55 protein-coding genes, 1 tRNA gene and 2 pseudogenes are annotated in these 54,703 nt (G+C 64.5%); 34 read left to right on the top strand and 24 right to left on the bottom strand.

Translation table 11 applies throughout. The features are described from left to right. The first annotated feature begins 83 nt into the window (after positions 1–83). The 6 genes from AC0L30_RS05370 (at position 84) to AC0L30_RS05345 (ending at position 7,615) form a co-directional block, all read left to right on the top strand. On the top strand, positions 84–944 hold the full coding sequence (locus AC0L30_RS05370; protein ID WP_007603085.1) for a MaoC family dehydratase: 861 nt from the start codon (positions 84–86) through the stop codon (positions 942–944). A gap of 182 nt (positions 945–1,126) precedes the next feature. Further along, complete coding sequence (locus tag AC0L30_RS05365; protein ID WP_007603086.1) at positions 1,127–2,005, top strand: SDR family oxidoreductase; 879 nt, start codon at positions 1,127–1,129, stop codon at positions 2,003–2,005. A 28-nt stretch (positions 2,006–2,033) separates the two neighbouring features. Beyond that, on the top strand, positions 2,034–2,987 hold the full coding sequence (locus tag AC0L30_RS05360) for a dihydrodipicolinate synthase family protein (RefSeq protein ID WP_473403940.1): 954 nt from the start codon (positions 2,034–2,036) through the stop codon (positions 2,985–2,987). A gap of 4 nt (positions 2,988–2,991) precedes the next feature. After that, positions 2,992–3,807: an NUDIX hydrolase gene (locus AC0L30_RS05355; protein ID WP_473403939.1), complete on the top strand. Its 816-nt coding sequence runs from the start codon at positions 2,992–2,994 to the stop codon at positions 3,805–3,807. Between the two features lie 80 nt (positions 3,808–3,887). Next, entirely contained in the window at positions 3,888–4,802 is a 915-nt protein-coding gene (locus AC0L30_RS05350) for a DMT family transporter (protein ID WP_007603089.1), read from the top strand. A gap of 125 nt (positions 4,803–4,927) precedes the next feature. Continuing rightward, a complete protein-coding gene (locus AC0L30_RS05345; RefSeq protein WP_473403938.1) occupies positions 4,928–7,615 on the top strand; it encodes a PAS domain S-box protein in 2,688 nt (895 codons plus the stop codon). A gap of 99 nt (positions 7,616–7,714) precedes the next feature. On the opposite strand, the gene AC0L30_RS05340 is transcribed toward AC0L30_RS05345, so the two are convergent. Then, a complete protein-coding gene (locus AC0L30_RS05340; protein WP_473403937.1) occupies positions 7,715–8,065 on the bottom strand; it encodes a GrlR family regulatory protein in 351 nt (116 codons plus the stop codon). Between the two features lie 256 nt (positions 8,066–8,321). Here AC0L30_RS05340 and AC0L30_RS05335 point away from each other — a divergent pair, with 256 nt between their 5' ends. After that, on the top strand, positions 8,322–8,819 hold the full coding sequence (locus tag AC0L30_RS05335; RefSeq protein WP_007603094.1) for a hypothetical protein: 498 nt from the start codon (positions 8,322–8,324) through the stop codon (positions 8,817–8,819). A gap of 49 nt (positions 8,820–8,868) precedes the next feature. Here AC0L30_RS05335 and AC0L30_RS05330 read toward each other — a convergent pair whose 3' ends face one another. Beyond that, positions 8,869–9,252, bottom strand: coding sequence for a VOC family protein (locus tag AC0L30_RS05330; protein WP_007603095.1), 384 nt, complete (start codon positions 9,250–9,252; stop codon positions 8,869–8,871). 178 nt (positions 9,253–9,430) lie between these two features. Between AC0L30_RS05330 and AC0L30_RS05325 the strand changes: the two genes are divergently transcribed. The 3 genes from AC0L30_RS05325 to AC0L30_RS05315 all read left to right on the top strand — a co-directional run bounded on the left by AC0L30_RS05325 (position 9,431) and on the right by AC0L30_RS05315 (position 10,935). Continuing rightward, positions 9,431–10,000, top strand: coding sequence for a hypothetical protein (locus tag AC0L30_RS05325; RefSeq protein ID WP_007603096.1), 570 nt, complete (start codon positions 9,431–9,433; stop codon positions 9,998–10,000). A 161-nt stretch (positions 10,001–10,161) separates the two neighbouring features. Next, positions 10,162–10,707 (top strand): hypothetical protein, encoded by a 546-nt coding sequence (locus AC0L30_RS05320; protein WP_007603097.1) that lies wholly within the window; start codon positions 10,162–10,164, stop codon positions 10,705–10,707. 151 nt (positions 10,708–10,858) lie between these two features. Continuing rightward, positions 10,859–10,935, top strand: a tRNA-Arg gene (locus AC0L30_RS05315). A gap of 59 nt (positions 10,936–10,994) precedes the next feature. Here the strand turns inward: AC0L30_RS05315 and AC0L30_RS05310 are convergent. Both AC0L30_RS05310 and AC0L30_RS05305 read right to left on the bottom strand, forming a co-directional pair. Further along, entirely contained in the window at positions 10,995–11,960 is a 966-nt protein-coding gene (locus tag AC0L30_RS05310) for an AraC family transcriptional regulator (protein WP_007603098.1), read from the bottom strand. 437 nt (positions 11,961–12,397) lie between these two features. Further along, the gene (locus AC0L30_RS05305; RefSeq protein ID WP_007603100.1) at positions 12,398–12,673 is read right to left on the bottom strand and encodes a hypothetical protein; all 276 of its coding nucleotides are present in this window, start codon (positions 12,671–12,673) and stop codon (positions 12,398–12,400) included. Between the two features lie 308 nt (positions 12,674–12,981). Between AC0L30_RS05305 and AC0L30_RS05300 the strand changes: the two genes are divergently transcribed. Next, positions 12,982–13,443, top strand: a complete 462-nt coding sequence (locus AC0L30_RS05300; RefSeq protein WP_007603102.1) for a host attachment protein — start codon at positions 12,982–12,984, stop codon at positions 13,441–13,443. A gap of 30 nt (positions 13,444–13,473) precedes the next feature. Here the strand turns inward: AC0L30_RS05300 and AC0L30_RS05295 are convergent, their stop codons facing one another. Continuing rightward, positions 13,474–13,737 carry a hypothetical protein gene (locus AC0L30_RS05295; protein WP_007603106.1) on the bottom strand — a complete coding sequence of 88 codons (264 nt, stop codon included), beginning with the start codon at positions 13,735–13,737 and terminating at the stop codon, positions 13,474–13,476. A gap of 289 nt (positions 13,738–14,026) precedes the next feature. Here AC0L30_RS05295 and AC0L30_RS05290 point away from each other — a divergent pair, with 289 nt between their 5' ends. The 3 genes from AC0L30_RS05290 to AC0L30_RS05280 all read left to right on the top strand — a co-directional run bounded on the left by AC0L30_RS05290 (position 14,027) and on the right by AC0L30_RS05280 (position 16,290). After that, positions 14,027–14,473, top strand: coding sequence for a hypothetical protein (locus AC0L30_RS05290; protein ID WP_007603109.1), 447 nt, complete (start codon positions 14,027–14,029; stop codon positions 14,471–14,473). Between the two features lie 102 nt (positions 14,474–14,575). Next, positions 14,576–15,448: a DMT family transporter gene (locus AC0L30_RS05285; protein WP_007603110.1), complete on the top strand. Its 873-nt coding sequence runs from the start codon at positions 14,576–14,578 to the stop codon at positions 15,446–15,448. Positions 15,449–15,546: 98 nt separating this feature from the next. After that, entirely contained in the window at positions 15,547–16,290 is a 744-nt protein-coding gene (locus tag AC0L30_RS05280) for a hypothetical protein (RefSeq protein ID WP_473403936.1), read from the top strand. A 56-nt stretch (positions 16,291–16,346) separates the two neighbouring features. Here the strand turns inward: AC0L30_RS05280 and AC0L30_RS05275 are convergent, their stop codons facing one another. The 3 genes and pseudogenes from AC0L30_RS05275 to AC0L30_RS05265 all read right to left on the bottom strand — a co-directional run. Beyond that, on the bottom strand, positions 16,347–16,673 hold the full coding sequence (locus tag AC0L30_RS05275; RefSeq protein WP_035994721.1) for a hypothetical protein: 327 nt from the start codon (positions 16,671–16,673) through the stop codon (positions 16,347–16,349). A gap of 66 nt (positions 16,674–16,739) precedes the next feature. Next, positions 16,740–17,343 (bottom strand): annotated as a pseudogene (locus tag AC0L30_RS05270) (FAD-binding domain-containing protein); the annotation flags it as partial. A 7-nt stretch (positions 17,344–17,350) separates the two neighbouring features. Further along, a pseudogene (locus AC0L30_RS05265) lies at positions 17,351–17,542 on the bottom strand (deoxyribodipyrimidine photo-lyase); the annotation flags it as partial. A 77-nt stretch (positions 17,543–17,619) separates the two neighbouring features. Here AC0L30_RS05265 and AC0L30_RS05260 point away from each other — a divergent pair. Further along, positions 17,620–19,350 (top strand): methyl-accepting chemotaxis protein, encoded by a 1,731-nt coding sequence (locus AC0L30_RS05260; RefSeq protein ID WP_007603113.1) that lies wholly within the window; start codon positions 17,620–17,622, stop codon positions 19,348–19,350. 56 nt (positions 19,351–19,406) lie between these two features. On the opposite strand, the gene AC0L30_RS05255 is transcribed toward AC0L30_RS05260, so the two are convergent. Beyond that, entirely contained in the window at positions 19,407–20,066 is a 660-nt protein-coding gene (locus tag AC0L30_RS05255) for a peroxiredoxin (RefSeq protein ID WP_007603114.1), read from the bottom strand. A 392-nt stretch (positions 20,067–20,458) separates the two neighbouring features. On the opposite strand from AC0L30_RS05255, the gene AC0L30_RS05250 reads away from it, so the two are divergent. Continuing rightward, on the top strand, positions 20,459–21,046 hold the full coding sequence (locus tag AC0L30_RS05250; RefSeq protein WP_473403935.1) for a hypothetical protein: 588 nt from the start codon (positions 20,459–20,461) through the stop codon (positions 21,044–21,046). A gap of 39 nt (positions 21,047–21,085) precedes the next feature. Here AC0L30_RS05250 and AC0L30_RS05245 read toward each other — a convergent pair whose 3' ends face one another. The 5 genes from AC0L30_RS05245 to AC0L30_RS05225 form a co-directional block, all read right to left on the bottom strand. Continuing rightward, a complete protein-coding gene (locus tag AC0L30_RS05245; protein ID WP_473403934.1) occupies positions 21,086–22,951 on the bottom strand; it encodes an alkaline phosphatase family protein in 1,866 nt (621 codons plus the stop codon). A gap of 913 nt (positions 22,952–23,864) precedes the next feature. Continuing rightward, positions 23,865–24,182, bottom strand: coding sequence for a response regulator transcription factor (locus AC0L30_RS05240; protein ID WP_035994724.1), 318 nt, complete (start codon positions 24,180–24,182; stop codon positions 23,865–23,867). Between the two features lie 48 nt (positions 24,183–24,230). Then, positions 24,231–25,454, bottom strand: coding sequence for an ABC transporter permease (locus AC0L30_RS05235; RefSeq protein ID WP_106944263.1), 1,224 nt, complete (start codon positions 25,452–25,454; stop codon positions 24,231–24,233). Continuing rightward, on the bottom strand, positions 25,451–26,176 hold the full coding sequence (locus AC0L30_RS05230) for an ABC transporter ATP-binding protein (protein WP_354128528.1): 726 nt from the start codon (positions 26,174–26,176) through the stop codon (positions 25,451–25,453). Before AC0L30_RS05230 ends, AC0L30_RS05235 begins: the two co-directional genes overlap by 4 nt. Next, on the bottom strand, positions 26,173–27,600 hold the full coding sequence (locus AC0L30_RS05225; RefSeq protein WP_473403933.1) for an efflux RND transporter periplasmic adaptor subunit: 1,428 nt from the start codon (positions 27,598–27,600) through the stop codon (positions 26,173–26,175). The genes AC0L30_RS05230 and AC0L30_RS05225 overlap by 4 nt, the downstream gene beginning before the upstream one ends. Before the next feature lie 641 nt (positions 27,601–28,241). On the opposite strand from AC0L30_RS05225, the gene AC0L30_RS05220 reads away from it, so the two are divergent. The 6 genes from AC0L30_RS05220 to AC0L30_RS05195 all read left to right on the top strand — a co-directional run bounded on the left by AC0L30_RS05220 (position 28,242) and on the right by AC0L30_RS05195 (position 31,189). Then, a complete protein-coding gene (locus tag AC0L30_RS05220; RefSeq protein ID WP_354158519.1) occupies positions 28,242–28,901 on the top strand; it encodes a response regulator transcription factor in 660 nt (219 codons plus the stop codon). A 165-nt stretch (positions 28,902–29,066) separates the two neighbouring features. Beyond that, complete coding sequence (locus AC0L30_RS05215; RefSeq protein ID WP_007603123.1) at positions 29,067–29,468, top strand: hypothetical protein; 402 nt, start codon at positions 29,067–29,069, stop codon at positions 29,466–29,468. A 119-nt stretch (positions 29,469–29,587) separates the two neighbouring features. Further along, positions 29,588–29,980 carry a curlin gene (locus tag AC0L30_RS05210; RefSeq protein ID WP_035994727.1) on the top strand — a complete coding sequence of 131 codons (393 nt, stop codon included), beginning with the start codon at positions 29,588–29,590 and terminating at the stop codon, positions 29,978–29,980. Positions 29,981–30,011: 31 nt separating this feature from the next. Beyond that, complete coding sequence (locus AC0L30_RS05205; RefSeq protein WP_035994730.1) at positions 30,012–30,389, top strand: curlin; 378 nt, start codon at positions 30,012–30,014, stop codon at positions 30,387–30,389. Positions 30,390–30,458: 69 nt separating this feature from the next. Next, a complete protein-coding gene (locus AC0L30_RS05200) occupies positions 30,459–30,878 on the top strand; it encodes a curlin (RefSeq protein ID WP_283843468.1) in 420 nt (139 codons plus the stop codon). A gap of 20 nt (positions 30,879–30,898) precedes the next feature. Next, positions 30,899–31,189, top strand: a complete 291-nt coding sequence (locus AC0L30_RS05195; RefSeq protein ID WP_007603124.1) for a hypothetical protein — start codon at positions 30,899–30,901, stop codon at positions 31,187–31,189. Between the two features lie 53 nt (positions 31,190–31,242). Here AC0L30_RS05195 and AC0L30_RS05190 read toward each other — a convergent pair whose 3' ends face one another. Continuing rightward, on the bottom strand, positions 31,243–31,527 hold the full coding sequence (locus AC0L30_RS05190; RefSeq protein ID WP_473403932.1) for a hypothetical protein: 285 nt from the start codon (positions 31,525–31,527) through the stop codon (positions 31,243–31,245). Between the two features lie 284 nt (positions 31,528–31,811). Here AC0L30_RS05190 and AC0L30_RS05185 point away from each other — a divergent pair, with 284 nt between their 5' ends. After that, the gene (locus AC0L30_RS05185; RefSeq protein WP_007603127.1) at positions 31,812–32,252 is read left to right on the top strand and encodes a hypothetical protein; all 441 of its coding nucleotides are present in this window, start codon (positions 31,812–31,814) and stop codon (positions 32,250–32,252) included. A 1-nt stretch (position 32,253) separates the two neighbouring features. Here the strand turns inward: AC0L30_RS05185 and AC0L30_RS05180 are convergent, their stop codons facing one another. Then, positions 32,254–33,096, bottom strand: a complete 843-nt coding sequence (locus AC0L30_RS05180) for a GNAT family N-acetyltransferase (protein ID WP_473403931.1) — start codon at positions 33,094–33,096, stop codon at positions 32,254–32,256. 122 nt (positions 33,097–33,218) lie between these two features. Here AC0L30_RS05180 and AC0L30_RS05175 point away from each other — a divergent pair, with 122 nt between their 5' ends. Both AC0L30_RS05175 and AC0L30_RS05170 read left to right on the top strand, forming a co-directional pair. Continuing rightward, positions 33,219–33,923 (top strand): SDR family oxidoreductase, encoded by a 705-nt coding sequence (locus tag AC0L30_RS05175; RefSeq protein ID WP_219684124.1) that lies wholly within the window; start codon positions 33,219–33,221, stop codon positions 33,921–33,923. Positions 33,924–34,195: 272 nt separating this feature from the next. Continuing rightward, positions 34,196–35,017, top strand: a complete 822-nt coding sequence (locus tag AC0L30_RS05170; RefSeq protein WP_354201845.1) for an outer membrane protein — start codon at positions 34,196–34,198, stop codon at positions 35,015–35,017. A 67-nt stretch (positions 35,018–35,084) separates the two neighbouring features. On the opposite strand, the gene AC0L30_RS05165 is transcribed toward AC0L30_RS05170, so the two are convergent. Continuing rightward, complete coding sequence (locus tag AC0L30_RS05165) at positions 35,085–36,248, bottom strand: serine hydrolase (protein WP_473403930.1); 1,164 nt, start codon at positions 36,246–36,248, stop codon at positions 35,085–35,087. A gap of 264 nt (positions 36,249–36,512) precedes the next feature. Between AC0L30_RS05165 and AC0L30_RS05160 the strand changes: the two genes are divergently transcribed. From AC0L30_RS05160 to AC0L30_RS05150, 3 genes are all read left to right on the top strand, one after another. Beyond that, complete coding sequence (locus AC0L30_RS05160) at positions 36,513–36,905, top strand: ArsR/SmtB family transcription factor (RefSeq protein WP_007603136.1); 393 nt, start codon at positions 36,513–36,515, stop codon at positions 36,903–36,905. Positions 36,906–36,907: 2 nt separating this feature from the next. After that, a complete protein-coding gene (locus AC0L30_RS05155) occupies positions 36,908–37,399 on the top strand; it encodes an SRPBCC family protein (RefSeq protein WP_473404055.1) in 492 nt (163 codons plus the stop codon). A gap of 177 nt (positions 37,400–37,576) precedes the next feature. Then, on the top strand, positions 37,577–38,419 hold the full coding sequence (locus tag AC0L30_RS05150) for a hypothetical protein (protein ID WP_354158504.1): 843 nt from the start codon (positions 37,577–37,579) through the stop codon (positions 38,417–38,419). Positions 38,420–38,423: 4 nt separating this feature from the next. Here AC0L30_RS05150 and AC0L30_RS05145 read toward each other — a convergent pair whose 3' ends face one another. Continuing rightward, positions 38,424–39,086 (bottom strand): response regulator, encoded by a 663-nt coding sequence (locus tag AC0L30_RS05145; protein ID WP_027518509.1) that lies wholly within the window; start codon positions 39,084–39,086, stop codon positions 38,424–38,426. Beyond that, positions 39,083–40,468 carry a HAMP domain-containing sensor histidine kinase gene (locus AC0L30_RS05140; protein ID WP_473403929.1) on the bottom strand — a complete coding sequence of 462 codons (1,386 nt, stop codon included), beginning with the start codon at positions 40,466–40,468 and terminating at the stop codon, positions 39,083–39,085. The genes AC0L30_RS05145 and AC0L30_RS05140 overlap by 4 nt, the downstream gene beginning before the upstream one ends. Before the next feature lie 193 nt (positions 40,469–40,661). On the opposite strand from AC0L30_RS05140, the gene AC0L30_RS05135 reads away from it, so the two are divergent. Then, positions 40,662–41,537, top strand: a complete 876-nt coding sequence (locus AC0L30_RS05135) for a DUF3280 domain-containing protein (protein WP_473403928.1) — start codon at positions 40,662–40,664, stop codon at positions 41,535–41,537. 1 nt (position 41,538) lies between these two features. Here the strand turns inward: AC0L30_RS05135 and AC0L30_RS05130 are convergent, their stop codons facing one another. The 3 genes from AC0L30_RS05130 to AC0L30_RS05120 are packed head-to-tail and all read right to left on the bottom strand — an operon-like array spanning position 41,539 to position 44,577. Further along, positions 41,539–42,570 (bottom strand): L-idonate 5-dehydrogenase, encoded by a 1,032-nt coding sequence (locus AC0L30_RS05130; protein WP_473403927.1) that lies wholly within the window; start codon positions 42,568–42,570, stop codon positions 41,539–41,541. 27 nt (positions 42,571–42,597) lie between these two features. Continuing rightward, complete coding sequence (locus AC0L30_RS05125) at positions 42,598–43,365, bottom strand: SDR family oxidoreductase (protein WP_219684007.1); 768 nt, start codon at positions 43,363–43,365, stop codon at positions 42,598–42,600. A gap of 12 nt (positions 43,366–43,377) precedes the next feature. Next, the gene (locus tag AC0L30_RS05120; protein WP_007603145.1) at positions 43,378–44,577 is read right to left on the bottom strand and encodes a mandelate racemase/muconate lactonizing enzyme family protein; all 1,200 of its coding nucleotides are present in this window, start codon (positions 44,575–44,577) and stop codon (positions 43,378–43,380) included. A 182-nt stretch (positions 44,578–44,759) separates the two neighbouring features. Here AC0L30_RS05120 and AC0L30_RS05115 point away from each other — a divergent pair, with 182 nt between their 5' ends. Then, positions 44,760–45,524 carry a GntR family transcriptional regulator gene (locus AC0L30_RS05115; RefSeq protein WP_219684005.1) on the top strand — a complete coding sequence of 255 codons (765 nt, stop codon included), beginning with the start codon at positions 44,760–44,762 and terminating at the stop codon, positions 45,522–45,524. Positions 45,525–45,639: 115 nt separating this feature from the next. Beyond that, complete coding sequence (locus tag AC0L30_RS05110) at positions 45,640–47,004, top strand: MFS transporter (RefSeq protein ID WP_354201852.1); 1,365 nt, start codon at positions 45,640–45,642, stop codon at positions 47,002–47,004. A gap of 9 nt (positions 47,005–47,013) precedes the next feature. On the opposite strand, the gene AC0L30_RS05105 is transcribed toward AC0L30_RS05110, so the two are convergent. Both AC0L30_RS05105 and AC0L30_RS05100 read right to left on the bottom strand, forming a co-directional pair. Further along, positions 47,014–48,264 carry an arsenic transporter gene (locus AC0L30_RS05105; RefSeq protein WP_473403926.1) on the bottom strand — a complete coding sequence of 417 codons (1,251 nt, stop codon included), beginning with the start codon at positions 48,262–48,264 and terminating at the stop codon, positions 47,014–47,016. Positions 48,265–48,552: 288 nt separating this feature from the next. After that, positions 48,553–51,030 carry a PAS domain-containing hybrid sensor histidine kinase/response regulator gene (locus tag AC0L30_RS05100; RefSeq protein WP_473403925.1) on the bottom strand — a complete coding sequence of 826 codons (2,478 nt, stop codon included), beginning with the start codon at positions 51,028–51,030 and terminating at the stop codon, positions 48,553–48,555. 33 nt (positions 51,031–51,063) lie between these two features. Between AC0L30_RS05100 and AC0L30_RS05095 the strand changes: the two genes are divergently transcribed. From AC0L30_RS05095 to AC0L30_RS05085, 3 genes are all read left to right on the top strand, one after another. After that, positions 51,064–51,249: a hypothetical protein gene (locus AC0L30_RS05095; RefSeq protein ID WP_473403924.1), complete on the top strand. Its 186-nt coding sequence runs from the start codon at positions 51,064–51,066 to the stop codon at positions 51,247–51,249. Continuing rightward, positions 51,246–52,328 (top strand): zinc-binding metallopeptidase family protein, encoded by a 1,083-nt coding sequence (locus tag AC0L30_RS05090; protein WP_473403923.1) that lies wholly within the window; start codon positions 51,246–51,248, stop codon positions 52,326–52,328. The genes AC0L30_RS05095 and AC0L30_RS05090 overlap by 4 nt, the downstream gene beginning before the upstream one ends. 184 nt (positions 52,329–52,512) lie before the next feature. Next, entirely contained in the window at positions 52,513–54,528 is a 2,016-nt protein-coding gene (locus AC0L30_RS05085) for an acetyl-CoA carboxylase biotin carboxylase subunit (RefSeq protein WP_473403922.1), read from the top strand. Positions 54,529–54,703: the final 175 nt, after the last annotated feature.

Genomic DNA, 54,703 nt, shown 5'->3' with positions numbered 1-54,703 from the left:
CACCTTGTAGCCCTCTCCCACAAGGGGAGAGGGCGCAACAATGGGCGCCGCTCAGCTGAAGCTGCCGGGAGGAAACAACAAAAATGTCCGCCAGATACGACGAACTCAAAGGCCTCAAGAACCTCGGCCAGAAATATGCCTACACCGACCGCGAAGTGATGCTCTATGCCTACGGTATCGGCCTCGGCGCCGATCCGATGGACGAAAACGAGCTCGCCTTCGTCAACGAGGGCACGCTGACGCCGCGACCGCTCAAGGTGGTGCCGACCTTTGCGTCCGTTGCGGCGTGGGGCGCGGGTCCGGGCGAGATGAACCTCAACCGCGTGATGGTGGTCGACGGCGAGCGCGACATCACCTTCCACCAGCCGCTGCCGGTCGCCGCGCACATCACCGCCGATTCCTCCGTTGTCGAAGTCTACGATAAAGGCAAGGACAAGGGCGTCGTCATCAGCCACCAGACCGTGCTCAAGAACGAGAAGGGCGAGAAGCTGGCAACGCTGGTCGCCTCGCGCTTCGCCCGCGGCGACGGCGGCTTTGGCGGGCCGAACCTGACCCAGCCGGATCCGCACAAGATCCCGTCGCGCGCACCCGACACGACCATCGACATCGTGACGCGTCCCGACCAGGCGCTGGTCTATCGCCTCTGCGGCGACCGCAACCCGCTGCACTCCGACCCTGAGTTCGCGAAGAAAGCCGGCTTCCCGCGTCCGATCCTGCACGGCATGTGCACCTACGGCATCACCTGCCGCGGCGTGCTCCAGACCTATGCCGACTACGATGCCTCCGCCTTCCGCCAGCACGTCGCGCGGTTCTCCTCGCCGGTCTATCCCGGCGAGACCGTGACCATGGACCTCTGGAAGGACGGCAGCGTGATCTCGTTCGAAGCCAAGGTGAAGTCGCGCGGCGTCACCGTGATCAAGAACGGCAAGACGGTGTTGGGTTAGCAACACGCGACGGCCGTCGTCTCCCTCGCCCCGCACTTGCGGGGAGAGGGCGGGGTGAGGGGCTCTCACCACGAGCCGAGACGGTATTGAGACCTGTACCCCCTCACCCGGATCGCAAGGGCGATCCGACCTCTCCCCGCAAGCGGGGCGAGGTAAGAAAAACAAAACCAGGGAGAGCCACCATGGGACTACTCGACGGGAAGGTTGCGCTGATCACCGGCGCGGGCGGGGGGCTCGGTGAGGCCTACGCGAAGCTGTTCGCGCGGGAAGGGGCCTCCGTCGTCGTCAACGACCTCGGCGGGCCCCGTGACGGCTCCGGCGCCGACACATCGATGGCGCAGCTCGTGGTGGATGCGATCAAGGCCGAAGGCGGCAAGGCCGTTGCCAATCGCGCCGACATCTCCACGATGGAAGGCGGCCAGTCGGTGTTCGACGACGCCATCAAGCATTTCGGCCGCGCCGACATCCTCGTCAACAATGCCGGCATTCTGCGCGACCAGACCTTCGCCAAGGCCTCTGAGTCCGACTGGGACAAGGTCATTAAGGTGCATCTGAAGGGCACCTTTTGTTGCACCATGCCGGTGTTTCGCTGGATGCGGGAAAACGGCGGTGGCGTCATCGTCAACACCTCCTCGACCTCGGGCCTGATCGGCAATTTCGGCCAGAGCAATTACGGCGCGGCCAAAGGGGGCATCTGGGGCCTGTCCAACGTGCTGGCGATCGAGGGGCGCAAATACAACATCCGGATCTGGACGCTTGCGCCGGGCGCGCTGACCCGCATGACCGCAGACCTGCCCCGCTATAAGGAGAACCCCGGTGCGGCGCTGGGGCCGGACGGCATCGCGCCGGCCGTGCTATACATGGTCAGCGATTTGTCGGGCGACCAGACCGGCAAGGTGCTGGGCGTGTCCGGGCCCCGCGGCGTGCGCGAAATGCGGATGATGGAAATGGACGGCTGGAAGCCGCCGCACACGGGCTGGAACGCCCAGGACATCGCCGATCATGCCAAGGAGATCTTCTTCTCCGAAGAGCAGATCAAGATGGGGGCGCGGCGGTTTTAGCCATCGACAGAGAGAAACAAGGACAACGATGAAGCTCACCGCCGACGCCAAGGGCACCTTCGCAATCGCGCCGACGCCGTTCCACGATGACGGCCGGATCGACGAGCGCTCGATCGACCGCCTGACCGATTTCTACGAGGAGGTCGGCTGCGACGGCGTCACGGTGCTGGGGATCCTCGGTGAGGCGCCGAAGCTCGATGCCGCCGAGGCCGAGCAGGTGGCGGTACGCTTCGTCAAGCGCGCCAAGAAGATGCAGGTGATCGTCGGCGTCTCCGCGCCGGGTTTTGCCACCATGCGCTCGCTGGCGAAGGCCTCGATGGAGGCCGGTGCAGCCGGTGTGATGATCGCGCCGCCGCCGTCGTTGCGGACCGACGACCAGATCATCGGCTATTACAAGCAGGCGGCCGATGCCATCGGCCCCGACGTGCCCTGGGTGCTCCAGGACTATCCGCTGACCTTGTCGGTGGTGTTCACCCCCGCCGTGATCCGCAAGATCGTCACCGACAATCCGAACTGCGTGATGCTCAAGCACGAGGACTGGCCGGGGCTGGAAAAGATCTCGACGCTGCGCAATTTCCAGAAGGACGGCTCGCTGCGGCCGCTCTCGATCCTCTGCGGCAATGGCGGGCTCTTTCTGGACTTCGAGATGGAGCGCGGCGCCGACGGCGCCATGACCGGCTATGCCTTCCCCGAGCTTCTGATCGACGTCGTGCGACTTTCGAAGGAAGGCAAGCGCGACGCCGCGCATGATCTGTTCGACGCGCATCTGCCGCTGATCCGCTATGAACAGCAGCCCGGCGCGGGCCTTGCCGTGCGCAAATACGTGCTGCAGAAGCGCGGCATCATCGCCTCCAGCGCCCAGCGCAAGCCCGGCGCCACCATCACGCCGACGGCGAAGGCAGAGGTCGAGTACCTGCTGTCGCGCGTCGCCCGCGTCGACAAGCGTGCCAATCTCGGCCCGCAATCCAGCGCCGCAGGTTAATCGAATGGCCGAGGCATCAGCATCACGCCCTGCATCGACGATCCTCCTGCTGCGCGACCGCGCGAAGGTCGACGGCAAGAGCCGCGACGAAATCGAAGTCTTCATGATGGTCCGCCATCATCAGATCGAGTTCAATTCGGGTGCGCTGGTGTTTCCCGGCGGCAGCGTCGATGCCGGCGATCGGGAGATCGTCGCCCGCTCCGATCTGTATTCGGGCGGCGAGGGACTGAGTGAAGCGGACCGCGGATTTCGGATCGCCGCGATCCGCGAGACCTTTGAGGAAAGCGGGATCCTGCTGGCGCGGTCGAAGGATTCCGGCACGCCGGTGGATGCCAGGCGAGCCGGTGAGATCGCCGATGCGCATCGCGTCGCGCTCAACGAGCACAAGATCAGCTTCCTGAGCATTCTGGCCGATAACGGGCTCCAGCTCGCGCTCGACACGTTGGTGCCTTACGCGCACTGGATCACGCCCGAGGGGATGCCAAAACGTTTCGACACCTGGTTCTTCCTTGCGGCAGCGCCGCCCGACCAGCTCGGCGCGCATGACGGCCGGGAGTCGACCGATTCGATCTGGGTCTCGCCGCGCGAGGCGGTGGAGGGAGGCGAGAGCGGCCGCTTCAAGCTGCCGTTCCCGACCACGCGCAATCTGATCCGGCTCGCCAAGCAGGGAAGCGTGAGCGCGGCGCTGGAGCACGCCCGCGGCATGTCCGTCGTGACGGTGATGCCTGTCATGACCAAGACCGAAACCGGCCGTCAGCTCCGCATTCCCCGCGAGGCCGGCTATGACGGCGAGGTGTTCGAGGTCGAGGCGCTCGGCTAGAACACTTCGACACACAACGAAGTATCGGCGAGGGCAGACGCGCTAGGTTCCGTCCCTGACAACGGGATCGAGCGCGCGACATGGACAACCGACAGGACAACAACATTGCCGTCGAGCTGGCGTTGCTGCTCGCGCTGGCGACGCTGTGGGGCGGCTCCTACACCTTCATCAAGCTCGGCGTCGCCACCATTCCGCCGATCACGCTGATCGCGGCGCGCACCACGATTGCGGGCCTCCTGCTGCTCGCGATCATGTGGGCGCGAGGCATCAGGATGCCGACGGATGCCGCGACCTGGCAACGCTTCGCCTTCCAGGCCGTGCTCAACAGCGTGATCCCCTGGACGTTGATCGCCTGGGGCGAGCGGCACGTCGATGCCGCGCTCGCGACCATCCTCAACTCGGCCGGCCCGATCTTCACCTTCCTGCTCACGGCCCTAGTGACGCGTCACGAGGCGACGACACCGCGAAAGCTGGTTGGCGTGGTTGCCGGCATGGCCGGCATCCTGCTGATCGTCGGCGTCGACGCCGTCCATGATGTCGGAAGCGGCCTCGTCGCGGAGGCCGCTATCGTTGCCGCCACCATCTGCTACGCCTGCGCCGCGATCTTCGGCCGCAGCTTCAAGGGCCTCGATCCCATGGCGCCCGCGGCCGGCTCGCTGCTGGCGGGGGCGGCGGCGCTGGTCCCGGCCTCGCTCATCGTCGAGCAGCCCTGGACACTGTCGCCCTCGCTGAGTTCCGTGCTGGCGCTGCTCGCGCTGGCGACATTCTCGACCGCCGCGGCCTTCGTGATCTATTTCCGCCTGATCCAGATCCTGGGCTCGGTCGGCACCACGGCGCAGGCTTATCTCCGCGTGCCGATCGGGGTTGCCATCAGCGTCGCCTTCCTCGGCGAGAGCCTGAGCCGGACCGCCTGGATCGGCCTTGCCTGCGTCGTTCTCGGCGTCGCCGCCATGACCATCCCGGCCCGGCGGCCGGCCGACGTCAAAACGTCATAAAGCCGAGGCGGCGGGGGTCCGGCAGGGCTGCAATATTAAGGATATTCGGCGGCGAGACGCATGTTCCCCCGGGACCGCAATACGTCGTATATTGGAGCTCCAATAGCCGGGTCCTCACATCACCAATGTCCGCCGAATTGACGCCGACCCCTGAGAAAAAGCGAACATTCTCGCTCTCCATCGGCCAGCTCACGTTCGGCAGCTTCCTTCTGGTGCTGGCGGTGATCATCGTCACCTCGACCGCGAGCGTGATCGCGATCCGGCACATCGACACGACCTTTGCCGAGCTGCAGCGGCTGCAGAGCGTCGGCGACCTCGCCGAGGACATCGACCGCCGCATGAACGAGCTGCGGCTCGCCGCGCGCGACTTCGTCACCGATCCCGGCGCCGGCATCCAGTTCAAGCAGGTGGGCGAGGCGGCCTCGACGCTCAGCGACATCCTGAAGAAGACCCGCATCGAGCTCGTGCCCGAGCAGCAGGACATGATCGACGGCGTCAGCGAGCGGCTTGCGACCTATCGCAGCGGGCTGGAGCGGATCTCGACGCTGATCGACCGCCGCGCCCAGCTGCTTGCCGGCCTGCCGCCGCTCCGTGACCAGTTCGACGCGGCTGTCTCTGGCACTGCGGACCGAGAGCTGGCGTCCCGCTTGTCGGAAGCGCAGAGCCGGATCGCGCTCGGGTTGCTTGCGCGCAACCCGTCTGCGGCTGAGCAGGCGGCGCAGAGCATGCGAGCGATGGGCGTCACTGATCCCAAGCTCAGATCGGCCGTCAACGACTACGCCGAGGCGATCATCGCGGTCGCTGTCCGTGAACGGCAGATCGCCGACATCGATCGCGAGGTGCTGGGAACCGAGGGCCGGCTGATCGGCCGCGTCACCGAATTGCTGCGCGAGGTCAGCGCCCGGCGCGGTCACGTGCTGTCGCGCGACTTTGCCCGTACGCTGACGGAGGCGCGCTGGCAGAGCATCGTGCTCGGTACCATCGGTGTGCTGATCGGTATTCTCGCGGCCGGCTTCGTGGTGCGGCGGACAGTCCGTCCGCTCGCCCAGATCGCGCGGTCGATCCGCGCGCTCGCAGCCGGCGAGAAGAACACCTCGATCCCGTCCGCCGATCTCGACAATGAGATTGGCGACATCGCGCGGGCGGCCGAAGTGTTCCGCCGCGCGCTGGAGGAGGCCGACACGGCGCGCGAGGCGGCGGTGCGCGCACTGACCGAGCAGCGCCTCGCCGAAGAGAGCTACCGGAAACTGTTCGAGGGCTCGGTCGATGGCATCTATGTCACGACGCCGGCCGGCGACCTCCTCAACGCCAATCCGGCGCTGGCGCGGATGATGGGCTACGACAGCCCGCAGCAGCTGATCGACAGCATCAACGACATCGCCCACACAATCTACGTCAATCCCGAGGCGCGCGTCGAATATCAGCGGCTGATGGCACGCGACGGCATGGTGCGCGAGTTTGAGTACCAGGTGCGCCAGCGCGGCGGCGACATCCTGTGGCTGTCCGACAGTGCCACCGGCGTCCGCGACGAGGCGGGCAAGATCGTCCGCTACGAGGGCACGCTGCGCGACATCACGGACCAGAAGCGCGCGGAAGACGCCATCGCCGAAGGACGGCGCCTGCTCCAGCAGGTCATCGACACCGTGCCCGCGGTGATCAACGTCAAGGACCGCGACCTGCGCTACGTGCTGATGAACCGCTACATGGCCGGCATCTTCGGCATCGAGCCCGGCGATGCGCTCGGCCGCACCACGGCCGACCTGATGTCGCGCTATGGCGCTGCCAAGTCCGACGAGAGCGACAAGCGCGTGCTGACGCTGCGGAAAGGCCTCGGCTTCTACGAAGAGGAGTACATCGATGCTTCCGGCCACATGCGGCAATGGCTCGTCAACAAGCTGCCGCTGCTCGATGCCGAAGGCGAGATCGAGCGGATCGTGACCGTGGCGCTCGACATCGGCGAGCGCAAGCGCGGCGAGCAGGAGATGCGGAAAGCCAAGGAATCCGCCGAGACCGCGCTGCGCAATCTGCGCGAGACCCAGGCCTCGCTGATCGAGGCGGAGAAGCTGGCGGCGCTCGGGCGCCTCGTCGCCGGCGTCGCGCACGAAGTCAACAATCCCGTCGGCATCAGCCTCACGGTCGCCTCCGCGCTGGAGCGCAAGACCGCGGTGTTCACCGCCGAGGTCGAGCGTGGCGAGCTGCGCCGCTCCACGCTCAACGACTTTCTCCATACCAGCCGCGACGCGTCCTCGCAGCTCGTCGCCAATCTCAACCGCGCCGCCGAGCTGATCCAGTCGTTCAAGCAGGTCGCTGCCGACCGCAACTATTCGGACCAGCGCAGCTTCGATCTCGGTGACCTCACCGAGCAGGTGGTGATGAGTCTGCGTCCGGGCCTGCGTAAGCACAATCTGACGCTCAACGTCGAGTGCCAGCCTGATCTGACCATGAACAGCTATCCCGGACCCTACGGCCAGGTGCTGACCAATCTGTTTCTCAACGCGGTGGCGCACGCCTTCCCGGACGGTCGGCCGGGGACCATCGACATCCAGGTGCGCGAGTCCGGCAAGGACAATGTCGAGATCATCTTCTCCGACAATGGCTGCGGCATGTCGCTCGACGTCCGCCGCCGTGCCTTCGATCCGTTCTTCACGACGCGGCGCGACCAGGGCGGCACCGGTCTCGGGCTGCACATCGTCTACAGCATTGTCACGAACAGGCTCGGCGGACGGCTCGATCTGGATTCCGAACCGGGCAGCGGCACACGTATCCAGATCATCCTGCCGCGCGTGGCGCCGCTCGAGCAGGCCGCGGAATAGCTCGAACGTTTTCGAGCGAAGTAGATGCCGGTCCGCGTGAAGAAAACGCGTCGAAACAACAATCCAGAGCTTCGGTCGATTCAATTAAAACCCGAAGTTCTAGTCGGCCTCCGCAAGCTTGTGCAGCGTTGCGCCGAAAATCTGGCTGGCCTTGCCGACCAGCGCGGTGCCCGTCATTTCCCCGCGCGTCTCCGTGAAGGTGCCGCTGACGCCGATGCCGACCGCGGCAGGCCCGCCGAACAGCGGATTGTCGTCGCCCCGCGGCGAGGTGTGACGCTGGACCAGCACCTCACCCTTGAAGGTGTTGTCCTTCACCGTGTAGCTGCCGGTGTAATAGAGGTAGGCATCGCCGCCAAGAATCTTGCCGTCGCGAAAAAGAATCACGCCGCTGCCCTTGCCGACCCGACCATCGAGCAGGTTCACGTGAATCGAATAGAGGCCGTTCTTCATAACGTCCCGAGGCCGGCCGCCATCGCCCAATGGCGTAACCGGTAGGCATTTATGCCAAAGGGCATGCGGCCACGCAACGCGGGAGTTTGGCTGCCGGCCTTGCGAGCCTGTCCGTGAGCCGTAGTTGTCCCGGCTTGTCTATGACACCGCCATGACGGTCTGATCATGAAGCGAGGCCAGTCGTTGCGAATCAAGTTGGCCCGCGAAATGCATAACCATTGTTGCACTGGCCGCGGGGTGCTGGAGCAAGACAAACGTGAGCAACTGGATCGATTCCGGCGGCGAGGAGCCGCGTCTGTACAGTGTGCGTCCCACGATTTGCGAAACACGACAACGGCGGATTGGCGGCGCGGTACGCTGGCGAACCGTGGCGAGCCTCGCTTGCGCCCTGGCCCTGATCGCACTCGCAGCCCCCTTCGGGCACGCGCGCGACCGCGGCCAGTTCGTCAACACCAATGCCGAATTGAAGGCCTGGTTCGACGGACTGCGAAGCGGCAAGGGGCCTTGCTGCTCCGATGCAGACGGCTCGGCACTCTCGGACACCGACTGGGACAGCAAGGACGGGCACTATCGGGTCCGCGTCCCGCGCTATGGCTACGTGATCGACGGCCGACCGCAGGAGCTCGTCTGGGTCGATGTGCCAGAGGAGGCCGTGATCTCGGAGCCGAACCGGGTGGGACGCACCATGGTCTGGCCGATCTACGGCTACATGGGCGTGGCCATCCGCTGCTTCATGCCCGGCAGCATGACTTAGGCGCGCGGGGCCCCACGTCGCCCGGTGCGCCGATGCGGCGCGCGCCGTGTCAGGTATATTTCTTGTCGCGCTCGAGCAGCTCGATGGAGATGCCTTCGGGGCCGCGGATGAAGCAGATCCGCACGCCGGGGCGGATCGTGGTCGGTTCGCGCGTGAAGGTGACGCCCTTGGCCTTGATCTCGGCGGCGACGGCGTCGATGTCCTTCACCGTGAGACCGAAATGGTCGAGCCCCTGATGCGGGTGGGGCGGCGGCGGGTTGACCGCGTTGTCGCCCTCGAGTGGCGCAATGAAGATCCTTGCGCCTCCAAGATTCACGTCGATCCGTCCGGGAGCTTGCACGATCTCGCCACCAAGGATGTCCCGCAGCCAGGCCGCCGTGGCCTCCGGATCGGGGCTGCGCAGATGGACGTGATCCCAAGTGACGACTGGCATTTCATGTTCTCCCGACGGGTCTTGACGTTGCAGCGCATGTTAGCGGCCTCGGCCGGTGACCGCCACCGCTCTTGCCGACTCGCCAGTGCGCGGGAACCTTAGTTCGTCTTCCGGATTAAGGTAAGCAGTGGCGGAATCCGTTGTCGAACGTGCTTCCGCCGCGATCGGTGAGGCAACCATGAACGCTGGGTTTGACCGCATCGGGTTAGGGCGTTTCGCCGGGCCCGGCGAACGACTGGCGCGGGCGGTGACGATCGCGAGCGTTTCAGTTGGGCGAGGCCTGCTATGGCTGTTGGCGGCCATCATCGTCGGTTGCGGCGTCTGGATGCTGCTCCCTGTTTCCAGAGGCAACAGTGCCGAACCGGTGAGGTCTGACGTGGCAGCGGTCGAGACGGCGCCTTTGGGCGATGCGGCCGCCCCGTCGTCGCCTTCCGAAGCTCAGATTCCGACAATGGCAGAACTCGGTCGGATCAGGATTTCATCTCAGACCTGGCGCCGCGGCGGCCTTGGCTCGAAGGCGCTGGTGACGCTCACGCTCCGCAACGACAATGACTATGCCGTAAAGGATGTCGAGATCGTCTGCGCTTTTGCGCGGCGCGATGGCAGTCATCTCACCGACCGCAGCCGCGTTCTGGCTGATACGGTCGGCATGAAGAGCCGCAAGACTTTTGCGCGCATTCCTGTCGGCTTCGTCAACGTGAATGCCGATCAGGCGAAGTGTTCGCTTGTGGCAGCACGCCGGACCTAAGGCCGGCATTTTCCGGTAGCGGAAAAGTTACTGTCCTGGGGGCTTGGGCAAAAAACTTGGCGTCGCCATTTGAACCGAACGGCTGGGCCAGGAACCAATTAAATGATCGCCCGTTAAGGCGGAGAGCCCACGCGGGGATGCGACGGGCGGAGCGTGGCCAAATGCCCATTTTTCGGTATTTCTTCTTTGTCGGTGGAGCCTTGCTCGCACTGCTGTTCGCGGCGAACTCCGTTCTGCCGACTTCGCCTGTGACGCAGGCTGTCGCAACCGCAAGCAACGAACAGCCTTTGATCCGGATCCGGTCCGATCGCCACCTGCCGGAGCGCGTCGTTCTCGACACCAGTCAGCCGACGCTTGCCGCCCCTGCGGTGAAGATCGCCGCCGTCGCGGCTCCCCAGCCGCCCGTGGAGAGCATGTCTCCGGCTTTGGCCGAGATTTCAGCCAAGGCACGGGTCCGCGAGACGTTCGCCCAATTCACGCCGGCCGCGAAGGCCAATACCGCTGCCGCCAAGAGGACCGAAGCCAAGACGCAAATTCAGCCGCAAGTTCAGGCGCAGGCCCAGCTTCCTCAGGCCCAGCCCCCTCGGACCCCGGCGCAGCAGCCCAAGCGCAAGGTCGCCAGAACGCGTCCGATGCCGCAGCAAGGTGGGCCGATGATGGTGATGGCGCAGCAGCCGCATTTCGGCTTCTTCAACAGCACTTGGTAAGAGCGGGTCCGACCCTTCTCGAATCCGGCGGGAAGGGCTTTTTATTGGCCGGCCTCTCTGCTAATTCGAACCCATCCGAACGTCGTCCGGCCTGCTGGCTCGCCAGCAGCGATCTGGGGCGTCTCGGTTACGGCCCAAGATCTGGGCCAGGGCGCTCGTAGCTCAGCTGGATAGAGCATCGGATTTCGATTCCGAGGGTCGGGAGTTCGAATCTCTCCGAGCGCGCCAATTCCGGATATGTTCCGAAGAGGCGTTGACAACAACGACCGTCGCAGCGGCCTGGCCCGTCAGCCTGCCGTCGGACCTGCTTGCCGGCCTCGTGCCAGCGTGTCGGACGGGGTTTCGTGGAAGGTTGCGCGGTAAGCTGCGGAAAACTCGCCCAAATGGTGAAAGCCCTGGGCGCGCGCGCATGTGGCGACGGTGGCGCCGCCGCCCTTGAGAAGGCGAGACCGCGTCGCCCACAATTTTTTGAGGCGAATGTACTGGTGCAGGCTCATGCCACACACCTTGCTGACGGCGCCGCCGAGCGTCCGGATCGAGACGCCAAACTCGCCGGCGAGATCGGCGGTATAGATCGGAGCGGTCTGATGTGCAGCGACGTAATCGTCGATCCGCTGCACGAGTTTGATCGACCGCTCGCCCTGGACGGAGGCACTCCGGTCTGAGAGTGGATCGATGCGAAACAGATCGTCGAGCGCGAGCAGCAAGCCTTCCTGGAGATGGGCGGCGACCTCAGTCGTTTCGAACAAGGCCGGCTGCACCGACGCGGTTCGCAGAATGTCGAGAAGGAGTTGCCGTGCGTGGAGCAAAGCGGGGCGGTTCGCGCCGTGGGCCCGCAAATCGTCCGCCTGATCGAACCAGCCCCGGTCACTCAGGCCGGGTGAGAAGATGATCATCGCATGATGATTGGTCCGACGCTCGACGAAATGGCATTCATCGCTGCCGCGGAGCGCGATGAAGAAACGCGCGTCGAGATCCATGCCCTTGGAATTGACCTGAAGGTCGTCCGTCATGGGCAGGATCACCATCCCGCCGGGCATCCGATAGGTGGCGTCGAGGATGCGTGCGAACGAGCGCATCATGACGATGCGGCAGCCGGGCAGGGAGACGACAGCGCGAGCCGCCGCGAAATTCCGGACGTCGAGCGGAATGCTTCTCGCATCCTCCATCGACTCGATCGGCCGAAACGCATCGACGTCGGCAAAGCCGATCAATCGAAGCGCGGATGATGGGGCGAGGGCGTCGAACAACATGCGTGTGGCCGGCTGCCGCATATGACAATCAAATGAACGTCAGAACATCGCCATCAATGGCGAAACATCGCGTTTCAGTAAACCGGATTCCGGGCCGTAGTATTGCGGACATCATGGCATGCAGCCCGGCGGATCGATGTCGTCGTCAACGGTCTCGCGTCATCGGCTGGCCGGAGGCGAGGTCGATGAAATGCAGCCGCGTGCAGGCGGGACAGGCAAAGGAGGCGAAGCTCTGTGCCTCCTGTCTCTGTTGCTTCTCAAGATGTGTCTGCACATTCATGCCCGTCTGGGGACATCGAAAAACGATCAAATCGACCATCGTCGGAGAATGACGGCGTGGCGGATTTCGTCTTTGATCTAGATCAGTTTTGGAATGACTCCAGACCAACATCCTTGATCTCGCAAAAGCGAAGGGGCCCCGGAGGGCCCCTTTAGAATCACCAGCGGCGATAACGTGGTCCGTAGTAGCGCGGGCCACCATAATAGCGCGGCGCATATCGGGGACCGTAATAGGGGGCCGGGGCACCGTAGTATCCATAGTAGTTCGGGCGCCAGAAACAACGTCCCCAGGCGTCACAGACCATGCGGACCTGCTCGACGTCCGAGACCCGCGGCGTCGCAGGAGCTGGCGCGATGGGCATGGCAGACGCCGCCGGCGATGCGGCCAAGGCACCCAACAGGGACGCGGCGACGAGGCCAATTCTAAGCTTCATGATGTCTTTCTCCGCTTACGCAATACAGGGATATCGAAGTTTGTTCTGATCAAATTGTGGCGGGAGCGAAATGTAATGCTGATGAACAGGTCTTCAGCCAGCCCGCCGCAGGCCTGACAGCTCCGCCAGACTATCCCAGGTTCGTGCTCTTGACCAATGCTGCGCTTGCGTTGCGCTCCGCGGGAAATCGCCGCCATCCTTGATCCCGCGCAATCCAACTGTGCAGCTTCGCCCCTAAGCTTGGCGTCGTGGCCAGCCTTTCGAGCATTTCGAAGAGCCGGCTCGCGAGGTCGCTTTGGAGCTGTGCAATGGACAAAATGAGAATCGACAAGGGTGACTGGCTGGTCGTGTGCGACGGGCGCAAGGCGCTCATTCTGGAAAACCTCGGCGACGAGATGTTTCCGAACCTCCACACCAGGGAGGTGCACGAACAGCCCAATCCCTCGACCGGTGCGCAAGGGACCGACGCGCCGGGCAGGCTCCATGGCGCGGCCGGCAGCGCGCGCAGCTCGGTAGAGCAGACTGATTGGCACGACGAGGCCGAGCGCGCCTTCCTGCGCGGCCTGGCCGGACGGCTCGATGCCGCCGTTAGCTCAGGCGAGACCTCGGCCTTGACCCTGGTGGCCTCGCCGCGTGCGCTTGGGATGATCCGCGCCGATTATTCGGACGTGGTGCGCAAGGCTCTCCAGGGCGAGGTCGGCAAGGACCTCGTCAAACTGCCGGTCTACGAGATCGAGAAGCAATTGCTGCTGTCGGGCGCCGCCAAATAGCGGCCCCCGCAGAGGACGCGCCTGCGCTCCTCAGAAGCAGGGGTGCCGGCGGCGGTCCTGGCCGACATAGGCGGCTGCGCTCTGGTAGCAATGGTTGGTCGACGGGCCGTCGTACAAGGCGAACGTCCCTGGCGTGATGCCGGGCCCGTAATTGTGCAGATAGCTGATCGGGTAGGGCAATGGGTTCGCGTAGTGGCGGTGGTACCGGTGATGTCCCCGCGCCTCTGCGAGGCCGGGGGCAAGGATTGCGGCCGACAGGGCTGCAATCGCGGCTACAAGCTTCAACTTGCTCATCTCGAATCTCCGGAACCCGCACGAATAGGTCAGCCGTTTATAACCAGTTCGGGCGGCCGGAGCACCCGTCTGCCGCCCGAAAACCGGGGCCAATCCCGCAGATTCCCGGGTGGGTGTGACAGAATTGCCGGTTCTATGGTCCAGACCTGCCCATTTTTGGCCTTTTCGAGATGCTTAACGAATTCCCCACACAAGTGTGACCAAAGAGAATTAGCTCAAGACTCCTGTTGCCGGCTTTTTGGGGTCCATAGGCCGGTCCATTCCTGAAGGCTTTCGCCGTCACCTCGCCATGCGCATCACGCTTCTGAGCCTGCTGTTGCTCTCGGTCGTCGCCGCCACGCCGGCGCGCGCCGAACTGCACATCACCCGCGACCACGGCGGCTATGTCGAGGAGTACAAGGCCAAGTACAAGCGCGTCCGCGAGAAGGGCGAGCGCGTCATCATCGACGGCATCTGCAACTCGGCCTGCACCCTGGTGCTCGGCATCGTGCCGATGAACAAGATCTGCGTGACGCCGCGCGCCAGCCTCGGCTTCCACCAGGCCTACTACGACAAAGCCTTCACCTTCGGCATCAAGGTCACCAGCGCGGAGGGGACGTCCGACCTGATGGCCTATTACCCCGACACGGTGAAGGACTGGATCCGCCGCAATGGCGGGCTCACCACCGATATGAAAAAGATCAAGAACGGCGTCGAGCTCTGGAAGATCATCGATCCCTGTCCGGACGAATGGTGAGCGGCTGAGCAGCCGCTTCCGTCGCAGCGCAGCATCGTCTGAACGGAATTGGCCGAAATTCGCATTGCCGCATTGGCCCCCGGTGGGGCAATGAGGGCGGCAATGAACCAAAATCAAGAAGCCCTGACCGCCCGTGCCGCGCCGATCCTGTTCGTCCTGCTTTGGAGCACGGGCTTCATCGGCACCAAATACGTCGTCAACAATGCCGATCCCTTGACCTACCTCGCGATCCGCATGGCGTTCGTGGTCGGTCTGATGGCGATCATCGCCACCGTTGCGCGACCGAAATGGCCGGACCGTATCGGCATCGCGCACAGCGCGGTCGCGGGCATTCTCGTCCATGGCTTCTATCTCGGCGGCACCGCAATCGCGATCGCGCACTCGATTCCGGCCGGGCTCTCCGCGCTCATTCCGGGCCTTCAGCCGATCCTGACCTCGACCATCGCCAACCGCTGGCTCGGGGAGAAGGTGACGCCGGTGCAATGGGCGGGGCTCGTGCTTGGCCTCGGCGGCGTGGTGCTGATCCTGCACGGCCGTCCCATGACCGGCGAAGCCGGGCTCGGCTGGCTCGCCTCCGTGGTCTCGCTGATCAGCATCACCCTCGGCACGCTCTATCAGCGCCGCTACTGCAGCCACATCGACTGGCGGGCCGGCAATCTCGTGCAGTACGTGTCCGTCACGATCTTCTTCGCGATCGGCGCCTTCCTGTTCGAGGACCGCGTGGTGCACTGGACGCGCGAGTTCATGCTCGCGCTGGCCTGGCTCGCCGTGGCGCTCTCGATCGGGTCGATCGGGCTGCTGTACTGGCTGATCCGCCACGCCGCCGCCACGTCTGTTGCAAGCCTGTTCTATCTGGTGCCAGCCGTGACGGCGCTGATGGCTTATCTGCTGTTCGGAGAAAAGCTCGATGCGCTGGCGATCGCGGGCATGATGATGTGCGCGGCCGCGGTGTTCGTGGTCAACCGACGCTTCTAGGGCCGGTGGGCCGGATCGCCGGAATACATCCCTGACGTGCGCGGCAAGTTCGTGCTAAGGTCGGCGCATTTCAGTGCCCCTTTCACAGGTGATTTTCCATGAAGAAAGCGAGACGCGCATTGCTTGGCAGGTCGCTGAAGCCGGTCCGGATTGCCTGCCTCAACTACGCGGAGCCGATGATCAGCGGCCGCAAGATGGCCAGGCTCACAGCGGCGCTCCAGAAATGCTACGACAAGCACTTCCTGCCGGTGTGGGGCTATCCGGTCGACCTCTATGTCACCGAAAAGCCGAAGCCGGGCGACTGGCAGCTGGTCTATTTTGACAAGGCGCCCCACAAGAACATGCTCGGCCGCCATGAGCTGACGCATCGCCGCCAGCCGATCTCAAAGATCTTCGTCAAGGCGCTGGGCGACGAGCCGGTCAGCGTGGCAGCCTCGCACGAGCTGTTCGAGATGGTGCTCGATCCCATGGCCAATCTCTGGGCCGACAAAAACCCGAACACCCAATACGCCTATGAGGTCTGTGACGCCGTGGAAGAGGACACCTTCTTCGTGGCCGGCTTTGAGATGTCGAACTTCGTCTATCCGTCCTGGTTCGAACCGTTCAAGCACCGCCCGGGCACCAAGTTCGACCACAAGGGAACGCTGAAAGAGCCGTTCGCGATGACCAAGGGCGGCTACGTCATCAAGAAGGTCAACGGCAGGAAGGTGATCAAGGCGTTCGGCTCGCCCGAGAAGCGGCGGCGCTTCAACGCCGAGGACCGGCGAGGTCATCGCAGCGAATTCCGAGATCCGCAAGGCGTCCATCACCCGGGCCGGCGTGCAGCCAAGCGGCGAGGGTAGGGTATCCTGGAGCCGTCTCCGGGCGCGTCCACACCCGGAGACCTCGGCCTTTGCGATCAGCGCTTGGCCTTCTTGGCCTTCTTTTTCGACTTGGCAGCTTTCTTGGTGGCCTTCTTTGCCGTTTTCTTTGCTTTCTTGGCCGCCTTCTTCGACGACTTCTTTGCAGCTTTCTTCGAAGTCTTCTTGGCGGCCTTTTTCGAAGTTTTCTTCGCAGCCTTCTTGGCTTTCTTCTTGGAAGCCTTCTTCGGCGCTACTTTCTTTGCAGCCTTCTTGGCGGCTTTCCTGACCTTCTTCACCGCAGTGACAGCGGCGTCCTTGGTCGCTTCCACGGCGGTGGTGATCGTATCCATCGCCTGTTCAGTCATTGGCTTGTCGTCGTCCATATCGTCCCCCACGGTTTGCATGGAGCGATGACGATAGCGCGTTTCATAATTGTGTCAAAGCAACGCTCAACCTTTGCGGATCTTTGCGTAGGCGGCGAGCGCGCGCTCACGTCCCTTGGCATGATCGACGATCGGCTGCGGATAGCTCTTGCCGAGCGTGACGCCGGCGCTCGCAAGCTCGATCGGCGTGGCCGCCCAGGGCTGATGGATCAGCTTGGCCGGGACGTCGATCAGGAGGTGCTTGACCAGGAACGAGGCGACCACCTCGCACCCGGTTGTGCATCACGCCAGTGTGCCAGAGTTCGCGCAGGCCGGCGTCGACGATGGGATAGCCGGTGCGGCCACGCTGCCAGGCTGCGAGCGCCTTGGCGTCGGGCTTCCATGGGAAGCCATCGAAGTTTGCTTGCAGGTTTTCGGTGGCAAGGTTGGGATGGTCGTGCAGCAGGTGCCGGCAGAACTCACGCCAGCCAAGCTCGCTCAGGAACTTGTCGACGCCGGGACCGATCGCGGAGTTTTCCGCCGCGGCAAACCGCGCGGCGTGCCAGACCTGGCGCGGGCTGAGCTCGCCGAACCTCAAATGCGGTAACAGATGTGAGGTCCCCTCCCGGTCCGGGCGGTTGCAGCGACTGCTCCAGCCACCAGCGCGCCGCGGCGCCCGGCGCTCGCCCGGCCGCGTCATCGAGCACATAGAGGCAGATCACCGGCGCGCCGGTCGTCGCAGCGGCCTTGGCGGCAGCGTGGAGGGCGGGGTGATCGGACAGGCGGAGGTCATCGCGAAACCAGAGGATGATGGGCAGAGCGCTTGGCGTAGTCCTTAGCGTAGTTCTGGGCGTGGTCAGGGGTATCCTCGTTAACGATTTGGAAAGCATGTCGCGATGGGAACCGCGTTAATGCGGCCGTAAGCCGATTGCACGAATATGCAGGAATTACAGGAGTCATTCCATTCATGTACGGACGAGCAACGGCGAAGTTTCTGCCGCAATTCAAACTTGGCACCAAGGCGCTCCTGTGCGCGGTGCTGCTGATCGCCATGAATACGGCGCTCGTGGTCGGCGCCGGCTATTGGTCGCTCAGCTCCGCTTTCAATGATCGTGCGCTGCGCGATATCGAGGTGAGTTTGCGCACGCTGGCGCTGGCCTTTGCCGAAATCGTTCCCGACGCCAAGATCACGATGAAGGATGGCGCGGTCGTGCGCGCCGAGATTCCCAAGATGCCGGACTTCAGGGATCACGCCATCGTCGATCGCGCGGTGTCCTATGTCGGCGGCAACGCGACACTGTTCGTGTTCGACGAGGCGAGCGGGCAGTTCGTGCGGCGCTCGACCAACGTGAAGAAGGAAAATGGCGACCGCGCCGTCGGGACCCAGCTTGCCGCCGATCACCCGGCGCAGGCGCTGCTGCGTCGTGGCGAGGCCTACAAGGGCCCGGCCACCTTGTTCGGCAAGACCTTCATGACCGCCTATTTCCCGATCGCCGACGCCAGCGGCAAGGTCGCCGGCATCCTCTATGTCGGCATCCCGATGGCCCAATTCGAGAGCATGCTAGCCCACACCATCGAAAGCATGGCGGCCGCCGCCGGGCTCGCCGCGCTGCTGGTGCTGGTCCTGACCTTGCTGGTCGTCCGCCGTGTCACCAAGCCGCTCACCTCGGTGACGCGCTCGCTGACCGCGCTCGCCGAAGGGAAAAGCGACGTCGAGATCGATTGCGAGGATCGCGCCGACGAGATCGGCGAGATCGCCCGCACGGTCGCGGTGTTCAGGAGCAATTCGCAGGAGCGGGCGCGGATGCGCAGCGAGCAGGCGGCGGCTTCGGCTGCAGCCGCCGATCAGCGCAAATCCGACCTGCGCAATTTCGTCGAGGAGTTCCGTGGCGGTGTCGGCGGCATTCTCGACAAGGTGCTGACATCGTCAGGCGAATTCGAGCGGGCGGCGCGGCAGCTCACCGATACCGCGCGCTCCACCGCCGATCTGTCGGCGCGGTCGGCGGGAGCTTCCGAAAACGCCTCCGAGCACGTGCGTTCGGCGGCGTCGGCCTCGGACGAGCTGTCTCAATCGATTTCCGAAATCACCCGGCGGGTGCAGGAATCGAACGTCATTTCCGCCGAGGCCGTGCGGCAGGCAGAGGCGACCGATCAGCGAATCGCGCAGCTCTCCGAGGCTGGCGCGCGCATCGGCGATGTCGTCAAGCTGATCACCTCGATTGCCGAGCAGACCAACCTGCTGGCGCTGAACGCGACCATCGAGGCCGCGCGCGCGGGCGATGCCGGCCGCGGTTTTGCGGTGGTGGCCCAGGAGGTCAAGACGCTCGCCGGCCAGACCGCCAAGGCGACCGACGAGATCTCGAACCAGATCGCCAGCATGCAGCTTGCGACGGAGGAATCGGTTGTCGCCATCAAGGCGATCAGCCAGACCATCGAGCGCATCAGCGGCATCGCGGGCTCGATCTCGGCTGCGGTCGAGCAGCAGAAGAGCGCCACCCAAAACATCGTCGCCAGCGTTCGCGCGGCGGTATCGGGCACGGCCGATGTCGCCGTCAACGTCCGTCAGGCCGCCGAGGGTGCGAACGAGACGGGTGAGACGTCCAGCCGGATGTTTGCCTCCGCCCAGGCGTTGTCGGGCGAGAGCCTGCATCTGAAGGCCGAGGTCGAGGGCTTCCTCGAACGCGTACGCGCGGCGTAAGAGCCAACATCGTCATCCCGGGCGGCGCTGACGCATCGCCCGGAATGACAGTTCCGTTATTTCGGCTGCGGCACGATCCGGATGTAGGGCTTCGGCTCCTTCCAGCCCTGCGGGTAGATCGTCTTGGCCTCGTCATTGGAGACCGAGCCCGCGATGATGACGTCGTCACCCTGCGACCAGTCGGCCGGGGTCGCGACGCGGTGCTTGGCGGTGAGCTGGAGCGAGTCGATGACGCGGAGGATCTCCTGGAAGTTCCGGCCCGTCGTCATCGGATAGACCAGCACCAGCTTGATCTTCTTGTCCGGCCCGATGATGAAGACGTTGCGGACGGTCTGGTTGTCTGCGGCGGTGCGGGTGAGGGGATCGCCCGAGATCGCGGCCGGGAGCATGCCGTACAGCTTGGAGACGTTGTAATCGGTGTCGCCGATCATCGGATAGTTCGGGGCCGCGCCTTGCGTCTCCTTGATGTCCTCCGACCATTTGGCGTGGCGGTCGACCGGATCAACCGAGAGGCCCATCAGCTTGACGCCGCGCTTGTCGAATTCCGGCTTCAGCTTGGCGAGCGCGCCGAGCTCGGTCGTGCAAACCGGCGTGAAGTCCTTGGGATGCGAGAACAGCAGCGCCCAGCTATTGCCGATCCAGTCGTGGAACTTGATCTTCCCTTCGGTGGTCTCGGCTTCGAAGTCGGGGGCGGTGGCGCCGATCGGAAGTGTCATGGTTCTACCTCATGTTATTGAATTTACTTGCGAATTCATCTTGGACCGTGGTGACCATTATAGGGGCTCCACGATCCCAAGTGAACGCTAACTGAACTGCTTCAAGTAAAATGTGAATTCCTTCTTTGAAGGCCTGATTTCCTAGCACCTTTTTGTTACAGCCGCGCCTGCGGCGAAACATCTCCACCGGGGCTATACGGGCGCGATTGCCCCGAGAAAGCCTTTTATGACTTCCATCACGCTCGCCCGTCGCTTCCCAGAACCGAAATGGTCCTGACAGCGACCAATTGGCAACCATCTCAAAAAGTCGCGACCCCCGTACCGAATCATTAACCACCCCTTTACGCCGGCATGAAAATGCTGGCCGATCAGAAGAAATCTGGAAGTGAACTATGTCTGCCGCTGCGCATAAGTCTATTGAGTCGCCGTCCCTCGAACCGTCCTGCCTCGAACCGTCCTGCCGCGATACCTCGGCCCATGCACTGACCATCGTGCGCGACGGCGTGATCACGGGCGAAGGCCCGACCACCAAGGGAAGGGTCCATTTCTCCCGCTCGCTCGATGCCGATGACACCGCCTGGTGCGCCCGCATCCTGACCGCCACAGCCGTCAACGACCAGCCGATCAGCCGCACTGAGGCCGAAGTCCTGTTCGAGATCAACGAAGCCGCGACCGAGCGCACCGATGGCGGCCGGTTCGACGATTTGCTAGCCAAGGCGGTCGCCCATTATGCGGCGAGCGCCTCCGGCCTGAAGGTACCGCCGCGCAGCGTCGCGCTGTCGGCCGAGTCCGATATCGAGGGGTGGGCGCCGTCCTATGCCTCCAAGGTCAACAGCGAAATGCTGGAGTGGATCGCCGGCCAGATGCGCGGCAAACGCCACAACAACCGTCGCCTGATGGCGATGGTGGCGACCTTCCTGGGCGCCACCGCGCTGCCTCTGGCGGGCCAATTGCCGAACGTGTTCGACATCGGCATGTAAATTCTGCGCCTCTCACGAGGACGCATTTGAGCGGCGGGGTTATTTCCCCGCCGTTTTTTGTTTGCCGGTATCCGGCTCCAGCCCGAGCGTGCGGCCCGGGAAGCCGGCAGTGTCGAAATAGCGCTGGCTGCCGACGCGCTGGAAGTTCAGCACGGTCTGCAGGCCGTTCTCGGATTTCTTCGATTTCTCGACTCCCTTGTACGCCTTCGGCAAGATGCCGTTGGGCAGGGCCTCCGACATCACGCGGCCGACCAGACCGCCGTTCTGCGAACCGCGCAGGCCGAGGAGCTGGGCGGCCGTCATGCCGACGTCGGCATTGCTCACCGGGATCTCGCTGACATAGCCGGCTTTGAAGTCCGGGCCGATGGCGGCCATGAAGTTCATGGTGTCGCCGCGGCTGAAGCTGCCATGCATGCCCTGGCCCTGGCGCAGCACGGTGTCGGCGACCTGCACCGAGCAGTTGGTCGGCGCCTCGCCGCAATCGCTGGCATAGGAGCGGAAGTTGACGACGATCGCCGGCGTCGGCGTCGCCGCCTTGCCGCGCAGGTTGATGCTCGACAGCGGCAGCGTGCCCGGGAAGCGGCCGAGCGAGTCGTCGACGAACAGGCCGGAGACGTAGTCCTGCTCGAGCAGCGTCTTGACGGTCCTGGCCGCCAGCTTCTTGTCCTTGTTCGGCAGATAGATCAGGTCCGAGCCGCCATTAGTAGCGACGACGAGATCGGGCTTTTCCGGATCCTTGCCGAGCACGCCGTTGCCGGCCTTGGGATGCTTGTTGCCCTCGATCTTCGCATTCTTGTCGTTGGGATCGAACAGCGGCAGGTCGAGCGCCTTGGCGAGGTCGAGCGCCAGAAAGCCCATCGGCAAAAAGTCCTTTGGCGTGTCGTCATAGCTGACCTTGGCCGAGGGGCTGGTCTTGCTTTCCTTGGAGATGGTCGAGAAGCCATGGTCGGCCTGGACCATGATATTGGTGGTGGCGGCAAGGCCGAGCTCGTCCAGCGCCTTGCGGAGCTGGGCGAGGTTGTTGTCGGCATTCTTGATGCCGGCCATCGAGGTCGGCCCGTTGATGCCGGGCATGATCTGGTTGAGGCTGTCGCCGGTGTTGTGCTGACTGCCGTCGGGGTCGCGCGACCAGAACACCAGCACGAACGGCTTGTTGCGGGCCTTGAACATCGGCAGCACGACCTTGGCCGCGACGTCGGCGAAATAGGCCTGCTGCGCGACGTTGGCCACCGTGGTGCCGGGCGTCTTGGCATCGCCCGCCTTGGAGTTGTCGCCGCGCGGCGGCGTTGCGAGGGGCAGGCCGGCCTTGGTGAGAGCGGCCTTGACCTCGTCTGACAGCGCCACGCCATTTTTGCCGCCGGTGGCATCGTCGAACACGACCGAATGCAGGCCGGTCTTTTCGGGCTTGTCGGTGTGGTCGAACTGATAGGTCGGACCATGCTTGCCGAGCGCGGCGGTGCTGTAGCCCTTGTCGCGGGCCAGCTTCAGGATCGTGTCTTCATTGAGATAGTCGCCCTTGAAATGCTCGTCGATGTCGCCGAGCACGGCGTCATTCTCGATGAAGGGGACGACGGTGTCGCCGGCGGGCACCGAGGTGTAGTTGGTCCAGATCGTGTTGGAGAACACGCCGGTATCGCCGAGATAATGGCCGGTCGACATCGCCGAGCCGTTGGCCATGGTGAAGGTCGGGAACAGCGAGTGCGAATTCTTGAAATTGACGCCCTTGTCGCGGATTTCGGCCATTGCGGGGGCGGTCTCGGGTGTGACCTTCAGCGCCCGCAGGCCGTCCGGAATGAACAGGATCAGGTTACGGGGCGTGTTGTTCTCGGCGGAGGCAGATCCGGTCGAGAGTCCGGCGGACAACACTGTCAGTCCGGCTGACAGCAACACCAGTGAACGGCGCATCAAAATCTCTCCCTGCGAGGCGGCTTGGCCGCCAACCGCGGCCCCCGGCTTCGTTTAGTTTCGCTGCATGACGGTTTTGTTACAAGAGCGGAGCGGCATGCAAAGAAGGGGAGGGGCCCCGCTCTGCGCGGCGTCCGGGGCACGAGATCGCGGTGTCGGCAGGCAACTGCTTCAGCATCGTCATTGCGAGCGTAGCGAAGCAATCCAGAATCTTTCCGCGGCGGCAGACTGGATTGCTTCGCTGCGCTCGCAATGACGGAGTCTTTGGGTGGCAGCGTCACGCTTCCATTCACATTTTCGATCGCAGACGCACCTTCGCATCCTCGCGGCGCATTCGTCCGAGCTTTGCCTCGTCGCCTCACCCTCAAATGAAAGAGGGCGCAGGGAAGACCGGGTGCCGGCTGGCACCCGCGGTCCACTGTGCGAAATTGTCGTAAGAACATTGCACAGCGGCATACAGGTGAAGCCAAAACAACCGGCCTTCCCTGCGCAGTGGCTTTACGGCTTATGTCGTGCTCTCCCCGGGGAGCGATGCACTATTGCCCCCGTCGCCTTGCGGATGGCTGATGCGTCTGCCCGGTCGGGCAACCCACATCACCGCAACGCTTGACGCACAGACCCCGGGCGTCAGGACCACACGATTTCGCCGTACGCCGATCACACCGGTCGTGTGCGCGAGGCCTTCACTCACGGTTGCCCGCCCTGCGAAGCCCCTCGCGCCGATGTGACTAACGTCCACCGCCGTCCAGCCCGCGTTCGTGACGATCGCGATACGCCCTCTTCCTTGGGCCGGAGTGATAAATTTCTAACAAAAATCCGAATTCTAATAAAGAGAAATATTTTGTCGCCGGTCCGTTGACCCCGGACTTGGGTGTTTCGTCTGAGACGACGCAAGGGATTGTGGCCGGAGCGGTCAATCCGGTGCCGTCGGCACCGGCGTATTCTGCGCGACCGCCTTAGCCGGCGCTGCCGCCGTGGAATTGCGGCCGCCATTGGCCAGGTTGCGGCGAAGCGATGGCGGCGCCGCCTGCAGGGCAAAGATGATCGCGATCTGGGTCCGGTTCTGGAGACGGTATTTGCGCATGATGTTGCCGATATGCGCCCGCACCGTGTTCTCCGAGATTTTGAGCTCGTACGCAATGTTCTTGTTCTGCATTCCGCGTGCGATCAGCATCATCAGGTCCCGCTCGCGTGGCGTTGGTGTGATCGGATGTTTCGAATCCGGACTCATGACTGCTCCTCCGTGGCCTCTGGTCGACGCGAACACCCCAGCATGTTCTCACTCCGTCTTGAGTGCCTCGATCGGACTGAGCTTGGATGCCTTGTGGGCGGGATAAAAACCGAAGATCAGGCCGGTCGCGATCGAGAAGGCGAGGGCAAGGCCGATCGCCTGGCCATCAATCGAGGTGATCCATCCTGCCATGCGAGCGACCGTCATCGAGAGCGTGACGCCGGCACCGACGCCGATCGCCCCGCCGAGCAGGCAGAGCACGAGCGCCTCGCAGAGAAACTGAAGCCGGATGTCCCGCATCCGCCCGCCAAGCGCGCGGCGGATTCCGATTTCGCGCGTGCGCTCGGTGACCGACACGATCATGACATTCATGATGCTGATGCCGCCAACCAGCAGCGAGACCGAGGCGATGGCGACGAGCAGGAGCGCGACGGTGCGGATCGCTCCCTGCTGCGCTTCCATGGCGGCGGCCGGATCCTGGACCTTGAAGTCGTCCTCCTGGCCGGCGGGAATACGGTGCCGCTGCCGCAGCAGGTTTTCGATCTCCGTTCGCGCCCCCGCCATCTGTCCGTCCGCAGCCACCTTGGCGATGATGTAGGCGACCGAATCCCGGTTGATGTTGCTTGCGCTGCCGAGGAAGCGCAGCTTGGCGGTGGTGAGCGGCACGAAGGCAACGTCGTCCTGCGCCGGTCCCTTGCGATCGAGGACGCCGACCACTTCGAGCGGCACCTTCATGATCCTGATCTGTGCGCCGATCGGGTCCTCGCCGGGCGCGAACAGCTCATGCGCCACCGTGCTGCCGAGGATCACGACCTTGCCGGCGCCTGCCTCCTCGCTGCCGGAAAAATAGCGCCCGGTCGCAAGCTGCCAGTCGCGCACCATGAAGTGCCCGGTCGTCGTCCCGTTGATCGTCGTGTTCCAGTTCTTGCTCTCGTGAATGACCTGCGCCGTTCCTGCAATCGAACCGGCCGCGGCCTGGATCTCGGGGATCTGCTCGAGAATCGCCTGCACGTCGCTCTCGGTCATGGTCAGCTTGCTGCCATCCTTGAGACGCACGCCGCCCTGGTAGACCGCGCCGGGGTTGATCATCAGCACGTTGGCGCCGATCGAGCGAATCTGCTCCTGCAGGCGAAGCTGCGCGCCGGACCCGATCGCAAACACGGTCACGATGGAGGCAACGCCGATCACGATGCCGAGCATGGTGAGGATGCTGCGCAACGGATTGAGGCGCAAGGCGTGCAACGCGATCTGAAAGCCCTGGAGCATCGTCATGGCGCAGAACTCCGTTTCGGCAGGATCGGAGCCAGCGTTTCGTCAGCAACGAGCGCGCCGTCATGCAGGCGGATCGTGCGCCGGCACTGGGTCGCGATCCCAGGATCATGCGTGATCATCACGATGGTCTGGCCGGTCCGGTTGAGCGCGGCGAACAGGGCCAGTATCTCGGCGCCGGTACGGCTGTCGAGCGCGCCGGTCGGTTCGTCGGCGAGCACGATCAGCGGTGAGGCGATCAGGGCGCGCGCGATCGCGACGCGCTGCTGCTCACCGCCCGAGAGCTGCCGTGGGAAGTGGTGGGCCCGGTGCACCATGCCGACAGCCTCCAGGCTCTGCTCGGCGCGGGCCAGACGCTCCTTGCGGCTGATGCCGCAATAGACCAGCGGCAGCGCGACGTTCTCAATCGCATTGTGGCGCGCGAGCAGATTGTAGGACTGGAATACGAAGCCGATGCTGCGGGCGCGCAGGGACGACCGGTGGTCTTCCGAGAGATCGGCGACGTCGGCTCCCTCGAGATAGAGCGCACCCTCGCTCGGCAGGTCGAGCAGCCCGATCATGTTCATCAGCGTCGATTTTCCCGAGCCGGACGGTCCCATCACCGCGACGATCTCGCCTCGTTCGATGTCGAAGCTGACATTGCGCACCGCAGCCACCGCTACTCCGTCGGCGCGATAGGTCCTGGAGACCGACTGCAAGCTGATGAGGGGCTGGGGGGCCGTCATGATCCGAACCTGATGCCGAGAAACTCCATGCCGACCGGCCGGATGGCCTGACCCACGGCGACCTGGCTGCCCTCGACGAGGTCTCCGCTCCTGAGCGCGACCTGTTCGGTGCCGGCCGCGCCGACAGTCACGGGAATACGCCGGAGCGAGCCGCTTGCGGTGCGCGCCCACACCCCGCTGCGCGCCGCGGCATCCGGCTGCGTGCCGGAGGGCTGGAAGCGCAACGCGGCAAGCGGCACTTTCAGCACGTCATCCTGCCGCTCGATCACGATCTTCACCAGGGCCGTCATGCCGGGCAGCAACGCGCCGTCGAGATTGGAGGTCGCCAGGACGACGGTGTAGGTCACGACGTGCTGCTGGTTCTGCGGTGCCTTGCGCACCTGCCGCACCACCGCCTCGAAGCGGCGGTCCGGGTAGGCATCCACCGTGAAATGAGCGCGCTGGTCGGGCGCGATACGCCCGATATCGGCTTCGTCGACCTGGGCGTGAATTTCCATGTCCTCCAGTCGGTGCGCGACCACGAACGTGGTGCGCGATTCCAGTCCGACCGCAAGCGTCTGGCCCTCGTTGACGAACCTGCCAACGACGACGCCATCGATCGGCGAGCGGATCACGGTGCGGTCGAGATCGGCCTGGGCGGCAGCGAGAACGGCCGCCTTCTCCGGCACGGCCATTCGTGCCTGCTGCAATTCCGCCTCGATCCGGCGGATATCGGCCTGCGCGCCGTCGACTGAGTAGGCGTTCAGGGACATGAGGACTTCGGCTTCGCGCTCTTGGGCAAGCCTTGCGGTGAACTCCGTCTGGGCGTCATCCACCGCCGTTACCGCCACGACGTTTTGTGACTGTAGAGCCAGTTTGCGCTGCAAGGTCTTCTGCGCCGACGCCTTGACCGCCTGCGCGCTGTCGAGCTTGGCCACGAGGACGTCTCTGCTGCCCCTGGCGTTTTGCAGATCGATCCTGGCGCGGTCGAGCTTGGCCCGCTCGATGTCGACAAAAGAGTTCGCCACCGCCACCGCCGCCCTGGCTTCGTCGACCTTGGCCGCAAAGCTGCGCGGATCGATCAGGGCGAGCGGTTGATCCTTGGTGACGGTGTCGTTGAAATCGACATAGACCCGGGCGAGCTGCCCGGACAACTGGGAACCCACCTCGATCGTCTTGACCGGCTGCAGGGCGCCGGTGACGGTGATGGTCTGCTCGATGCTGCCGCGCTGGATCGAGGCATAGCGGAATACGGGGGCGTCCGATCCGAAGCTTCGTGCGTCCCGCCCGACGGGTTTGAGCAGCCGCTGGGTCGATTCATAGGCGCGGGCCGCCTTCTCCGCGGCGCTCCCGGCCGCGTCGCTGATCACGGCTGGCCGGGCGGCGTAGACCGCGGCGAGGCCACATGCAGTTCCGAGCAAGGCAATAACTGGCACAAATCGCATATCAAAAACCCGCCTCTTGAAATGGCATCGTTGGCGGCAAGGACAAATATCGCGCTATGGTTGTAAACGCGCTATGGTTGTAAACAGAAAACGCAGTCGATCGTCAGTGTGTCGCTGCTGTAGGGGCGACGGTCGGGCGCGCTTGATGATCCAGAAGTAAAGTCCGCGGGGTGCTGTCTTTCGTGACTTGCCGGAAATGCATACGGAGCGTATCGATATGACGCGCGCGGTATCGAACTCGACAAGCTGACTGAACGTCCCGTCTGTTCTGGCCGAAGCGGCCAGCGCTGGGCGTTCAAGTCGGCACGTGGGTGGCGACGCCATGACGCAGTCGGCGATACCGAAGTTCCGACGCCAGATCGTCGCATTCCCGGTCGTTGCGCTCCCGATTGTCGCATTGTCGATATTGCGCCTCGCCATGATGCCGCAGGTCGCGAGGGCGAATCCCCCCAATCACGAAACCCGATATGTGAACGCCTTCACTCGTCTTGAACGGGTGTTGGCCCTAAGACGTCGAAGCGGCGGATCGGAGCGACTCGCTCGATCCCCGCGAATTCATCCAAGCACCTTGATCTCGCTTGCAAGAAGAATGGATGGCTCGCTGCTTGTTCATCGAGCCCCAAGCCGGGGAGCCCGTTGCCATGAGTTCAGGTCAAGCTACAGTTTATATTATTGACGACGAAATTCAGATTCGAACTGCGATTGGAAATCTCTGCGAGGAGACCGGGCACCAGGTGAAATTGTTTGCGTCGACCGACGAGTTTCTCGGGGAGAGTATTTCCGGCGGACCTTCATGCCTCGTGCTCGACGTCCGCTTTCCCGGCACGGCGCCGACCGGCCTCGAGCTTCAGCGCCGGCTCGCCGAGACCGGCGTGCTCATCCCGATCGTCTTCATCAGCGGCCATTCCGACGTCCGCGTCTCGGTTGAGGCCATGAAGCGCGGCGCAGTCGAGTTTCTTCCAAAACCCTTTCGCGAGCAGGAGATCCTCGACGCGATCAGGCATGGCATCGAGCGCGACCGCAGGCGGCTCGAACGCGAAGATAGCGTGCGCGAAGCTCGCCAGCGCGTCGAGACGCTGACGGCGAGGGAGCGCGAGATCATGCTGTTGATGGCCGAAGGTCTCGTCGCCAAGCAGATCGCAGCGAGACTCGGGGTGAGCGAAGTGACGGCCAAGGTCCATCGCACCAGGATGATGCGAAAGCTGGAGCTTCGCTCGCCGATCGAGGTGGTGCGGTTGGTCGACAGCATGGGACGCGAAGACGAGACGGCACGAATCGGCACGGGACAACCTTACAGCTAGTGCCGCTGGCACCAAGCCGCCGTGCAACGTCTAGTCCGTAGCGATTAGCATGAACTGCAGTCTGTCGCACGCAGCACGATCGGTTCAAAGTCTGTCCTGCGATGTCGGCCTCCTCCAAGACGGCATCCGAACCCAGTCAGAGATCTTAGCCAGAAAGGATATTCCATGCGCAAATTGTTTTTTGCTTCCGTTGCCGTGCTCGCCCTGTCCTCCGCCGCGCAGGCCGCCAACACCTCGACCACCGTGCAAGTGGGCGCCGTGAACGGTTCCAGCGTCTCGCAGCAGGGCCTCACCAACGACACCTCGTCGACCAGCCAGCTCGGCATCATCAACAGTGCGACCACGATGCAGGGCACCAGCGCGGTCTCGCTCAACAACGGCAGCACGGTGAACCAGATCGGCGTGCAGAACTCGGCGACGACCGGCCAGGTGGCGTTGGGCAACAACGGCAGCGCGATCACCCAGAACTCGTTCGGGCCTGCCGCGCTCCAGAACAACGCCGCCGCCGTCGGACAGCTCAGCGTGTTCGGCATCAACGGCAGCACCGTCTCGCAGACGGCGCACTAAGCCAGCCCCGTTTGGCCGGACGCGTCAACTGCGGCGCGTCCGTGCCATCCTTGAAAGCACCGCCTCGGGCGGGACGACTCGGTAAGAGCTTGTCCGCCGACTTTCGCGGAGGAAATGTCATGCATCAAAAATATCTCGTTGCCACGATCGTCGCGTTCAGCCTGCTGACCGCCGTCGATGCCCAGGCCGGCAACTCGGCCAGCGTGCTGCAATTCGGCACCACCAACAACTCCTTCATCTCGCAGAGTGGCGGCACCAACAACAGCGCCACCACGATGCAATTCGGCGCCACCAATACTGCGACCACGTTGCAGATGGGTTCGCTCCTGACCGTCAACACTTCGGTGATCGGGCAGGGCGGCACCACCGCGACGGCGTCCAACACCGCGTTACTCGGCCAGGCCGGTGGCTCCAATTCGAGCCTGATCGGCCAGATCGGCGCGAACAACGCGGCGGCGGTCGGACAGCTCGGAATTCTGAACGGCTCGACGATTTTGCAGCAGACTCCTTGATCGCAAATCTTTTTCGATAGCGAGGCATGTCATGAGGCATTTTTCAGGCGCCGCCTGTGGCGCATTTCTCACCTTGTGTTGCGTGGGCGCCGGCTCGGCCGGTGCCCAGACCGCCGACATCAAGACCATCGTGTCGCTCGGCGGCCCGCCGGTCGTGCTGAACCAGAACAGCCAGCTCAACATGGCCGGCGTGTTCATGATCGGCGGCAGCACCAGCGCGACCGTCACTCAGAACGGGACGAACAACGCGACCGGAATCCTGCAATTCGGCGGGACGACGTCGGCATCGGTCGGGCAGGCGGGCGTGAATAATATCGCGTTCGTCGGCCAGGCCGGCCAGTCCACCAGCAGTTTCCTGTCCCAGTTCGGTGCGTTCAACTCGGCGACTGTTGTCCAGAATAGCCATTGAGCCGGCGCGGCCTCGTCGTCAGAAATGGAATGGGGGCAAGCGATGAAATGCGCTAGGCTACTCCTGGCATTGGCGGCATTGTTCGCCGTCAGCGTCGCGTCCGAGGCATCCGCCGGATCCGTCCAGCGCGGCGTGACAAACCGGAACGTAAGCATCGAAACGATCGTGCAATTCGGGAACGATGTCCAGCCGGTCACGATCGAAGAGAACAGCCGCATCAATATTGCGCGTGTCATCCAGATCGGTGGTACGGGAACAGTCGATGCGACGATCATCCAGAACGGCACGCGCAATTATGTCGATGTGATCCAGGTGGGTGGCACCACCAATGTGGCGATCGGTCAGTCGGGCGTGAGCAATATTGCCGACATCACTCAGGTCGGCAATTCCACCAACGCCCTCCTGCTCCAGATCGGAGATATGAACACGGGAACGGTGCGACAATTCGGGCGCTTCAACTGGCTGTCGATATTTCAGTTCAGCCGGTGATCGCGAAGGTGAGGTGCAACATGAGGTTCATCGTACTTGCAGCAGGAATGAGCATCATGACGGCGATGACAGCCGGGCCGGCCGGAGCTGGCGAGTCGGGTGACGGCCATACCACAATTGTTCAGGACGAGAATGGCACGTCCGTCATTACCCAGAGCGGCGATCCGGCGCAGGCCGAGGTCAAGATCGAGAAGGAGCCTGGGCGCACGACGGTCTATCGCCGCAGCGGCGGCAACACCGCCATCGTGTCGCAGGGCACCGGAAATCCGCAGGATATGCTGGACTGGCTGCGCAAGCAGCAGGGCCGCTGACGCACGAAGGCCCATCGTCCGTGATGGACGATGGGCCACGTCGTGAGCGAGCGCTACCAGCTGCGATAGACGCCGGTCACGGTGCCGTTGTTGTTGCCCTCCGGGCCGACATCGCCCTGCGTCGAGCTCGGCGCCGGATGGTTGGTGCCGTTGAGCGCACCGTAAGGTCCGGCGACATCCGGATAGTACGCGCGTGGCTGAACCGGTTGGTAAGCGGGAGCGGTGCGGTCCCATCCCGCGCGCGGTCCGCTCCAATCATAGCCCTGGGCCGAGGCGGCCGCCGTGCCCGCGACGAGCGAAGCCGTGATCAGGCAGAGGAGTTTCGATTTGTTCTGCATTGGAGATGCTCCTTGCTGGTGTCGGGAGCCAACGACCGCAGTGCGGGAGCGTTCCGGGTGTCTTCGGCCGAAGCGATCAACTCCGATCAACTGGTTATGAAGTCCGCTTTTCCCGGAACACCTGCCACATCAGTCGGGATTCCCGGGCGTCTTGCCGCAGTCTGTTCCCTGTTAATCCCGTGCCTTAACCAATAATTAATTATACGTTTGCGGGTGGGCGACAGCCCGGCCTAGCGTGTCGCGGGGAGCCGCTATCCGCGAAGCCAAACGAGTTGGTGCGTATCATGATGTCCAGATCATTTGGGGCGTTGCTCGCCTCGCTCAGCGCAGCCGCGCTGCTCCTCGCTCCCAGCGACAGTTTTGCCCGACCCGGCGGCGCCGTCGCACATGCCGCCACGCCTTCCGGTCCGGCGGTGCGTCCGCCGATTGCGCCGGGCGCCAGGTTCCGTGGCCGCAACACGCCCTGGGTCTACTGGCCGGGCGGCGGCGGGTTCTACTATGACAATGCAGGCTACGGTCAGCCTTTCGCCGAGACCGCCCAGCCCGTCTCCAGCGACGTGCGCTACACCTATACGTACGACGTTCCCTGGGATTGGACGCATCGCTTCCCGCCAAACGTGGTGCCGTCCGACCGGCCCTACGTGCCGAGCTGTCCGACGGAGCAGGTGACTGTGCCCGGCCGCGGCGGCGGCGAGCACACCGTCAACATCATGCGCTGCTACTGAGCTAACCCAGCTCAAAACTGGTCACGCCGAAGACGCGGTCGATCCGCAGCGGCGCGATTGGCCCTGTGTACATCCGCGCCGTCTCGAACACCGGCTTCAGCCCGAGCTGTTCCGCGAGCGCAATCGCCTCGCGATTGACGGCGGGGACGTCGAGGAAGATTTCGCCGCCGTTTGCGCTCGCCAGCAGGGCCTGCACGATCGCGTCCGCCGCCGCACGGTCGTCGGCGACGAGCGGGCCGATCTTACGGCCGGCCCGGCACGGTCGGATCACGCCCCATGCGGCGAGCTTGCCGTCGCGCAGCAGCGCGCGACCGACATGTCCTGATGTGCCGATCCAGGCACGCAGGAAGGCGCCGCGCGGAGCCGGGAACACCGTGGCATCGTCGGCTTCAACGAACGTAAACGGGATCGTGTCGAGCGCAACGACATCGGCGGGCGGCCTCGGTGGCGCGGCGACGAAGCCGCCATAGCGGACATTGGCGTAAGCAAGCTGGAAGCCGGACTTTCTGTAATTGTCCTGCTGCGCCACGACGCCGTCGAGGCCGATCACGCGAGTGCCCGCATGCGCGATCGCCGCGTTCCAGACGCGCAGGCCGTGGCCTCTGTCGCGAAAACCCGATCGCACGATGTAGAATCCGAGAAATGCAAAGCGATCGTCGTAGTTGACGCAGGAGACGGTCGCGACCGGCTCGCCGTCGATCTCGCCGACGAAGAAGCCCCTCGCGTCCGGGATCGCGAAACAGGCGGCATCGGAGAGGCCCGGATTCCAGCCTTCCGCCGCGGCCCAGTCGACCGCGATGGCGATCTCCTCGGGGCGCAAATTGCGGATCTGCAAATCGCTCATCTTTCAGGTCGCTTTCGACGGTGGACCTTCCGGCTGGTCCGGCGGTAGAAGGCCTCATGATAGGCCGAGCCCGCGGCTCGCCTCCACGATATCATAGAGGATGATCGGTCATGGCAGCAGAGATGGCAGCAGAGAAGGTCGCACTCGTGACCGCCGGCGGCAGCGGCATGGGGGCAGGGGCCGCGCGCCGGCTCGCAGCCGACGGCTTTCGCGTCGCCATCCTGTCTTCTTCCGGCAAGGGCGAGGCGCTGGCAGCCGAGCTCGGCGGGTTAGGGATCACCGGCTCCAACAAATCGAACGACGATCTGAAGCGGCTGGTTGACGGGGCGATGACCAAATGGGGACGCATCGACGTGCTCGTCAACAGCGCGGGCCATGGGCCCCGGGCGGCGATCACGGAGATCACCGACGAGCAGTGGCACACCGGCCTCGACACCTATCTGCTCAACGTGATCCGTCCGACCCGGCTGGTGATGCCGATCATGCAGACGCAGAAGGCCGGCGCCATCATCAACATCTCGACCGCCTGGGCATTCGAGCCGAGTGCGATGTTTCCGACCTCGGCGGTGTTCCGCGCCGGCCTCGCCGCCTTCACGAAGATCTTCACCGACACCCATGCCGCCGACAACATTCGCATGAACAACGTGCTGCCGGGCTGGATCGACAGCCTGCCGCAGTTAGATGCGCGCCGCGACAGCGTGCCGATGCGGCGCTACGGCAAGGTCGAGGAGATCGCCGCGACGATCTCGTTCCTGGCGTCCGACGGCGCGGCCTACATCACCGGCCAGAACATCCGCGTCGACGGCGGACTGACGCGTTCGGTCTGAGACGCGGGGATTCGAATCGCGTTTAGCGCTCTTGTCGCGATGCGACGCGGACGTGCGTCGTGCGCCGCGGATGAGGGATAACTCGTGGTCCCTCGGTCACACCCGTCGCGCGTTCGCGCGCCGCACGGCCCGCACTACGTCACAGTCCCTATGAACTTCGCCGCAGCCCAAGACGGCAAGCAGTCCACGCCCTATGCCCGATCTGCGCCGGACAACTTCCGCCCGCGCGCATTCGAAACGCGAGATCAATCGCGTGAGGCAAGGAGACTGGAATGAAGAAGTTTTTGCTGGCGGCTGCCGGGGTTGTCTTGGGCTCCGCATCCTTGCAGGCTGCCGACCTCGCGGCGCACTATACCAAAGCGCCGATGATGGCGACGGCCTATAACTGGACCGGCTTTTACGTCGGCGGCAATGTCGGCGGACAATGGGGCAGCGCCGATCCGGCCACCTCGACTGCGTTCGATCCCGCCGCCTATTTCGCGAGCTCCAGTGTTTCCGCGATTGCGGCAGTCGGCGCCCAGCGCGTCAACAGCTCCAGCGTCACGGGCGGTTTTACCGCCGGCTACAACTGGCAACTCAATAACGCCGTGCTCGGCCTCGAAGGCGACATCAACTATTTCGGCTTCAAGGGCAGCGCGACGGGTTCGGCGCTCTATCCCTGCTGCGCCCCGACCGGCTTCACCGTGTCCTCGCAGGTCTCGGCCGACTGGCTCGCCACGATCCGCGGTCGCATCGGCTTCCTCGCGGCTCCGACCTGGCTGCTTTATGCCACCGGCGGCGCGGCCATCGCCGAGGTGAAGGGCAATTTCAACTTCACCGACACGTTCGCCGCGGCAACGGAGTCGGCTGCTATCCGCGACACACGCCTCGGCTGGACCGCGGGCGTCGGCACCGAATACGCCGTCGGCGGCGGTTGGTCGCTTAAGGCCGAATATCTCTACGTCGATCTTGGACGCAGCACCGTGACCAGCACCAATCTGCTTGGCGGCGCATTTCCGACCAACGTCTTCACCCACTCGGTCGATCTCAAGTCGAACATCGTGCGCGTCGGCGTGAACTACAAATTCGGCGGACCGGTCGTCGCCAGATACTGAGCATCCCGTTCCGTCCCTGGCGTGGAAAGCCCCGGCTCAGTCGGGGCTTTCTGTTTCCTAGGCGGGTTTAGTGCGATGCTACCAGATGCGCCAACGCCGGCAGGATCCTGTAGCGCGCGATCTCGTGGGGATATTCGCCCCGATTGGCGAGCAGCACGATCCCGATCCGCTGTGCCGGCACGAGGCCGATATAGCCGGAAGCGTTGTTGAGCCCACCCGGTTTGTCGACGACGGCCACCCCTGGAAGGCGCACCGTCTCCCAGGCCATTCCCTGTCCAAACGTCTCGTCGACCCGGAAAATCTCGTGCTGCGTCATCCGCAATGCCTCGCGCAACTGCGGATCGATCGACCGCCCGTCGACGCAGGCAGCAACGAATGTCGCGAGGTCCCGCGGCGAGGAAAACATCTGGCCCGTGCCGGGAAAATCAAAATAACTCTGCTGGTTGCCGATGGGGCCGATCGCCATGCCCTGATCCGAGTAGCCCTGGACCGCGCGCTGCATCCAGGCCGCGTCCATGACGGCACGGCTGTCTTCGCCGCGTTCGGGCACGGAGGTCGCATTCATGCCGATCGGCTTGAGGATACGTTGTTCGAGCAGGGTCGCGATCGGAGCGCCGTAACAGCGCTCGAGCACGAGCTGAAGCAGTACATAGCCGGCGTGGCTGTAGACGCGCTGCTTGCCCGGCACCTCGCCGGCTTGCGGTCGCCAGCTGTTGAACATGTCGATGAGCTGCGCGCGGGAAAACGTGTCGCTCGGCCAGGGCGGATGGTCGGTCGGCAGCAGCATGCCTGAGGTGTGCGTCACGAGCTCGCCAACGGTGACGCGGCGGACATAGTCGCCGGTGAGCTCCGGGAGATATTTCGCCAGACGATCGTCGAGCCGCAGCTCGCCGCGGAGGGTGCCGAGCGCGACCAGCGTCGCCTCGAACGGCTTACGCAGGGAACCGAGGTTGAACAGCGTATCCGGCGTGACCGGCCTTTGCGTGGCGTCGTCGGCAAAGCCGTAGTTGAAGAACTCGACATGGCTGCCGGCATAAAGCGCGGCGGCGAGACCGCCCGGCTGGTCCGGTGTTGCGGTCGGCGCCAGCTCGTTCGCGACGATGTCGCGCATCTGCGCGATCATGTCGGAATCCGCGGCGGCGCCGCGCGGCCAGGCAAGCGCGAGCGGAACGAGCGCAGCCCGGGCCAGCGCCCGTCGGGTGAGATACGATGAGGTGACAACAGACGGCACGGCTCTGGCGCAGGATTCGATGCGCCCCCATTCTCTTGTAGCGGGAGGGGCGGTACCTCCCAATTCACGATTGCGCGTGGTGGGTTCCGCGCGAGTGGTTTGTAGCCCGGATGGAGCGAAGCGCAATCCGGGATAGCGCCGCAGCCGAGCGAGCGGCCCTGGATTACGCTTCGCTCCACCCAGGTTACCCGTCGGCAAAATTTAACTTAGCTAATTGGCTAACAATTATTGACGCCAGATGGCGGCAGCTCTATAGTTAGCTCCATGGCTAACCAATTATCCCGACTCGATCAGGTTTTCGCGGCCCTTGCCGATCCCACCCGGCGGGCGATCGTGATGCGGCTCTGCGCCGGCGAAGCATCGGTCGGCGAGCTAGCCGATCCGTTCGAGATGGCGCTGCCGAGCTTCATGAAACACATCCACGTGCTGGAGACGAGCGGGCTCGTCCTGTCGGAGAAATCCGGCCGCGTGCGCACCTGCCGCCTCAGTCCTGACGCACTCCTCACTGCGGAAGACTGGTTCCAGCACCAGCGTGCGATCTGGGAGGCGCGGCTCGATCGCTTCGAAGCCTATGTGATGAAGCTGAAGAAAGAGCGGACGGCTGCCAAGCGGCCGTCCAAGACAAGTAACAAGACGATCAAACGGAAAGGTTCCTGATGATGACGAATTCTGCCAATCCCGCCCTGTCGCAATGGTCGCTCGACCGCGAGATCGTGATGTCGCGCGTGATCGACGCGCCGCGCGATCTGGTGTTCGAGGCCTGGTCTGACCCCAAGCATTTGCCGCAATGGTTCGGGCCGAAGGATTTCAAGCTCGAGACCTTCGAGATCGACGTGCGGGTTGGCGGCGTCTGGCGCTTCAACATGATCGGCCCGGACGGCACGGTCTACCCGAACCGTATGCGCTTCCGCCGCATCGAACGGCCGTCGCTGATGGAGATCGACCATGGCGCCGACCAGGACGACGATCCCGGCCTGTTCCGTTTCACCATCACTTTCGCCGAACAGAGCAATGGCAAGACGGTTCTGATGATGCGGCAGCTGGCGTCGAGCACGGTGCAGCGCGACGGTATGATCAGCTTCGGTGCCGTCGAATACGGCTACCAGACGCTCGACAAGCTCGCGGCCTATGTGGGCGGAATGAAGAGGTAGCGCCAACGCTCGTCCGGAGGCTCGACGAGGGCCTCCGGAATATCGCCGCAACGACGAATATGACAGCGCGCAGGTCAATTATGACAGCGCGATAACGAAGTTTTTGTCGCTTGGAACGACGGATTTATGACAGAATTGCTACCTTGGATGTCAAATTTGACTACAGCGGAGCGATTCATGTTGCAGTGGCAGGCGCGGACAAATCCCCTCGCATGGTGGTGGGGGTCCCTGACGCTGGTCAGTGCTGCCAACATTCTCGTCTGGTTCATGCTGTACCGCGAGTTCTACCCGACGCCCGCCGGCAGCCTCAGTGGCGGCTCCGACATCGGGCTGATGTTCCTGCTCTGCGCCGGCTATGTCTTCGGCTGTGCGTTCCGCTCGTTCCTGCCGCGCGCCGACGTGCAGCGGATCTGTCTGTTCGACACCTGGCTCTCCAGCGTCTTCGTCGGCCGCACGGTCGCGACCGTGGCCGAACTGTGCTTCGCCGCGCAATGGGCGGTCATCCTGCATCAACTCGGGACCATGACGGGCGCGGAGACGGTCGTGAACATCGCGTGGGTGATTGTGCCCATCATCATCATCGCGGAGTGCTTCTCCTGGTATGCGGTGGTGACGACCAACTTCCTCTTCAACGCGATCGAGAACTCGCTGTGGGCGGTGACATTCTTCCTCGCGGGCATCGCGCTGTGCCGACTGATGCCGGAATTCCAGGGACCGGTGCGGTGGGCGCTGATTGCCGGCATCATCGGCATCGCCTGCTTCCTGGTCTTCCTCGTCACCGTCGACGTGCCGATGTATCTCAGCCGCTGGCGGGCAGGGCACGAAGAGGGCAACAGGTTGCTCGGCTTCCTCGAAGGCCTGCATGACGTCTCGACGCGCTGGGTCGTGACCCACGACATCGCGCACTGGAAGGGCGAGCTGACCTGGATGTTCCTGTATTTCACGGCCGCGGTGTGGTCGAGCCTCGCGCTCTGTGCGCTCTACGCCATGGAAGGCTATCTCACGCGCTATCTGGCTTGAGCGATCAGGCCTCGCCGAGATCGACCTCCGTCAAGATGCCCTGGCGCAGCGCCAGCCTGACCAGCTCGATGTCGGAGCCGACGCCGAGCTTGTCCTTGATCAGGGAATGCAGGTTCGCCACCGTCTTCGGGCTGACATGGAGCGTCTCGGCGATCTCCTCCGTCGTGTTCTCGGCGAGCAGGAGCCGCAGCACCTCGAACTCGCGCGGCGTGAGGACGTCGGCGGCAGAGCTTTCCCCGGCGAGTCGGCTCAGCGCGAGCTCATGGTCGATGTCGGGGCTGATCGCGATCTTGCCGGCGAGCACGTCCATCACGGCGCGCACCAGGGTCTCCGGCGGACTGGTCTTGGTGACATAGCCCCTGGCGCCGGCCCGGATCGCCTGCACGGCAAAGCCGGCGTTTTCGTGCATGGTGAAGACGAGGATCCTCGCGCCCTTGTCCCACTGCCTGATCCGCCTGACCGCCTCGATGCCACCGATGCCAGGCATGCTCAGATCCATGATGACGAGGTCGGGCGCCTCCGATTTGTAGAGACGATAGGCCTCCGCGCCGTCGGCGGCTTCGGCGATGACGCGAAGTCCCGGCTGCTTCTGGAGCACGGAACGATAGCCTTCGCGGACGACGGAATGGTCGTCGACCAGCAGAATGGTCGCATCGGCCGCGCTCATGCGGCATGCTCCAGCGGCGGCCGATCGGCGGCTGCGAGCGGAATGACCACGCGCAGTGCGGAGCCGCCGTTCGGCGCGGCCTCGAAGCTCAATTGGCCGCGCAAGGCTGCGACGCGCTCGCGCATGCCGAGCAGGCCCATTCCGGATTTCGCGACGGGATCGCTCGCGCGTCCGTCATCGTCGATCCCCAGCGCGATTTCGCTGGCCCCCATCGTCAATTCCAGGCTGACCCGCGTGGCGACGGCATGCTTGGCGGCATTGGTAAGCGCCTCCTGCACGATCCGGTAGAGGCTGGCGCTGATCGTGGCCGGCAGGGTCTCGAATGCGCCGTCGAACCGGATCGAGAAGCGCGTCTCGCCGCGGCTGCGTCCGTTCCAGCCCGCGACGAGGCCTTCGAGGCTGGCGACGAGCCCGAGTTCCTCGACATCGGGCGGCCGCAGCCGGAACAGCGTGCCGCGCAACGTCTCCATCATGCCGGTTGCGGTCCGCGCGATGCCGTCGCATTCGCCAAGCAGGGAAGGGCAGTCCTGCGCGGCGGTCTGCCGAGCGGAGGAGGCGAGCGCGCGGATGGCCGCGAGCGACTGGCCGAACTCGTCATGCAACTCGCGCGCGAGATGGCGGCGCTCTTCGTCCTGGAGCGCGATCAGCTTCCGCGTCAGCTCGCTGCGTTCGGCAAGCGCGGTCTCGAGGCTTTCGGCGAGATGGTTGAAGCCGTCGCGGATCGCGGAGAGTTCGGCAAGGTCGAACGGCGGCAACCGCGTGGTGAGGTCGTTGGCGGCAATCCGCTCGAGGCCGGTGCGGATCATGCGGGTGGGGCGCAGCGCGCGTGCCAATGCGGCGTAGACCAGCGCGCAGAGCAGCGGCAGCGCGATCGCGAGCGCCAGCATCAGGCGGCCGGCCTCGTGCCAGGCCTCCGCCGTCTGCACGGCCGGCTCGACCGAGACGACGGCGTCGCCGAGCTTCGCTCCGCGCACGATCACAGGCCGTGCGGCTTCGCGGCCGGGGTCGAACAGGCTGCGATAGAAGGCCGTGAAGGCTTGCGGCGGCGGGTTTGCCGGGGCGGGCGCGCCGCTGCAGAAACGCTGGAGGATGTCGCCGCTCGTGCCGCGGAACGCCAGGCACAGGCCGGGCGTCATCACATAAGCCGAAACGGGGTCGAGGTTGGGAAAGTCCGAGCGCGGGCTCGCGACCCACTGGATCTTGCCCTGCTGCAGCTCCAGCGTCTTGGCCACGATGGCGGCGATGTCGTCGAGGCGCGCATGCGCCGCGCGGTCGGCCGTAATCAGGAAATAGGCGGAGATGGCGGCGAAGCAGGCGGCCGATATCGCGGCCACGCGCAACGTCAGACGGACTTTGAGATCGAACCTCGGGCGGTTCCACATCGGCGGGCACCTGGTGCGAACGGGTTGTCGCGACCGCATTAAACGGCAGAACGCATCCGGCGGAAAGCCGCCAGGCGCCAGTGCGCTGCACCGTCGTGAAATTTTCCCGGTCATCGCCGGGACCGGCGCCGCTGCATGGCCTGATTGCGCCGTCCAAATTGGCGCGCCGCTCCGTCACACACGAGGCCCTTGTATGCACCTGCGCCGGTTGATCCTCTCAGCCTGTCTCCTCGTCGTCCTCCCGGCGTCTTATGCGCTCGCGGGCGCCGAGACCGCCATCGGCGTCGCCATGGACGATTTCAGTTATACCGATACGTCGGCTGAACCCGCCAACCAGACCGCCGCCCACGAGCGACGGCTGGCGGCCTTCATGGCCGCGCTCCGGCAAGACATCGGCGGAGACCGGCGCTACCGGCTGGTGCCCTCGGCCCAGGACGGCGCCGCGTTCAAGGTGATCGGCGGCATCCAGAAGACGAGCACGCTGGTGCAATGGGCCAAGGTCGCCGTGATCGACGTCGGCGCCAAAAAGGTCGTGATGGACAAGCTCTACACCTTCCGCGGCGACAATGATGAATCATGGGAGCGCGCCGAGATGTTCGTATCCCGCGAGATCATGGCCGCACTCGCCACGCCTGCGCCGATTGCGATGGCCGTGTTCGAATTCGAGCTTGACGACAACACCGCGGCGCCGGCCGCCGGCCTCGCGGCCGCTGATGCATCCTATCTGGCCGACGTGACCGGCAGCGTCCGCGGCGCCCTCGGCCGATCCGGCCGCTACCGCGTCGTCGATGTCGGCAGGGCCAACGAGGAGGCGGTGAAGGCGCGCGCTCTACGCGACTGCGGCGGCTGTGAGGCTGCCATTGCGCAAGGGCTCGGTGCGGATCAGTCTCTCATTGGTGTGGTGCGGCGGGTCAGCCGCACCGAATACACGCTGGGCTTCCAGGTGCGCGACGCCAGAACCGGCGCCGTGCTGGCACGCGGCGACAGCGGCCTGCGCCTGGGCGCGGACTATTCGTGGAAGCGGGGCGCGGTGCGGCTGGTCAGCGACCGGTTGATCGAGAGCCACTAGCTCAGAACGTCAGCTGCACCTTCATCGACTGCGAGCGGTCGCTGGCGAGCTCGAACGCCGCGACCGCGTTCTCGAACGGCATGGTTGCCGTGATCAGCGGCTTGACGTCGATCAGACCTTCGCCCATCAGCCGCACCGCCAGCTCGAATTCGGGATCGAAGCGGAAGGTGCCGCGGAGCTGCAATTCCTTGGCGACGATGGAGTTGATCGGCAGCGTCATCTCGCCGCCGAGCCCGAGCTGCACGAGCGTGGCGCCGGGCCTGAGCACATCGAGCGCGGTCCGGAGCGCGGCCTGATTGCCGGAGGCTTCGAACAGCGTGTCGAACACGCCCTTGCCGGCGCGCCAGGGATCGAGCGCGGCGGCATCGGCCGCGACGTTGATGGCGTGAGTGGCGCCGAGCTTCCTGGCGACCGCAAGCGGCGCCTCCGCGACATCGGTGACCACGATCTCGGCCGCGCCGCCGAAGCGCGACACCAAAATCATCAGCGCACCGATCGGGCCGCAGCCGGTGATCAGCACGCGCTTGCCGAGCAGGGGCCCGGCCTGCTTGCCGGCATGCAGGCACACCGCGAGTGGCTCGGCGACCGCGGCTTCCGCCAGCGACAGCTTGTCGGCGATCGGAACGGCCTGCGCCGCATCGACCGTGATGAATTCGCGAAACCCGCCCTGCACATGGGGAAAGTGCATCGCGCTGCCGAGGAAGCGCATGTCGAGGCACTGGTTGCGCATGCCTTCCTGGCAATGCAGGCACTGGCCGCACGGCTTGCTCGGATTGACCGCGACGCGGGTGCCCGGCTTCACGTTCGTGACGCCGTCACCGACGGCTGCGACGACGCCCGCGATCTCGTGCCCGAGCGCCATCGGCTGCTGGATGCGCACGACGCCGAAGCCGCCGTGATGATAGTAGTGCAGATCGGACCCGCAGATGCCGCCGTTCGCGATCTTGACGCGGACTTCACCCGGACCGGGCGCTGCATCCGGATAGAGATCGATCCGCAGATCTTTCGGTGCGTGGATCACGACGGCGCGCATGGTTGGCTCCCTTCAGCGTTTCGCGGCTCACATCGCAGCGATCATGCCGCCATCGACATAGATGATCTGGCCGTTGACATAGGTCGAAGCATCCGACGCCAGGAAGATCGCGGCGCCCACCAGCTCGTCAGGTCGGCCCCAGCGCTTGGAGGGAACGCGGCCCATCAGCCAGTTGTTGAAGTCGGTGTTGTTGACCAGCGCCTCGTTCATGTCGGTCAGCATGTAGCCGGGGCCGATCGCGTTGGCCTGGATGCCGTGCTGGGCCCATTCCACCGCCATCGAGCGGGTCAGGTTCTTGATGCCGCCCTTGGCGGCGGTGTAGGGGGCAATCGTGGGACGCGCGAGCTCGCTGCCGAGCGAGCCGATATTGATGATCTTGCCGTGCTTGCGCGGGATCATGCGCTTGGCCGCCTCGCGGCCGATCACGAAGGCGCTGGTGAGGTTGGTCTCGATCACCTTGCGCCACTCGTCGGTGGTGAACTCCACCAGCGGCTTGCGGTGCTGGATGCCGGCATTGTTGACGAGGATGTCGACCGCGATGCCCTTGTTGTCGAAGTCGTTGAAGGCGGCGACGATCGCGGGCTCGTCGGTGACGTTGAACGCGGCGCCTTCCGCGAGGTAGCCGGCGGCGCGAAACTCGGCGACGGCCTGCTCGACGCGCTTGGGATCGACGCCGTTGACGATGATCCTGGCGCCGGCCTTGGCCATGCCCTCGGCAATGGCGCGGCCGAGGCCGCGGGAGGAGCCGGTCACGAGCGCGGTGCGGCCGGAAAGGTCGAAGAGGGCGGTGCTCATCTCAGAATATCCTCAGACGTTGGAACGGCGCACGGTCAAATCGGAGCGGTCGAATACGGCGGGCAGAAGGTCGACGCCGAGGCCGGGGCCTTCCATCGGATAGACGAAACCATCCTTGATCGTGGGCATGGTGGTGACGAGCTCATTGTACCAGCCCTTGTAGAATGCGCGCACCGATTCCTGGATCAGCGTGTTGGGCTGGCTGAACGACATGTGGATGGCGGCGATGAAGCCGATCGGGCCAATGCAGTCGTGCGGTGCGAAGGGCCGATGATAGGTCTCGGCCATCGCCGCGATCTTGCGGCCCTCGGTGAGGCCGCCGGTCCAGCACAGATCCGCCATCACCACATGCATGGCGTCGCGGTCGAGCATGTCCTTGTAGGGGAAGCGCGAGCCCAGCGTCTCGCTGGCGCAGACCCAGACGTCGGTGCAGCGGGCGTATTCGGCCAGGGCCTGCGGCGAGTTCATCCGGATCGGGTCTTCGTACCAGGTCGGCTTGTAGGGCTCGAGCGCGCGCGCGATCTGTTTCGCGGTCGGCAGGTTCCAGAGCGAATGAAGCTCGACCATGATCTCCATCTTGTCGCCGACCGCTTTTCGGATCTTCTCGAACGGCTCGATCGCCTGCTTCATCTGCGCGGCGGAGATGTAGAGACCCTTGTTCTCCTGTGCCGCCGGATCGAACGGCCAGATCTTCATCGCCGAGATGCCGCTTTCCAGCAGGTTTTCGGCGAGCGCATCGGCGTTGTTCATGAAGCCGTCCAGGTCTTCGTAGGGGCCCTTGGAGCCACCGAGATTCCAATTCGCGACCGGGCTGATATTGGTGGAGCGGACATATTGGGTGCCGGCGCAGGTGTTGTAGATGCGCTGCTTGTCGCGGCAGAGGCCGCCGAGCATCTGGTGCACCGGCTGATTGCAGACCTTGCCGAACAGGTCCCATAGCGCGATGTCGATCGCCGAAGCCGCGCGATATTCGACGCCGGTGGACGACTGCGCCATCGGCAGGTTCAGCATGTCGCGGTGGATCGCTTCGATGTGCAGCGGATTGCGGCCGAGCAGGCGGCCGGCAAAGGTGTCGTGGATCTGGGCCTCGACTGCGCCGGCGCCATAGAAGGTTTCACCGAGACCGATCATGCCCGTGTCGGTGTGGACGCGCACCCAGATGACGTTGGAGAATTCTTCGGTGCGCAGCGTCTCGATCGACGTGATCTTCACGGCAATACTCCTCCCATCGCAGGCGCGCGCAGCGCCATCTTGTTTGTCATTCTGCACCGCAGCATGGTGCGGGCACGGGCGGAGTCTTACGCCCGCTTGTAATATATCACAACATGTTTTAGGGATATCACCAACAAGGCGCCACCCTGCAACGACGGCGGCGGGCTGAGGGGAGAGACGACATGGCAACGCGCAAGCGCGCGCTCGAGGTGGTGAGGAATGACGACGGTGAGGGCAAGCCCTCCCGGCGCAACCGTCTCAACTTCTTCGAGCTGGCCTATCAGAGGATCGAAGAGCTGCTCGTCCATTGCGAGCTCAAGCCCGGCCAGTTCATGACGATGCTGGAATTGCAGCACATCACCGGCTTCGGCCGTACGCCGGTACATCACGCCGTCAATCGTCTCTCCGCCGATACGTTGATCATCATCCGTCCGCGCCACGGTCTGCGCATTGCGCCGATCGATCTGGCACGCGAGCGCATGCTGCTGGCCTTGCGCCGCGACATGGAGCGCTTCGTGATCCGGCTCGCGGCCGATCGCGCCAGCCTCTCGCACCGCAATCAGGCGCTGCACATCGAGCGTCTTTTGCGCGAACGCCGCGCCAGTCTGACCCTCGACGAGTTCAATCATATCGACCGCCGCATCGACGCGCTGGTGCTGGAGGCGGCAGGCGAGCCCTTTCTGGTGCACACGCTGCGGCCGTTGCACACGCTGTACCGGCGCATCGGCTACATCCACCACCGGTTCATGCCGGGACAGGCCGAGCTGTCAGGCACGATCGATCATCACCTCGCCATTCTCGCCGCGGTCGCCAGCCGCCGCGTCGAGGACGCAGTGAAGGCGAGCGATGCACTGATCGACTACATGGGCGAGATGTTCACCGGCATGGAGGTCGGGATCGACCCGCGCCTGCTCGATTGCAGCATCGAGCCGCTGCTTGGCACATGATCCGGAAAAGTGTGCAGCGGCTTTCCGAAGAGATCATGCTCAAACAATTAGGCCAAAACGCGATGACGATCCTGATCTCATCGCGCTTTAGAAAGTTTTGAAGAGAGGACCAAAGATGTCGACGATGGCGATGCCACAACCGACCGCGAGCGAAGCCGCGGTCCGCTACCTCATCACGAACTACAGTCCCAAGGGCAACAAGGTCGGCTGGCTGATGATGGCCTCGATCCTGGTCGAAGCCTGGGATCTCTATTCGATCGCCTTCGTGCTGATCTTCATCAAGGAGCAGTACAATCCCGATCCGCTGATGCTGGGCCTGGCCGCCGCCGGTACGCAAGGCGGCGCCATGATCGGCGCACTGCTCGGCGGCTGGCTCTCCGACAAGATCGGCCGCCGCGTCATGTTCCTGGTGACGATGGTGATGTTCATCGTGCTGGCGCTGGCGCAGGCCTTCGTGCCCAGCGTCGGCTGGCTCGTCGTGATCCGCTTCCTGCTCGGCGTTCCGCTCGGCTCGGATATTTCGACCGGCTACACCTACATCATGGAATCCATGGCCAAGGGCGAGCGCGAGGTCATGGGCAACCGCTGGCAGTTCATGTTCGCGGTCGGTGAAGTCCTCACCATCGGCGTCATCGTGATCTTCCTGCTGATCGACATGCAGCACGAGATGCTGTGGCGGGTGACGCTCGGCCTCGGCGCGCTGCCGGCGCTGATCATCCTGGTGATGCGCCACGACGTGCCTGAGACGGCGGTGTGGCTGGTGCAGAAGGGACGCTACCGCGAGGCCAAGCAGGTCGCGCGCGAGATGTTCAACGACGATCTCGCCATGCTGCCGGACCATGACGTGGAGGTGCCCAAGGTCTCCACCCGCGCGTTCCTCGCCGACCTTAAGAAGGATCCGATCCGCTGGCGCGCCACGATCTACGGCTGGATCGCCTGCTTCGCGCAGGCCAGCGAGTTCTCGACCTTCGCGTTCTACCTGCCGGTGCTCTTTGTGATGGTCGGCGTGTCGAGCGTGCTCGGCATCAATCTGGTGACGATGGCGCTGTTCTCGTTCGCTGCGCTGTCCGGCTGGGTCGGTCCGCTGCTGACGCCGAAGATCGGCCATCGCGGCATCTCCATTGCGGGCTTCTCGATCGTGCTGGCCTCCCTGCTGGTTGCCGCCTTCGCGCTCTACACCGACAACAAGATCCTGCTGCCGTTCGCGGCTGCCGCCATGCTGTGGGGCCATTATTGGGACGCGTCGAACTGCATGACGATCCCGACCATGGTCGCCAAGCCGAAATACCGCGGCACCGCCAGCGGCTTCGCCTACATGTTCGTGAAGTTGCCGTCGTTCCTCGCGATCTTCCTGTTCCCGACGGTGTTCGCTGCAATCGGGCAGGCGAATGCCACGCTGATGGTCGCGATCTTCCCGCTGATCGGATTGCTCGCCGCGATCTTCATCCTGCCGGAAGTCTACGGCTACGAGAACGATTGATCTCGCAAGCTACCTGATCGCGGCCGCCAAGGCCGCGATCAGGGCCGGTGGCGTCACCAGCAGTCCGAGCTTGAGGAACGGCCAGGCGCCGACCTCGATCTTCTCCCGTCGCAGCGCCACCAGCCACAGGATGGTCGCGAGCGAACCGGTCACCGACAGATTGGGCCCGAGATCGACGCCGATCAGGATGGCGCTGACGACCGGCGCGGGTAAATGATCGCTGGCGGCGACCGAGCCCGCAACGAGGCCGACGGGAAGATTGTTGGCGATGTTGTCGGCGACTGCGGTGGCGATGCCGACGCTCCAGGCCGCCTTCGTCACGGATTGCCCGACGGCTTCATGCAGCAGCGCGCTGAGTTGCCCGATCACGCCGGTCTTGATCAGCGCTTCCACCATCACGAACAGCCCGCCGACCAGCGGCAGCACGCTCCAGGAGACGCCGCCCAGCACAGGTACCGGCGATTGCCGGCTGACCAGCAGCACGATTGCGGCCGTCACCACGCCGCAGACGAAGGTCGGCAGGCCCAATTGCTTGTCCAGCGCGGAGGCCGTGACCAGCACGATTCCGATCGCCACGATGCCGATGGCCGTCAGCTTGCCGCCGCGGCCGAGTTTTGGATGCGGCACGCTGCGCGCGATCGTCTCTTCCTTCAGGGCGCGGTGCTGGGTCAGGCGCAGCACGACATAGGTCAGCAGGATCGAGGCCGCCGAGGGCAGGGCGAACAGGCGCAGCCATTCGGTGAGCGCGGGCATGTGGGCCCCGAACACGACGAGATTGGCCGGGTTGGAGATCGGCAGCACGAAGCTTGCTGCGTTGGCGATGAAGGCGCAGACGAAGAGATAAGGCAGCGGCTTGGCGCCGGCTGCGCGCGTCGCGGCATAGACGGCGGGCGTCAGCACGATCGCGGTGGCGTCGTTCGAGAGCAGGACGGTGACGAGCGTGCCGACGATGTAGATCAGCAGGAACAGCCGCTGCGGCGAGCCGCCGGCATATTCCACGGCGAGCGCCGCGAGATAGTCGAACAGGCCCTCGAGCCGCGCCAGCTCGGCGATCAGCATCATGCCGATCAGGAAGAGATAGACATCGACGCCTTTCTCGATGCCGGTCAGCGCATCCTGCCACGGCAGCAGGCCGAGCAGCACCAGCGCGCCGGCGCCGATGACGGCCCAGATCGCCTCCGGCAGGCGAAAGGGCCGGATGATGACGCCCGCGGTCGCGGCGACGATGATGCTCCAGGCCAGGATGGCGTCAGACGGCACGGTCAGTCCTCGAAGTGGGAAGGCTTCATTCGGGAGCGATAGCGGAAGCCGATGCCGATGTCTTCCCCCGCGGGCGCGGACGGCTATCTGCGATTTGCCGCGTCTCGGCCCGAGCTTCAGTCCACAATATTGCTCAAAGCCTGTGGGGTTAGGGCGCCGCGATAGCGCCGTCGTTGCGAGCGGAGCGAAGCAATCCAGACCGTCTCCGCGGAGCGAGTTCCGGATTGCTTCGTCGCAAGAGCTCCTCGCAATGACGGAATCTGTGGAGGCGTCTCGCGATGTTCACTCTCACCGCGCCATCGACAGCTTTGCCGTGATCGCCTTGCGCAAGATGCGCGACAGCGCTTCGACCGAATACGGCTTCTGGATCAGCTCGAAACCGCGATCGGCGTTCTCGGCGAGAACGTTGCTGTAACCAGAGGTGAGCACGACGGGCAGGCCCGGATAGCGTTCGCGGATGATGCCGGCGAGCTCGACGCCGTTCATGCCGGGCATGATGACGTCGGAGAAGACGAGGTCGACGGCGAACTCGTTCTCGCCGAGGATGGCGAGCGCCGCATTGGCGTTGGCGGCGCGGCGGACGACATAACCGAGGTCTTCCAGCAGCTCCGTGGAGAACCGGCCGACCTCGTCGTCGTCTTCCACTACGAGCACGCGATAGCCGCGCCCGGTGGACGCGGCCTCATAGGTCAGCGCCGCGGCTTCCTGATCCGTCGCGGGGCTTTGCGCCCGCGGCAGATAGATGGTGAAGGTCGCGCCTTCACCATGCTTGCTCGTCACGGCGATGTCGCCCTCGGACTGCTTTGCGAAGCCGAAGGCCTGGCTCAGGCCGAGGCCGGTGCCCTTGCCGACCTCCTTGGTGGTGAAGAACGGCTCAAAGATGGCTTCCATGTTTTCGGGCGCGATACCGCTGCCGGTGTCGGCGACCGAGATCGCGACATAGTCGCCGCCGCGCGCCGGTTGCGCCCGCAGGTTGGGGATGCCCTGAACTTTCCGGACTGCGATCGTGAGGCGGCCTTCGCCGTCCATGGCGTCGCGGGCGTTGATGGCGAGGTTGATCAGCGCGGTCTCGAATTGTGCGATATCGGCGATCGTGAAGCAGTCGCCATCATGAACCTCCACCGCGATCTCAATGCGGGCACCCACCAGCGGCCGGACCAGCTGCGCGACGCCTTCAACCTGGCTGCCGACGTTGAAGATCTGCGGTTTGAGCGGCTGCCGGCGTGCAAACGCCAGCAGCTGGGCCGTCAGCTTGGAGGCACGCTCGACGGTGTCGGAGATGGCATCGACATAGCGGCGGCGGCGCTCCTCCGGCAGCTCGCGGCGGCGCAGGAAATCGGTCGCCGAGCGGATGATGGTGAGCAGATTGTTGAAGTCATGCGCGACGCCGCCGGTGAGCTGGCCGATTGCCTCCATCTTCTGCGATTGCCGCAACGCTTCCTCACCGCGGCGGCGCTCGGTGATGTCGACAGCCTCGGGCACCGCGCCGGTGATGTTGCCGTGGCGGTCGAGCACCGGGCGCATGCCGAACTCGAAATCGCGCTCGCCGATGGGAAGGCGCAGGCGCATCTCCAGCCGCACGGCTTCGCCCTTGAGCACGGTGTCGAAGGCCTCGCGCACCAGTGCGCTCATGCCCTCCGTCGTGCTGAACCAGGGCGTCTGCCACAACGGCTTTCCGATCACGTCCGCAGGGCTCGCTTTGATGGCGTCGAGCACGGTCGTGTTGGCGTAAAGCAGCTCGCCCCTGAGATTGACGAGGCCCTGATATTGGTTGCTGGTTTCCAGGATCGCGCGCAGCCGCGCCTCGTTGGATTCGAGCTCGGCGGTGCGCTCGACGATGCGTTCTTCCAGCGTCTCATTGAGCTGCCGGAGCTCGATCTCGGCTTGCTTGGCCACCGTGATGTCGTGGGCAACGCCGATGAAGCCGATATGCCTGCCGGTCGGGTCCCAGCGCGGCTGCGATTCCGAACGCAGCCAGCGCCACTCGCCGGCGGAATTCTTGTAGCGGGCTTCCAGCACGAACGGTTTGAGCGATGCTTCACCCTGGACGGATTGCTGCAGCACATGCGGCAGGTCGTCCGGATGCAGCACCTTGCGCCAGTCGAAAGAGATGGCCTGGTCGTAGGGCAGGCCGACGAAATCGACATAGGCCTGGTTGGCGAAGGACCGTGTGCGGTCGAGCTTGGTGACCCAGATCGGCACCGGCGCGCTGTCGGCGATCAGCCGGAAGCGCTCCTCGCTCTCGCGCAGGGTCTCGCGCACCAGCATCTGGTCGGTGACGTCGATATGGGCGCCCACGAGGCGGAGGGCACGGCCGTCACGATCGCGCTCGATCTTGGCGACGACTCGGATCCAGCGGGTCTCGCCGTCGCTGGGACGGATGATGCGGTATTCGGCGGTGTAGTCCTCGCTCGTGCCGGACAGCGCATCGATGAAGTGCTTCACCGTAGCGTCGCGGTCGTCGGGATGAACGCGATTGATCCAATCCTCGTGCGACTCGCCGGCAGCTTCCGGCGGCAGGCCGTGAAGCATCAGATATTCCGGCGAACGGCGGTTCTTGAAGCCTTCGCGGAAGTCGACTTCGAGACCGCCGACCTTGCCGATGCGCTGGATGCGCGCAAGCTCGGCTTCGCGTTCCTGGAGCGCGCGATAGGCGTTGTCACGCTCGCGCGCGACATCTTCCAGGTGCTGGCGCAGCCTTTCGGCGGCGATGGTCTCGGGCAAAGGATCGTTCAAGGCGTTGGCCGTTGTGATGCGGGAGCGCACGTGGCCGACCGATATTCACACAGACGACGCGTGATGGCCATTGCTCAAAAGGAATATGGAAAGAAAGGCGTCGCCGAATGCAGTATGGTGGGCATCAACGAACGCCAAGTCTGGCTATTTGTTCCGAACCTTGGAACGATGAGCCCTCCGGGCGCGTATCTCCGGGGCGCCACAACTTTCATTGCCAAAAGCTCCCTTTCCGAAGAGGCTAAATCTTGAAGCTTTTTGTCTGCCAGGCCTGCGGCAACGTCCTCTATTTCGAGAACCGCGCCTGCGAACGCTGCGGCCATCGGGTCGCGTTCCTGCCGGAGAAGGAGACGATGTCGGCGATCGAGCCCGACGGAGAGGCTCAAGATGGGGCTTGGCGGACGCTGGCGACCAAGGGCGAAAGTCGCATGCTGTGCAGCAATGCCGAGCACGATTCGTGCAACTGGCTGACGGATGCAGGTGATACCACCGGCTATTGCCGCGCCTGCCGCCATAACGGCGTCGTGCCGGACCTGTCGGATCCGGCGCAACTCGCCGGCTGGCGTGAGCTGGAGATGGCGAAGCACCGGCTGTTCTATTCCCTGATCCGCTGGAAGCTGCCGCTCCAGACCCGGCAGGACAATCCCGAACATGGCCTGATCTTCAATTTCCTCGCCGACGATGCGCAGAGCGGGCAGAAGGTCCTGACCGGCCACGACAACGGCCTGATCACGATCGCGCTGACCGAGGCCGACGACATCGAGCGCGAGCGGCGCAGGCTGGAGATGGGCGAGCCCTACCGGACGCTGCTCGGGCATTTCCGCCACGAGGTCGGGCACTATTTCTGGGACGTGCTGGTGCGCAACGGCGGCGAGCTGGACGAATGCCGCGCCGTGTTCGGCGACGATTCCGCCGATTACGGCCAGGCGTTGCAGCGCCACTATGCCGAAGGCGCCCCGCCGGACTGGCAGCAGAACTACGTCTCGGCCTACGCGACCACGCATCCGTGGGAAGATTTCGCCGAGACCTGGGCGCACTATCTTCACATCGTCGACACCCTGGAGATGGCTAGCGAGTTCGGCATGGAGGTGCGGCCCAAGGTGGATCGCGACGGGGAGTTGACGACGCGCATCCGCTTCAACCCTTACGAAGCGAGGGACGTCGAGGCGATCGTCAACGCATGGCTGCCCTTCACCTTCGCCATGAACAGCGTCAACCGCGCCATGGGCATGCGCGACCTCTATCCGTTCATCCTCTCGCCGGTCGTCGTCGACAAGCTCGGCTTCATTCACGGCCTGGTCCGGAACGTGGGCAAGGCCGGGAAGCCGTAGGCCGTCCGGGAGCCTGCAAAGCCCGTTTCGGTCTTGCTTCGGTCTTGCGCTGGTACGCCAGAGGGGCCGGATTTTGACCGTTGCCTCCGGCCTATTTTGATGTACCACGGGAGCCACACGGCCCATCCCATAGGCTCCAACGGCCAGGGAAGGGTCCCGCCCAAGGTCGAGACTCAAGAAAAGCATGTTCAAACGCATTCTGATCGCCAATCGCGGCGAAATCGCCTGCCGGGTCATCAAGACCGCTCGCCGCATGGGAGTTCAGACGGTCGCGGTCTATTCTGAGGCCGACCGCGACGCTCTCCATGTCGAGATGGCCGACGAGGCCGTGCTGATCGGGCCGCCAGCTGCGGCCGAGAGTTATCTGGTGATCGAGAAGATCGTGGAGGCCTGCCGCAAGACGGGCGCCGAGGCGGTGCATCCCGGTTACGGCTTCCTGTCCGAGCGCGAGGCGTTTCCGCGCGCGCTGGAGGCGGCCGGCATCGTCTTCATCGGCCCTAACCCGGGCGCGATCGCGGCGATGGGCGACAAGATCGAATCCAAGAGGGCTGCCGCGAAGGCAAAAGTCTCGACCGTGCCCGGCTATCTCGGCGTCATCGAGGACGCCACGCACGCGGTCAAGATCGCCGACGAGATCGGCTATCCCGTGATGATCAAGGCCTCCGCCGGCGGCGGCGGCAAGGGCATGCGCATCGCGCATTCGACCTCCGAGGTCGCCGAGGGCTTCAACCTCGCCAAGGCCGAGGCCAAGGCCTCGTTCGGCGACGACCGGGTCTTCATCGAGAAGTTCATTGTCGATCCCCGCCATATCGAGATCCAGCTGCTCGGCGACAAGCACGGCAACGTGATCTATCTCGGCGAGCGCGAATGCTCGATCCAGCGCCGCAACCAGAAGGTTATCGAGGAAGCGCCGTCGCCGCTGCTCGACGAAGCCACCCGCCGCAAGATGGGCGAGCAGGCGGTCGCACTCGCTAAGGCGGTGAATTACGACTCCGCCGGCACCGTCGAATTCGTCGCGGGGCAGGACAAGAGCTTCTACTTCCTCGAGATGAACACGCGCCTCCAGGTCGAGCATCCCGTTACCGAGCTCGTCACCGGCGTCGACCTCGTCGAACAGATGCTCCGCGTCGCCGCCGGCGAGAAGCTCGCGATCACGCAGAAGGACGTCACGCTGACGGGCTGGGCAGTGGAGTCGCGTCTCTACGCCGAGGACCCGTTCCGCAACTTCCTGCCCTCGATCGGTCGTCTGGTGAAATACCGTCCGCCGGCGGAAGCGAGCCAGGACGGCATCACCGTGCGCAACGACACCGGCGTGCAGGAGGGCGGCGAGATCTCGATCCATTACGATCCGATGATCGCCAAGCTCGTCACCCACGCGCCGTCGCGCGCGGCCGCGATCGAGGCGCAGGCCACCGCGCTGGACTCGTTCTACGTGGACGGTATCCGTCACAACATCCCGTTCCTGTCGGCGCTGATGCATCATCCGCGCTGGCGCGAAGGCCGGCTCTCCACCGGCTTCATCGCCGAGGAATTCCCCAAGGGCTTTGCCGTGCGCGTGCCGGAAGGCGAGGTCGCACGGCGGCTTGCCGCGGTCGGCGCCGCCATCGATCACGTGCTCGGCGAGCGCAAGCGGCAGATCTCGGGTCAGATGGGCGGCCGCATCGTGCAGCGCGAGCGTCGCCGTGCGGTCTGGCTCGACCGTCAGGAGATCCTGCTGGAGATCGCGCGCGAGGGCGAGGCGGTCGCGGTGCGTTTCCTCGATGCCGACGGCAAGGCCGGCAATGCGCATCTGTTGCAATCGCCGTGGAAGCCGGGCGATCCGGTCTGGCAGGGCACCATCGACGGGCACGTGGTCGCAGTGCAGGTGCGTCCGATCGCGAACGGCATCCGCCTCGCGCATCAGGGCGTCGAGGTGCCGGTCTATGTCTGGACCGAAGCGGAAGCAGCCTCGGCGCGGCTGATGCCGGTGACCACGGCTGCCGACACCGGCAAGAAGCTGCTTTGTCCAATGCCCGGTCTCGTGGTCTCGATCGCGGTGACCGAAGGGCAGGAGGTCAAGGCCGGCGAGACGCTCGCGGTGGTCGAAGCCATGAAGATGCAGAACGTGCTGCGCGCCGAGCAGGATGGTACCGTGAAGAAGATCCACGCCACCGCCGGCGCGACGCTCGCGGTGGACGCGCTGATTTTGGAGTTTGCGTAGGGTTTGGGGGGACTCTTGCGAGGGGTCCACTGACTTCGTCATTGCGAGCGCAGCGAAGCAATACAGACTGCCGCCGCGGAAAGATTCTGGATTTCTTAGCTGCGCTTGCAATGACGACGTGACCGCAGGGGCAATCCAGCCTCACCTTCGATCGCGGAGCATGAGACCGCGGCCT

The organism is Bradyrhizobium sp. MI1.11, assembly GCF_055811255.1.
This window is presented reverse-complemented; position numbering and strand designations above follow the sequence as displayed.

What these genes read in the sequence shown, in the direction of transcription:
- AC0L30_RS05215 (WP_007603123.1), top strand. Translation starts at nt 29,067, where the DNA reads ATGCGCAAATTGTTTTTTGCTTCCGTTGCCGTGCTCGCCCTGTCCTCC.
- AC0L30_RS05355 (WP_473403939.1), top strand. Translation starts at nt 2,992, where the DNA reads ATGGCCGAGGCATCAGCATCACGCCCTGCATCGACGATCCTCCTGCTG.
- AC0L30_RS05340 (WP_473403937.1), bottom strand. Translation starts at nt 8,065, where the DNA reads ATGAAGAACGGCCTCTATTCGATTCACGTGAACCTGCTCGATGGTCGG.
- AC0L30_RS05210 (WP_035994727.1), top strand. Translation starts at nt 29,588, where the DNA reads ATGCATCAAAAATATCTCGTTGCCACGATCGTCGCGTTCAGCCTGCTG.
- AC0L30_RS05170 (WP_354201845.1), top strand. Translation starts at nt 34,196, where the DNA reads ATGAAGAAGTTTTTGCTGGCGGCTGCCGGGGTTGTCTTGGGCTCCGCA.
- AC0L30_RS05085 (WP_473403922.1), top strand. Translation starts at nt 52,513, where the DNA reads ATGTTCAAACGCATTCTGATCGCCAATCGCGGCGAAATCGCCTGCCGG.
- AC0L30_RS05275 (WP_035994721.1), bottom strand. Translation starts at nt 16,673, where the DNA reads ATGGACGACGACAAGCCAATGACTGAACAGGCGATGGATACGATCACC.
- AC0L30_RS05325 (WP_007603096.1), top strand. Translation starts at nt 9,431, where the DNA reads ATGAACGCTGGGTTTGACCGCATCGGGTTAGGGCGTTTCGCCGGGCCC.
- AC0L30_RS05330 (WP_007603095.1), bottom strand. Translation starts at nt 9,252, where the DNA reads ATGCCAGTCGTCACTTGGGATCACGTCCATCTGCGCAGCCCCGATCCG.
- AC0L30_RS05220 (WP_354158519.1), top strand. Translation starts at nt 28,242, where the DNA reads ATGAGTTCAGGTCAAGCTACAGTTTATATTATTGACGACGAAATTCAG.
- AC0L30_RS05360 (WP_473403940.1), top strand. Translation starts at nt 2,034, where the DNA reads ATGAAGCTCACCGCCGACGCCAAGGGCACCTTCGCAATCGCGCCGACG.
- AC0L30_RS05180 (WP_473403931.1), bottom strand. Translation starts at nt 33,096, where the DNA reads ATGAGCGATTTGCAGATCCGCAATTTGCGCCCCGAGGAGATCGCCATC.
- AC0L30_RS05195 (WP_007603124.1), top strand. Translation starts at nt 30,899, where the DNA reads ATGAGGTTCATCGTACTTGCAGCAGGAATGAGCATCATGACGGCGATG.
- AC0L30_RS05370 (WP_007603085.1), top strand. Translation starts at nt 84, where the DNA reads ATGTCCGCCAGATACGACGAACTCAAAGGCCTCAAGAACCTCGGCCAG.
- AC0L30_RS05260 (WP_007603113.1), top strand. Translation starts at nt 17,620, where the DNA reads ATGTACGGACGAGCAACGGCGAAGTTTCTGCCGCAATTCAAACTTGGC.
- AC0L30_RS05155 (WP_473404055.1), top strand. Translation starts at nt 36,908, where the DNA reads ATGACGAATTCTGCCAATCCCGCCCTGTCGCAATGGTCGCTCGACCGC.
- AC0L30_RS05345 (WP_473403938.1), top strand. Translation starts at nt 4,928, where the DNA reads ATGTCCGCCGAATTGACGCCGACCCCTGAGAAAAAGCGAACATTCTCG.
- AC0L30_RS05305 (WP_007603100.1), bottom strand. Translation starts at nt 12,673, where the DNA reads ATGAAGCTTAGAATTGGCCTCGTCGCCGCGTCCCTGTTGGGTGCCTTG.
- AC0L30_RS05190 (WP_473403932.1), bottom strand. Translation starts at nt 31,527, where the DNA reads ATGCAGAACAAATCGAAACTCCTCTGCCTGATCACGGCTTCGCTCGTC.
- AC0L30_RS05160 (WP_007603136.1), top strand. Translation starts at nt 36,513, where the DNA reads ATGGCTAACCAATTATCCCGACTCGATCAGGTTTTCGCGGCCCTTGCC.
- AC0L30_RS05235 (WP_106944263.1), bottom strand. Translation starts at nt 25,454, where the DNA reads ATGACGATGCTCCAGGGCTTTCAGATCGCGTTGCACGCCTTGCGCCTC.
- AC0L30_RS05205 (WP_035994730.1), top strand. Translation starts at nt 30,012, where the DNA reads ATGAGGCATTTTTCAGGCGCCGCCTGTGGCGCATTTCTCACCTTGTGT.
- AC0L30_RS05130 (WP_473403927.1), bottom strand. Translation starts at nt 42,570, where the DNA reads ATGCGCGCCGTCGTGATCCACGCACCGAAAGATCTGCGGATCGATCTC.
- AC0L30_RS05280 (WP_473403936.1), top strand. Translation starts at nt 15,547, where the DNA reads ATGAAGAAAGCGAGACGCGCATTGCTTGGCAGGTCGCTGAAGCCGGTC.
- AC0L30_RS05150 (WP_354158504.1), top strand. Translation starts at nt 37,577, where the DNA reads ATGTTGCAGTGGCAGGCGCGGACAAATCCCCTCGCATGGTGGTGGGGG.
- AC0L30_RS05240 (WP_035994724.1), bottom strand. Translation starts at nt 24,182, where the DNA reads ATGAGTCCGGATTCGAAACATCCGATCACACCAACGCCACGCGAGCGG.
- AC0L30_RS05295 (WP_007603106.1), bottom strand. Translation starts at nt 13,737, where the DNA reads ATGAGCAAGTTGAAGCTTGTAGCCGCGATTGCAGCCCTGTCGGCCGCA.
- AC0L30_RS05320 (WP_007603097.1), top strand. Translation starts at nt 10,162, where the DNA reads ATGCCCATTTTTCGGTATTTCTTCTTTGTCGGTGGAGCCTTGCTCGCA.
- AC0L30_RS05290 (WP_007603109.1), top strand. Translation starts at nt 14,027, where the DNA reads ATGCGCATCACGCTTCTGAGCCTGCTGTTGCTCTCGGTCGTCGCCGCC.
- AC0L30_RS05230 (WP_354128528.1), bottom strand. Translation starts at nt 26,176, where the DNA reads ATGACGGCCCCCCAGCCCCTCATCAGCTTGCAGTCGGTCTCCAGGACC.
- AC0L30_RS05365 (WP_007603086.1), top strand. Translation starts at nt 1,127, where the DNA reads ATGGGACTACTCGACGGGAAGGTTGCGCTGATCACCGGCGCGGGCGGG.
- AC0L30_RS05250 (WP_473403935.1), top strand. Translation starts at nt 20,459, where the DNA reads ATGTCTGCCGCTGCGCATAAGTCTATTGAGTCGCCGTCCCTCGAACCG.
- AC0L30_RS05095 (WP_473403924.1), top strand. Translation starts at nt 51,064, where the DNA reads ATGGCCATTGCTCAAAAGGAATATGGAAAGAAAGGCGTCGCCGAATGC.
- AC0L30_RS05145 (WP_027518509.1), bottom strand. Translation starts at nt 39,086, where the DNA reads ATGAGCGCGGCCGATGCGACCATTCTGCTGGTCGACGACCATTCCGTC.
- AC0L30_RS05185 (WP_007603127.1), top strand. Translation starts at nt 31,812, where the DNA reads ATGATGTCCAGATCATTTGGGGCGTTGCTCGCCTCGCTCAGCGCAGCC.
- AC0L30_RS05135 (WP_473403928.1), top strand. Translation starts at nt 40,662, where the DNA reads ATGCACCTGCGCCGGTTGATCCTCTCAGCCTGTCTCCTCGTCGTCCTC.
- AC0L30_RS05255 (WP_007603114.1), bottom strand. Translation starts at nt 20,066, where the DNA reads ATGACACTTCCGATCGGCGCCACCGCCCCCGACTTCGAAGCCGAGACC.
- AC0L30_RS05245 (WP_473403934.1), bottom strand. Translation starts at nt 22,951, where the DNA reads ATGCGCCGTTCACTGGTGTTGCTGTCAGCCGGACTGACAGTGTTGTCC.
- AC0L30_RS05285 (WP_007603110.1), top strand. Translation starts at nt 14,576, where the DNA reads ATGAACCAAAATCAAGAAGCCCTGACCGCCCGTGCCGCGCCGATCCTG.
- AC0L30_RS05175 (WP_219684124.1), top strand. Translation starts at nt 33,219, where the DNA reads ATGGCAGCAGAGAAGGTCGCACTCGTGACCGCCGGCGGCAGCGGCATG.
- AC0L30_RS05310 (WP_007603098.1), bottom strand. Translation starts at nt 11,960, where the DNA reads ATGTTGTTCGACGCCCTCGCCCCATCATCCGCGCTTCGATTGATCGGC.
- AC0L30_RS05140 (WP_473403929.1), bottom strand. Translation starts at nt 40,468, where the DNA reads ATGTGGAACCGCCCGAGGTTCGATCTCAAAGTCCGTCTGACGTTGCGC.
- AC0L30_RS05110 (WP_354201852.1), top strand. Translation starts at nt 45,640, where the DNA reads ATGTCGACGATGGCGATGCCACAACCGACCGCGAGCGAAGCCGCGGTC.
- AC0L30_RS05300 (WP_007603102.1), top strand. Translation starts at nt 12,982, where the DNA reads ATGGACAAAATGAGAATCGACAAGGGTGACTGGCTGGTCGTGTGCGAC.
- AC0L30_RS05115 (WP_219684005.1), top strand. Translation starts at nt 44,760, where the DNA reads ATGGCAACGCGCAAGCGCGCGCTCGAGGTGGTGAGGAATGACGACGGT.
- AC0L30_RS05350 (WP_007603089.1), top strand. Translation starts at nt 3,888, where the DNA reads ATGGACAACCGACAGGACAACAACATTGCCGTCGAGCTGGCGTTGCTG.
- AC0L30_RS05125 (WP_219684007.1), bottom strand. Translation starts at nt 43,365, where the DNA reads ATGAGCACCGCCCTCTTCGACCTTTCCGGCCGCACCGCGCTCGTGACC.
- AC0L30_RS05225 (WP_473403933.1), bottom strand. Translation starts at nt 27,600, where the DNA reads ATGCGATTTGTGCCAGTTATTGCCTTGCTCGGAACTGCATGTGGCCTC.